Raw genomic sequence first — 57,671 nt, 5'->3', positions numbered from 1 at the left:
TGCACATCGCCCTTTACAGTAGCAAGTACCATTTTACCCTTACCAGCACTCTCTTCACTTTTCTCCATAAATTGCTCTAAATGGGCTACTGCTGCCTTCATAACCCCTGCTGATTGTAATACCTCTGCTACGATCAGCTGATTATCGTTAAATAAACGGCCAACCTCTGCCATTCCATCCATTAAAGGCCCATTAATAATCTCAAGTGGTGTTTCGAAAATTTCACGAGCCGCATCTAAATCTTCAATAAGCCCTTCCTTTGTACCCTCTAAAATATAGTAGGCTAAGCGACCTTCTACTGTTTTCGGAATATCCTCCTCTGTTTTTTCTTTCTTTTTATCACGATAGAAATCTGTGAAGACAGCTAAAGTTTCATCATTCGTATTAAAGAGTAAATCATTTGCTAGCTTAATTTCCTCCTCAGGAATGGATGCATAACGTTCTAGCTTCTCCGTATTAACAATTGCATAATCTAAACCAGCCTGTGTACAGTGATATAAATATACGGCATTCAGTACTTCACGACCTACTGGTGGTAATCCGAATGAAATATTACTTACCCCGAGCACCGTTAATGTACGTGGCATTTTTTCTTTAATAAGGCGAATTCCTTCTACCGTTTCAAGTGCCGAGCCTATATACTGCTCATCTCCTGTACCTACTGGGAACATTAATGGATCAAAAATAATATCTTCAGGAGCAATTCCCCATTTTTCTGTTAACAATTTATATGAACGTTCAGCAATTTCTAGCTTGCGATGTCGATCAACTGCCATGCCTTGCTCATCAATTGTACCTACAACTAAAGAGGCACCATATTTTTTCACTAACGGTAGAACTGCGTCAAAACGCTCTTCGCCATCCTCTAAGTTAATAGAATTAATGATAGCCTTCCCTTGAGAAAACTTAAGTGCTTCCTCAATTACTTTTTCATCTGTCGAATCGATCACAAGAGGTACTTTTACTTTTTTTACAACCTCCTGCATAAAGCCACGCATATCCGCTAATTCATCGCGGTCAGGATTTGCTAAACAAATATCGATCACATGTGCTCCATTTTTCACCTGAGCACGCGCGATTTCTGCTGCTTCCTCAAACTTCCCATCAATAATTAAATTTTTAAACTTACGAGAGCCGATGACATTTGTCCGTTCTCCAATAAATAATGGACGCATAGAGTCGTCATACACTAATGGCTCTATTCCTGATACTACATGACCATGTGTAGCATCTGGTAATTGGCGAGGCTTTTTGTCCTTTAGCACCTCTCGGATAGCTGCAATATGTGCTGGCGTTGTACCGCAGCAACCTCCGACAATATTTAGCCAGCCCTTTTCCGCAAAGCCTTTTAGCTTTTGTGACAATGATTCAGGGGACTCATGATAGCAGCCTTCCTCATCCGGTAAGCCTGCATTCGGGTAACAGCTAATATAGCCTGTTGAAAGCTCTGCTAGTGAACGAATATGATCAGTCATAAACTCTGGTCCAGTCGCACAGTTTAAGCCAACTGACAATGGCTTAATATGCTCGATGGAAATGTAAAAAGCATCAATTGTTTGACCGGCCAGTGTCGTTCCCATCGGTTCAATTGTTCCAGATATCATCACGGGAAGCTCTTTTTCAGTTGCCTTAAAAGCACGAGATATCCCCAATGTTCCTGCCTTAACATTCAACATATCCTGACTAGTTTCTAGCAACAGAACGTCCGCTCCGGCTTCGATTAATGCCTTTGCTTGAACATAGAAGTTTTCCTCTAACTCATCAAATGTAATACCACCTGTAACCGATAAGGTTTTTGTAGTTGGTCCCATAGCTCCCGCTACAAAACGTGGCCAATCGGATGTTGAAAACTCATCTACTACTTTGCGAGCAATTTCTACAGCACGTTTGTTAATTTCTTCTGCCTTCGCACCTAGATCATATTCATTTAATACAAGTGGTGTACCTCCAAATGTATTTGTACAAATAATATCTGCTCCAGCCTCTAAATATTTGCTATGAACCTTTTCAAGCACATCTGGTCTAGTTAGCACAAGATTTTCATTACAGCCATCATATTCCTCGCCGCCAAAATCCTCTGCCGATAAATTTTCATTTTGTAGCATTGTTCCCATTGCGCCATCAAGAATTAATATTCGTTTCTCTAGTTGCTCTTCAATTATGTGCTTAGCCATTTATACTTACCCCTTTTTTCTGTTCATCCAATTGCTCAATAAATTTCATTAATTCTAGCGTCATATCGTAGCGTAAAAATGGTGTGATGAGGTAAATACCATTGAAATATTCCGCTGCTACTTCTACTAATTCTTTAGCAATTGCAATTCCTTCTAGTGTTGCGCGTTCCTTATCATCGCCACAAACCTTCATACGTGCTAACGCATCATCAGATAGTTTGATGCCTGGCACTTCATGATGTAAGAACTCTGCACTTTTATAGCTCGTTACTGGCATAATGCCTATATAAATTGGTGTTTCTAAATGCTTTGTCGCCTCGTAAATTTCCACGATTTTTTCCTTTGAATAAACAGGCTGTGAAATAAAATAATCTGCCCCATGTTCAATTTTCTTTTCTAATCGAGAGACAGCGCGATCTAATACACGTACGTTAGGATTAAATGCAGCCGCTACAGAGAAATTCGCCTTTTTACGAAGCGGTTTCCCTGAGAACGATACACCCTCATTTAACTGTTTTATTAATTGGATTAGCTCCATTGAGGAGACGTCATAAACGCTAGTTGCTCCTGGGAAATCGCCTACCTTTGTCGGATCTCCAGTAACTGCTAAAATATCATGAATCCCTAGTGCATTTAGTCCCATTAAATGTGATTGAAGACCAATTAAATTACGATCTCGGCATGTTATATGGGTTAACGGGCGTACCCCATGCGTTTCTTTCAGTAAGGCACCCATTGCGACATTACTAATTCTTGGAGAAGCAAGAGAGTTATCGGCCATCATGACTACATCTGCGCCCGCCTCATATATTTTTTTTGCCCCTTCAATAAAGCCTTCAATTTCTAAATGTCTTGGTGTATCTAACTCCACAATAACCGAGCGTTCACGTTTTACTTTTTCATGTAATGGCTCATAATTTGCTGGCTCTGCCTCACGGACAACCTCTACTTTTTCTGGCTTTGCATACTTTTCCTCAACCGGGGATAGCTCCTCTAAGTACTTTTTCGCTGCAGCAATATGCTTTGGAGTCGTACCACAACAGCCACCAATTAAACGTACCCCCTGATCACGAAGCTCTACAGCTGCTCGACCAAAATAATCTGCCTCCGACTCATAAACGACACGCCCATCCTCCAAATCAAGAAGAGAGGCGTTCGGATACGCTGACATAAATGCCTTCTCAGGAAGCTCTACTCCTTCAAATGCTTGGATAGTATGGTGAGGGCCTAAGCGACAGTTAACACCTACGATATCAGCACCTAACGCTTCAAGTTTATGTAAGGCGCTATTTAAGCTCATTCCATTTTGTAATATTCCTGGTTCGTGCATAGAAACTTGAGCAATAATCGGTAATTTCGTTTTAGCTCGTAGCATTGTTAAAGTCGCCGTTAGCTCTTCAAAATCATAATATGTTTCAAGTAAAAGGCCATCAGGATTTCCTGCAAGTAAAACAGTTGCCTGCTCATCAACGGTTGCTAAAATTTCCTCTAACGTTGCATCACTTTTTCGAATACCACGGATTCCCCCAATAGTACCTAAGACAAATTGTTCACCATCTGCCGCTGCACGTTTTGCAATCGTTATAGCGGCTTCATTAAACTGCTGTACACGAGACTCCAACCCATAGCGGGCTAATTTTATGGCATTAGCCCCATAAGTATTCGTCTGAATAATATCAGCACCAGCTGCAATATATTCTCTATGAATCTTTTCAATTAATTCAGGTCTCTGTACATTCATTTCCTCATGACAGTACTCCAAGCCATAGCCGTATAAAACCGTACCAATTGCACCATCCGCTGTAAGAACATGCGTTTTTAACCTTTCAAGCAATCCCATAAAACTAACCTCTCTTCCTTAATCTTTAAAATAAAAAAAGCCTTCTTTCATAAAAAAAGAAGGCTTTTACGTTTCGTAATTGTTTTCCTTCTCATCTTCGACACACGGTCTTCTGGATTTAGCACCTGACAATAAGTTGGTTGCTGAAGCTTCATAGGGCCAGTCCCTCTGCTTCTCTTGATAAGAATTTAGTATGAATTTTTTAAATAATTAAAAGAATCATATCGTTTACGAACGATAGAGTCAAGACTATTTCACTGAACGAAGGATAATTTTTACGAAATTTATAATATTTTGATTTATATCAAACAATTACGATAGTTTTTCTACAAGCTCCTGACCAATTTTTTTACCATTTTGAATACATGCACCTATGCCTACCCCAAAATAAGAGCATCCCGCTATTGATAAATTTGGATAGTTTTTCTCGAGCTCTCGTAAGAGACCTTGCAACGCTTCACGATGTGCCAAGTCGTACTTCGGCATCTGGTCGATCCATTTTGTCACGTCAACTACAGTTGGTTTTTCCTCAATCCCCAAGCTTTTTCTTACGTCCTCTAGAGCTACAACTGCTAACTCTTCATCCGACATCATACGCAATTTCCCATACTCAGGGTTAATGCTCTTATAAAAAAGTCGTACAAGTAATTTCCCTTCTGCTGAAGTGTGTTTCCACTTGCGACTTGTCCACGTTGCTGCATTACAGATAACATCCGAATTATGTGACACAATATAGCCTGTTCCATCTGCTGGTAATCTATTATCGGGAACATCAAATCCTAAATAAATCGTAATGGCGGATGCAGTATTAAATTGTTCAAAATAGCCGTTCAAAGATTCATCCTGTAATAAGCTTTGTACCGCTTCATTTGGCAGTGCCAATACAACATGATTCGCTTCAATCATTTTACCGTTTGCTAACGTAACAGCGTATAGATTCTCCTGCTTTTTAACACTAGTAGTGGCAATCCCTTTTATAATTTCTACATCCGTTAACGTTTCTTCAAGTCGATCAATTAGTGATGATAAACCATTTTTAAATGAAATAAATTTTTTATTAGCGGCTTTCACAAATTGTTCCCTGTTTGCATCGAAACCTTTAATAATACTACCGTAATCGTTTTTGTAATCAATTAAATACGGTAAAGTGGAAGCAATTGAAAGTTGATTTAAATCTCCAGAATATACACCTGCAAGTACCGGTGCTATTTGGTTTTGAACAAGCTCCTCACCTAAATAATACGTTAAAAATTCCCCAATCGAGCTTTCCTTTGTAAACCTTTCATTCGGCATTGTTAAATCCTTTAATGCTTCTTTTTTACCTTCCTCTGATACAAGCGTGCTTTCCTCAAGAGATTGTAAGCTCATAGGAATACCGAACGTTGAGTCTGCTGGGATGGCATGTAGCTCATTATTTGTGTAAATATACGAAATACCTGTTTCGTTGTACACAAGATTTTGTTCAAAATTTAGTTCCTCTACTAACTCCATGACACCTTTATGACGCGCTACAATAGAATCTGCTCCAGTTTCCATGATGAATCCTTGTTCATATGCAGAGTGAAGCTTGCCACCAAGGTATGTATTTTTTTCAACAAGTACAAGTTTTACATCTAAGTTTTTCTCCTGAACTTGGCGTTGTAAATAATGCATCGTACACAATCCCGTAATTCCGCCACCTAATACAACAACTGTTTTCATATTAACCGCCCCTATTTTTAGTTCTTTATTTAGTATAAACTTTTTTTATCGAAAATTACGTTCAACCCTTTACAAATTTAGCAAAAATGGAGCTATCCAGCACATTGGACAGCTCCATTTTTTTCATATTCAAATAGCCTATATTCGCTAGAGGCTTTTATCTCCATAACGGAAATTATATATAAACAGTTAATATAGTGTTATTTGTGCCTTAAAGTGTGTAGCAAAATAGGAAACAACAATTTTCTTTGCCTTTTGCTTTTCTCTAAATTAATTTAAATTTTGTGCAAAGCTAGCTAGTTTTCCAGCTGAGTTTTTCACTTCGTTAAAGGCAATACCTAATTCACTTAGTACTTCTACTATTGCTTGTACTTCTTTTTCCATCTGACCATTTTGGTCTTTAGCCTCGGTCATAGCTTCTAATATGTTAGTAAATTGTCCTTCCGTTTGAACCATATTTTCCTCACCAGAGGCTACCTCTTCTTGAATATTACTAAGCGAATGAACAAGTTTATCTGTCCGTTCATTCGTTTTATGTAGTAACGTTGCTACCGATGTGACAGATTCCTTTGTTTGAATCGATAGTTTTCTCACTTCATCTGCAACAACACTAAAGCCTTTGCCCGCTTCTCCAGCACGAGCCGCTTCTATTGCCGCATTTAAAGCCAACAAGTTCGTTTGATTAGCAATATTTGTCACAACGTTCATAATCGATTCCATTTCCTTTGACATATCTGTCAACTGTGCAATATTTTCCGCTATATCATCAAGCGAATAAATAATATTACTCATATTTTGCGATTGACTCTTTAACCGTTCACGACCTTCTAATGCCTGACTCTCAGCCATAGTCGACACTTGAAGTGATTTTTTCGCTAGTTGTTTAATTTCCTCTGATTGTCCACTTAAGCGATGAAATGAATTGTTCGTTTCATGAGATATTGTGGCAAGACCTTCCGAAGACTCCACGATTTCTTGCTCTATCGCTTCTTTTCTACGTTCCATTTTTTCATGATGTTGCTCAATTGTGTGCTCAAACGCCTCTAAAACCAATTGTTGCTCAAAATTAGAAATTTTTGAGATAGCTCGAATTGTATTAAGCTGATCCATTGGATGATTAACATGTTCTTCAACCAAGTCAATAAATGACGCTGTTAAATCTTGGAACGCACAAATATACCATTGTGTTTTAAGCCCAATATGGACATGCACTTTAGCAATTTTAATTCGTCTTTGATAAAATTCATCATCAATCGTACCACTAAACATTTCAATAATATGACGTCGTAATGTAATTTTCAGCTTCTCCACGGAACTATGTCTATTAATAATATCTACTAAACTACGTTCAGTTCCAATCATTTCATAAAATCGATTAACAATATTATCAATACTGCCTTCTACAAAAGGTTGAAAGGCTCTTAAATATTGTAAATCTCGCTTTGTCAATTTGAGCAAATCAATTTGCTTTTTTATTGAATGGCAATTCGCTAAATCCATTTTTACAATGTATTGCTTTAAATCTAACGCCGTTGTCTTTCTCTGTTTTTGAAAGATCACACATTTACCCTCTTTCATGCTGTGTACTTTTGAAAAGCTGAGAAAAATCTAATTCCGTCCACCAAAAATATAAGAGCTTAGGAAGGTTCATCCCCTACTTTTAGTGATAAGCCATCAGGTTAGTAGTTAACCATTATTATTTATCCCCTTTTATGACGCTGATTCTGTTACGGGCTACAATCAGCTAAAAATGGTAACCTTATTACTAGCTGCTATTGCTACTGACTACTCTTTCAAAATCACTCATATACATTATACATTTTATAAATAGCTGTCAATTTTTAAATATACATTTTTTACCTTAAATTGTATAAAAAGTCCCTGTTATCTTACTTATTATCTAAAGCAGCAAAAAAGCTACCACAATACTTTCGGGTAGCCAATTTACATCATCTCTGTTTTTTTTTTGCTTATTTTTTCCTTGTTTTAGTTTGCAGTAATTACGCTTTATTATATTAATATTTTTACAATCAATTCCATATAGTTATATAAACCTATATATTGCACCAAAAAAACAAACCTACGACCTAGCCGAAAAGTGTTGATAATCGATTCTAAACACCTATTATTTTTTAATAAAAAATACTCACATTCCTTTCAATTCTTGCAGTAAAATTGCAGCTTCCTCACTTCCTGCTTCTGCTGCAAGTCCATACCACTTTATAGCCTCTTTAATATTTCTAGCTATTCCTTCTCCTTTATTGTATATGTGCCCTAATTGTAATTTAGCTTCCGAATCTCCTTGAAGAGCAGCCTGTTTAAACCAATGAATACCCTTTTCAATATTTCGTATACCTGTTAACCCTTGGCTCCAAATAAAGCCCAAATCATAAAAGGTATCGACATGATATTGCTCTGCAGCTTTTTCATACCAATATAATCCACGGTTCACATCTTTAGGTTGCCCTAACCGTCCCTCTAAATAGATTCCTCCAAGCCTGTATTGCGCTTCGACATAGCCTGCTTCAGCAGATCTTCTATAGTAGCTACATGCTTGCTCCTCATTTTTGTCGATTCCTAATCCCTGCTCATAAATAATTCCGAGGGTAAACATAGCCTCTGCCACACCTTGTTGTGCAGCGAAGTCGAACCACTTCTTCGCAAGTACCAAATTTTCTGGTACTCCCTCACCGTTAAAATACATATCCGCTAAATTATTTGCAGCATCTGGATGCCCTTGCTTTGCTGCAGCCTCATACAATAAAAAAGCTCTATTATAGTTTTCTTGAACACCTAGACCTTCAAAATAAAAATTACCAAGTGCATATTGTGCATCGGCATTTCCTTGTGATACGGCTAACTCAAACCACTTTATTGATTTTTCTGGTCGGAAATATTCGCCGTCAATTGCACTATAATATTCTCCAAGCTGAAATTGTGCATCTGCATCCTGTTCTTCAATCGCATCTTTGTATAAGTCAATGATTTCCTCATGATCTAGATCTTCTTCGTCAAACGCCTCAACCTGTTCATTTTGGTGAATAAAATACCATTCCAATATATCAAGTACATCATCAACAACTTCATTGCAATTAGATAACCTCTCCAGTGAAGAAATTTGCCAAATAAAAATATAGATAGGGAGTGGAATTGCATCACGCAGTAAATCATCATATTCAGCTAAAAGCGTTAGCACATTCTCTTGTACTGACTTTGCCTGTTCTGGATGGATAATTTGTAAGTGTCGTTGTTGTTTCTTTTTCAACAGTCCTTGCACAACTTGATATAGTATTTTGTGCAAGGTTGCTAATTGTACTTGTTCGACTGTTATTAAATTAATGTTTTGCGCAAACCATGTATCTTGTGTTTGCGTGAGCATTTGCAGAGATACAATTCGCTCTTTATTTTTTTTTGCTAAAAATTGCCCATACATTCATTTCCCCCCTTACACTCTATCTTGCCACTATTATATGGAAGACAGTTCTGAATTGGTTACACATATGCTCTCAAGATTAATCCAATAAACAATGTAATGAACAAAAAGACAGTGACATGAATCCATTTATACATTTCTAATAAACCGATAAATTCACGAGTAAATGCATTAGGTACATAGTAAAAGGCTGTCTTCGAACCAACACCTTGTGCATTAAGCTTCGCCTTTTTGGCATAAATACTTGCACGAAAAACATGAAAATTATTTGTTACAAATAAGGATCGATATTTTTTTCCTTGAGCATGCTTATCCATAATTTTTTTAGAGAATGCCATATTTTGTTCAGTATTTGTCGATTGATCTTCCATTAATACTTGTTGAGCGGGTATTTGATGTTCGTCAACTATATATTTTTTCATGGCATATGCTTCTGATACTTTTTCATCATGCCCCTGTCCTCCTGAGACAATAATGTAAGGTCGTTCTCCATATTTTCGAAATCGCTTTACTGCCTCGTCTAAACGGCTAGCTAAAAGTGGTGGCACCTTATCTCCAATTAGTCCTGACCCTAGCACTATAATATAGTTAGGCTCATAAAAAATCGGCGTAAAATGATAGAGAGTGGCATAGGCCATTATGCTTGTGTATAAAAACATTGTATAGCCAAAAACTAAAAACGCATAGAAGAAAAGAATATGCCAAATTTCATGGTCAATATTCGTAAAAATCACAAATACATACCAAATCATCATGATAAAAAAGCTCAAGCCAAAAACAGCTAACAATAGATTACGAACTTTACGGCCTTCTTTTTCAAGTAAAACTTTACTATTAAAAAACGTAGCTATCGATAAAATAAACATAATACTCGGGAAGCTTCCTAGTATTATGACTATACCCATCTTCGACACAATCCCCTGCTCATTTGGGAGAAATACAGGATGACTAATTATTGTGCTTAAAATAAACAACCCTAAAAGGCCAAGAACTACTGCATTAATAAAACGTCTTTTTTCCGTTATATATAACAGTAAAAAAATTGAAATTAATAGTGCTAATGTTGAAATCATCGTCTCTCTCCTTTCTATTTATATACCCTTTTTAAGGCTTATCATCATAACGGGGGATTGATTCCGTTATGAATAGGGAGCGGCGCCCAACCTCTACTACAATCAGCGATATACGCCATCCTTATAAGTCATGCATGTCCAATATTTAGTGATGAGTACTGACACTTCTTGTTCAAATTTATTGATATATCTAAATTGATGGAAGCGTTTATTTTGTTTTTCAAGATGGTTCATGTAAAATTAGTTTATGACAAAACTAAAAATTATATTGGAGGAATACAAGTAATGAAAAAAATTCTTGCTGCTATTTTTGCAGCGACACTTATGTTTGCGTCTGTTGGTGCAACATTATTCATCTCAGATACACCAACTGCAGAAGCTAAATCCTATAAGTCAGGTAAAAAAGGTTTCTCAAACAATAACAATAACAATAACTCAAATTTCCAAAAATCCCAGGATAAAACTAAAGACCAAAATAATGCAACAACAAATAAAAACAATACAACTTCTACAAACAAAACGGATTCAACAGCTAAGAAAGGTGGCTTCTTCTCAGGTGGCCTTATGAAAGGCTTAATGCTTGGTGGCTTAGCTGGCTTATTATTCGGAAGTCTTTTCAGTGGTATGGGTATGCTCGGTAATATTTTAGGCTTATTAATTAACGTTGCAGCCATCATGGTTATCGTAATGCTAGTCGTAAAAATTGTTAATATGTTTAAAGATAAAAAGCGTAAAGAGGAAGCACAATGGCACAAATAATTAATGAGCAAGATATTATAAATGCAATTTGCTTATCACAGTCCTACTATAAAAACATCCGTCCTGAGGATGTACTTGTAGAACTAACATACGATGATGACACAGGCTTTGGTGCAGAAATTGAAGTAAATGGTCAAATCGAAATGTTCGATACAGCAGCAATGATCGGCGCACTACGTGTATGGATTAAAGATGTCCTCCATGGTGATCCTTTTTCAACAGGCATCGAACTTGTCCTAGACGATGAGGAAGGCATTATTGCTAAACTATCGTAAATAAGTAAAGAATAGCAGATCAATCAATCTTTGAGATTGATTGATCTGCTTTATTAATTTCCAAGACTTTTTTTGCTAGTTCTTTCTTTTCTTCCTCAATCGAAAAATCGACTATTGATCGGCCAAGCATTATTAGCGTAATAAACATGACGCCTGTTCCAATAATTAAATAAATCATTGTAAATATCTTTGAAAAATCACTAGTAGGATACAGTCCAGTCTCAACACCAGTTGGAATTAAACTCACTACTGAAAAATACATAGCATCCAGCCAATGCCACCCTTCCGTCCCTCTATAAAACATAGTTCCTGAAAGAATGATAAAAAATAATGTTGTAAACAAAGATAGAAATTGTGGACGCTTCAATGACTTCCACATGCCTACTAACAATCTTTTCGCAGATAAAATAAATGACAGCATCGCATTCTCCTTTGATCCATTTTCACTTCAGCATTATTACAATTCTAATTTGGTTCATCGCCATAGTGGGGGGGTGATTTCCGTTCCGGCTGGGAGCTTTGTTGCTTATCCCCAAGGAGTCGCCCAGCCTCCACTCCAATTAACTTATCAACATGGTATATATTTTAACAATTGCCATCTCCAACTTTTGATAATCAACTCTTAAATTGTACTAGATATTCATCGCAATAAAAATAACATATGTACACGTCAAAAGGTAGAGATTTCTATTTACAATCTCTACCTTAAATTATTTTACTTCTTTAATAGACTGTTAAAATTCACAAATATTTTCGCTGCATGGCTACGCTTTGTAGGAGCCTCGGGTGAAAATTCCCCTTCGTTACCTCTAACAATATCAAGCTCATACAACATCGTTATTGCATGCTTTGTTTCTTCTTTGTAAGAGGCAATATCAGAGAATGGTGCTTTTCCTTTTACAGCATAATGTTGCTTTTGTTGAGATTCATAGGCACGATTAATCATTAATGCTAATTGAGCGCGAGTAACTGGCTGTCCTGGATTAAACTTCCCATCTGTTCCCTTAATTAACCCATACGCATAAGCTGCTGCAATTTCTGACTGAGTTCCAACGTCATAGCTTGAGATGTCTGTAAATGGTGTCTGTTCCTTCGTCGTTAAACCTAGACTTCTAACAAGCATCGTAGTAGCCTGTGCACGAGTAACATTTTGCTCAGGTCTAAACGTACCATCTGCGTAACCTTTCATAATACCTTCTTCAGCGGCCATCAGAATATGCTCCTTTGCCCAATGATTTTCTATATCGGTAAAGCTTAAAGTTCTCCTGGTAGTAAAAGTAACTGATGGACTTTGAACACTTTCATTACCAGCTGCATCAATCGCTTTAACTGCTACCGTGTATGCTGTATTCTCTGTTAAATTATCCAAGGTTATCGCCGTTATCTCAGCATTTTGTGTAAATGTTAGCTTACCATTTACATAAACGTTGTAACTAGTGACACCTACATTATCTCTCGCTTTCTGCCAGCTAATTTTTACAGTTTTACTATCTTTCATATTTGCTTGAATCGTTTTTGATACATCCCATAAAGAACTTGCTTTAATCGCTGGTAAAAATGCCTCGTTCGCTACAGCTAAATAGCCTGCTTCACTTAAATGGATATTTTCAGGATTTGGTAAATAGCTTGGAATATCTTTTGCGACAATATCGTATGTCGGTACAAAAACGGCACCCGCTTTTTCAACAGTTATTTTTATCGTCGTATTCATAACCTTTAGTAGCATTTTAAATTGTGTCTGTAAGTCCTCACTATAGTACGGAAATGAATTATAATAACCCATGACATAAACTTGAGCATTCGGATTAAGCTTCTTTATTTCTTCTAAAATAGCAGCAATATTTTTTATTGCCTCTTGGGAAGCTTTTGCCATCGCAGCTGCATTAATACCAGTTGTCTGAGACTCTTCTAAAATAGGTATTAAATCATTGGCACCAGCGGTTAGAGTAATAATTTCAGCCTCTTTAATCGATGTGCGAAGCTTTACCTTCTCACTTTGATAACCGAATCCTACCACTGGCTTTTCCATATTATTTTGTATATCTTCTAATACATTTTTCGTTGTATAGCCCGAATATGCAAACCCTTTATTATAAGAAGTGATGAAACCATCTTGCTGTAAAGCTTGTGCAACAAAATCTGTGTAACCTAACCCGATGATACCAACCTCATTCATACCATGTGCTAAGGAATCACCCAGAGCTACATAATCTGCTTGAACTACCCAACTTGGCGCTATGTAGTCTCTTTGTTCCTCAGCATTTACACTTATCGGTACTATTAACTGTAATGCCAGAACGCTAGCCGCTAAAAACCGAAATCTCTTTGATAATTGCATACACCCACTCCTCCAATTTTCACTAATTACTATTTTAATATAAATAGGATAAAAATGGGTTGAATAAGGCAAATTGAGATTATCACCATAACGTGAGGTTGATTTCATACGTTTTAACAAATGTCATCCACGACTTTTGGTGATGAGCTAAAAATCATTATTTATTCCAGTTGAACCTTTCCATAAATGCCGCCACCACCAACTTCGATTGCTAATTGCCCCGTTCTTGCTAAATCGATCATCTTGGCAATTTTGTGCGGCACGGTTTGTTCGAGTTGTTCTAGTGTAACTCGATGCAAGATGTTCATCTCTGTACCAAATGCTTGTACTAATCGTTCCATCATTTTTGGCCCTAATCCTGGAATAAAGTCTAGTGGTACTTGGTGAATATATGGTGGTCGCGGTCGTTTATCTGTAACTTGCTCTGAAAGCTCCTTAATACGTGTTGCAACACCTTTTATAATTTGCGTGCTTAAACAGTTTGTACAGATTGTTGCCGAATTGCTAAGCTGCTCACCACATTTCGCGCAGACAGTCTCATGATATTTACCAAGCAAAGGATTTAAGCCATAATTGGCTGTCACTGCTCGATCTTGCTGTTCATGAAGCGCCATCTTTAATTCTGTAAAATTTGCATTAGATAGTCTTAATTTTTGATATTCACGTGCCATTTTTCCAAGTGAATGAGCATCAGAGTTGCTGACAAATGTATATGCTTGCAGCTCTTTAATGTTACTCACCATTTCGGTATCGGAGCTCAAACCAAGCTCTATCGCATCTATAAGCTGAGGGTCAAATACTTCTGTTAAACTAGAATACACGCCTTTACCAAATAAGCTTTTAAATGGTGTAAAAACATGCGCAGGAATAAAAAGCCCGCCTAACTTATGAACCCTTTGCTGCAATGTTCGACCATCACAATAAATGCGCTGAGAGCTTAAATGAATATTTTTCATATGATTAGACATCCAATTTGAAAATTCCCTCATAAGCAGAAGTGTTGGAAAATAGGCAAGTACATGGATTGGTCCAAGGCAATGATGATCATAGATTCCCATTTCAGTACCCGGAATAAGTGTTGTTTCTTGAAAACGAAGCCCTCCCTGTTCTAGCTCCTTCAGTTCTCCTTGTTCCATCATCTCTGCCATTTCATCCATTACTTCTGGTGAATGGCAATCAATAATCCCGATAATATCTAGTCCCTTTCTTGCACTTGCCGTCTCTAAAATTCTGGCTAACGTTAACGTTTTACTGCCAGTAATTTTAACAGCACGTCCACTTAAAGTACGTCCTATATGAATATGTAAATCCGCATAGAAATCTTGCATCATTGTCTCCCTCCTATTTTTAAATGAAATAAAAAAGCCTCACATTGCTGCAAGGCATTTTATTCTTAATTATGATGAATGATTGCTGTGAGTACTATTGTTTGATTCGAAAGCACCCGAGCCCTGTGATGGCATTGTCGAAGAGTCATATGCCACTAATGTCACTCCAATGTTCTTTTCTAGCTCATTAAGTTTTTCAAGCTGTTGTTGATCTAATTGCGCAATCTTTATCTCTTCCATTTTCATCAAATCCTTTCACGAATAAAGTTCCCCAAATAAAAAACATATATACACAGAAAAAATGACTGATTGTCAGTCATTTTCTTTGACTTTGTTTCAGCTATTTTGTAACATATTAAATAAGTAGGACAAAAGCGAGGGATTTCATGTCAAAAGAAGAGAAAATTATTCAAGCTGCAATTGAAGTTTTCCGTGAAAAAGGAATTGAAAAGACAAAGGTTTCAGATATCGTAAAAGCTGCAGGTATCGCGCAAGGAACATTTTATCTTTATTTCCCATCACGTCTTTCTGTTATGCCGGCAATTGCAAAGGTTATGGTTGAGAAAATTATTGCTGCTATTAACGATGGTATTTCAAAACAGGAACCTTTTGTAAAGCAGCTAGAAAAAGTAGTAGATATTGTTTTTTCTCTAACAGAGAAATATCGAGATGTTTTTGCACTTATCTATGCTGGTATTACCCAAACTGAGCATATGAAAGAATGGGAAAATATATATGCTCCCTATTACGAATGGATGAATCATTTCTTAGATGAAGCTCAACAACAAGGAACGATACGCGCTTCTCTAAATACTACTCGTTCTTCTAAACTTATAATCGGTCTAGTAGAATCTGCCGCTGAACAAATTTATTTGTACGACGACAGTGAAGAAGAAACAATTAGACTTCAAAAGCTTGAACTCCTTGACTTTTTACATCATGCACTCGATTTACGTCACGCATAAGTGACGTTCTCTTTTACACTAAAAATGACTGAATGTCAGTCATAATGATAGAAAGGAATTTAACTATGCAAAAAGATTGGATTTATGTTGGATTAACTAGTTTGTTTGAATTGTTTTGGATATTTGGTTTTAATGTTGCCGATTCCTGGTGGCATTGGGCTATTATTGTGTCCCTCATTGCATTGGATTTTCACTTCTTATCAAAGGCTTGTGAAAACCTACCTACAGGAACGGTTTATGCGACTTTTGCTGGGGTCGGTACAATTGGTACTACATTAATGGATATTTTTATTTTTGACGGTGAGTTTAATGCTATTAAAGGAATTTTCATGTTTATTTTAGTACTGGGTGTTATTGGTCTTAATTTAGCTGATAACCCTTCAAAAGATCATGTTGAAGAGAAAGGAGCTAATGCATAATGGGTTGGATACTTGTTTTATTAGCTGCAATTTCGGAAATTGTCGGTGTTGTAGGTTTACGCTTTTATAGTCAGGAAAAAAATATACGAAATTTATTAATATATCTAGGCGGCTTCGGGACGTCCTTTGTGCTATTATATGCATCCTTTAACTATTTACAGTTAAGCATTGCCTATGTAGTTTGGGTTGGTATTGGTACAGTTGGTGCTGTTCTCGTGAATATTATATTCTTCGGTGAATCTAAAAACCTGACTCGAATTATTAGTATTATCGCCATTATCATTGGTGTGGCAGGATTAAAAGCGGTATCTTAATTTTTTCTATTTTAATTCAAAGTATTGTGAGTGAGTGCTAATGCCTAGTATGGCTTTTTGGCAAAGTGAGAGGTTGATCTCCGTTCCGACTGGGCGCTTTCCTGGGGGCGTCCGATGAGCCGCTTAGGCCAACACGATGTTGGTCACGAAGGCGTTATCACAGGACGTGATGGTTTTAGCCTTCGTTCCTCTATCGCTGATCCCCAAGGAGTCGCCCAGTCTCCACTCTAATTAATAATTATAAAACGAATTAGCAAAATGAGTTTTTGTGCGTAAGCGAAATATTAACGTAGTGGCATCAATAACTTTCTCATTTTACTAAAAAGGGCGCAGTGGGAATGAGCATGAAAATACCCTCGATTAAACAAAGTTAGATATAGTTCGTAATTACTTTCATCCTCGTGGACATTACAGGAATCACTAAATAGCAGGTCTCCTGGCTTCAAACCCTTGCCTCCCCATTCTAGAACAGTGGCTACGTCATCATAGAACTCCTCGTTACATTTCGAGACAGCGTCGGCTTTGCATCGACTTCTCTTTTAAGTGTCACATTGTACAAAAAGTCGTACCATCAGCGTCCGTTTCCATCATATACTTTAAACGTTAGTCTATAACTAACAATTAAGCAAAACAAACATTTTGTGTTAACTATTAAATTTTATTAAGTTGACACAAAATGTTTATTTTTTTACACTATTATTATCAACAATACTTTTTTAGGGGTGTAATAATGACAACAGTTGCGGAACACACACATCATAAATTAAGAACAGTCGATCTTGCATACATTGGACTATTTTCAACATTGATGATGATAGGAGCTAATATCACGTCCATTGTACCTTTCATGGTTGTTGGTGGCGTACCTATTACATTGCAAACATTTTTTGCTATTTTAGCAGGACTTATTCTTGGTAGTAGAAAAGGGGCACTCGCTTGTACGGTTTATATGTGCATAGGTTTAGCAGGTGCACCTGTATTTGCTCGTTTCAACGGAGGCTTTGGTCAAATTATAAGCCCTACTTTTGGTTTCATTGTTTCTTTCATATTAGCTGCATTTGTCGCGGGGCTTATTATAGAACGTAGTGGGACGAAGAAAAACTATGTAGTTGCTGCATTAGTTGCAACAGCTATTAATTACTTACTAGGAACAAATTGGATGTACTTTGCCTACAAGCTATGGGCTAGTGCTCCTGATGCTTTCACTTATAAGGTAGCATGGCTTTGGATGATGCCTCCATTGCCAAAGGATATTATTTTAGCTATATTTGCAGGTATTTTTGCATACCGCCTTCAAAAAGTGTTAAAAATAATTCCGATTAAATAAAAGCTTATCACCATAACGTGGGGTTGATTTCCGTTCCGGCTTGGCGCTTTCTTTTTACTGATTGTTCTATTTGTCGCTTTGGCTCTTCTACCCTTCGCTCTATCTTAAATCCAACAAACAAAAAATGTCCCATATGTATATTGCATACTTATGGGACATTTTTTTATTTTTAAATGTATTTTTTTATCCAGTTTAAGAAGTTATCAATAACTACATCTAGGAATTTGATAGTACCTTCATCTGTTAAATTGCCTTCTGTATCAAATTTAGTGTGCACTGCTCCAATATAAACGTCATTACCACTAAGTAATGGTGAATTTACTCCAGGTGAGAATAAAATATCTCGTAAATGTAATTGTGCTTTAACAGTACCTAAGTTACCCATTGATGCTCCCATCATGAATGATGGCTTGCCAATCATTACTTTATCGACGCGAGATAACCAATCGATAGCGTTAACCATAACACCTGGCACTGTCCCATTATATTCTGGTGTCAACCAAAGAACTGCATCTGCCGCTTTTACTTTTGCTTTAAAATCAAGGACAGGTTGTGGTGCTTCATTTTCGATATCTTGATTATACATTGGTAAATCTTTTAAACTTAATATTTCAAGATCAATTTTCTCTGCATAACGCTTTTGAACAAATTTCGCTAATTGCATATTATAAGATTCTTTACGGATACTACCTACGATTGCTACTACTTTCACGTTGTTTCCTCCTAAATGTGCATTCATTTTATTATTTGTTACAAGTTTTATTTTATACTGCCCTAATAATAAGTTGCAAATTCCTCGACTGGTTTACGATAACCACGTAAACGGCGACTATCTTCTTTTTCCTTACCTATTGTAATCATTAGTGCAATCTCATGTGTTTCTGGAATATTAAAAAGAGCTCTCATTTGTTGCTGATCAAAGCCGATCATTGGACATGTATCCCATCCACGATTTTTGGCAGCAAGCATAAATAACATAGCGGAAAGTGAAGCGTTACGAATGGCTTCCTCCTTCATAAATTCCTCGCCACGTTCTTCATAAAATTTAGCGTTTTCATTGATGATATTTTCTAATTCACAAGCATTAATAATGCCTAAGTCTACCATCCCTTGATTAAGGTTAGCAGTGTTTTTATAGGCTTCTTTATCTCCTAAAACAAGTATTACCGCTGAGGCTGAGTGCACTTTATATTGCCCGAATGCTGCTTCTCGTACTTTTTCTTTTTTTTCTTCATCTAATACAACGATATAATTGGCATGTTGTAAATTAAAGGCGGATGGCGCTAGCTTAACATCCTCTAAAATGGGACGTATATCTTCTTCGCTCATCTTGATACCCTCTATAAAATTATTCGCAGAGCGACGCTTATCTATTAGCTTTGAAAATTCCATCTACTAACCTCCAAGAGTATGTAATTTCCAATCAGTAGAAGCTTATGTTCTCTGATTGGAATAAAAAGTATTACTCATATTCTTTATCGAACGTAATCGCACTTCTTACAGTATCAATTGGACGGACAAGTTCTTCAATTTGTGCACGTTTTGGCTCTAAAAATGGTGGCAACGACAATTTTTCACCTAAAGTTTCATAAGGCTCATCCCCCATAAATCCTGGGCCATCAGTAGCTAGCTCAAATAAAATTTGTGGTGCTACTCGTGCATAAAGTGATTCAAAGAAGTGACGATTTACGTACCCTGAAGTATGGAAGCCAAAGCTTTCAAATCGTTCAGTCCATTCATTTAGTACAGCTCGATCCTCTACGCGGAATGCTGCATGATGTACTGTACCGAAGCCTTGTCGAGCTACTGGTAAAACTGTGTTAAGTTCTACAACGATTTGTGCACCGTTCCCTCCTTCACCAACCTCAAACAGATGGAAATCCCCTTCTTCAGCAATTTCTGTAAAGAGCATCACTTTTTCTAGCATCTCTTTGAAATATTTAAAATTAGCAACTCTTACAAAAACAGGACCTAGGCCTGTAATTGCATATTCAAGAGGAATCGGTCCATTTTGCCATGGAGTGCCTGATGCAACACCTGTATTATTTTCATCAGAAATAAGTTGATATTGCTGATCGTCAAAATCAACGAAAGATAAAGCTTTCTTGCCAAATTGTTCTTTAATACCTGTATGTTTAACATTTAATCGATCGAAACGTTTTACCCAATAGTCCAATGCCGCATCTGTTGGCACGCGGAATGAAGTTTTGGAAATTTCATTTGTTCCATGCACACCTTTTGGAATGTTTGGAAAATCAAAAAATGTCATATCAGTGCCAGCGCTACCTTTATCATCTGCAAAAAATAAATGATATGTTTGGATATCGTCCTGATTAACCGTTTTTTTCACTAATCGCATCCCTAACACATAAGTAAAAAATTTATAATTCTCTTCCGCACTACTTGTAATAGCAGTAACGTGGTGAATTCCTTTTAAATGATTCATTTCCTGTTCCCCCTATTTATCTCGATTTCGAGATATTTACGTAAAATTTTTTATTTATTAACTGCGTTCAAACCAACCTTTTTCAGAGACAGAATCATTGTGTCCATCTCCTGTTGATCTAATACTTCAAAAATCTCGTTAATTTTTTGTTCATGCTTCGGAAATATTTCTTCCATCAACGTTTGTCCTTCATATGTTAATAAAACATATGTGACACGACGATCCTTCGGGCAAGCACGTCGATACACAAAATCTTTTTGTTCAAGCCTATCAATAACATACGTAATACTACTACTTGCGATTAAGATTTTCTTTCCAATCACTTGAATTGGTTGCTCACCATGGTGATATAAAAACTCAAGTACCGAAAATTCGGTTTGATTTAAATCGTATTGAAGTAAATCTCTCTTTGTTGCATCTTGAATCGTTTGATATGCCCGGAACAAGACCGTAAAAGCTTTTAAATTACGATTGTCTTCCTTCATACGACTCCCTCTTTCCAATTACTTCGAAATCAATTATCTTTAATTCGAGATAATAATAACATATAAGCTGCTAATCAGCAATCCTTTTTACTGTAATCACAAAAAGGCATCCCCCTAAAATGAGGGGATGCCCTTTCATGTATAAATTATCGATTATTAATAGTAATGACGACCGCTGCTATTTTGTTCAAAGGCAGCCTTTGCTAGACGAACTGTAGATATAGCCAAATCCGCATACGTCACTTTCTCAGTTGCATTGAATTTATTTTGCTGTCCATCAATTAGTCCCATTGCACTCGCTAATGCAACATAACCTGCGTACGCTGGGTCAATTGAGCTTGCATCAGTAAAGTTTAATTTGTAAATGTCACTATGCTTTGCTGCACTCTCTAATTTTAGTACACGAACTAACCATTCGGCAAGCTCTTGACGAGTCAATGCTGTATCTACTGCAAATTGATCCGCCGGTTGTAAAATGCCCATACTTACAGCTTGTTCAACGATGCCGTATAATGGATGCTTTTTGTCAATATTATCGAAGGATTGCTTTTCGTTGTCTCTTCCATACGGACCGAAATCATATCCGTATGATAATGATTTAACTAAAATTTTCAAAGCTTCTCCTCTTGTTACAGCTGTATCAGCATTAAAGTTTGCTGGATCTTTAACCTCTAATACATTTTGGCGTAATAAATAAGTTAATTCTCCTCCAGCTGTTGGATGTGAAATGGCTGGTTTTTCTTTAGAATCATCAACTTTTAGAAGCCATTCACCAGTTGTTGCATCAATAAAATTGAACATACTTCCATTATAAACAGGAGAGTATACTAAATCATAATGGTGATTATCCTCGCCATCCTGTTTTGCATACTGTAGCTCTAATTTTAGCCCCTCATCGAACGTTGCTTTTGCTTTATCAGCAAGAATAGCTTTGTTTACAGACGGCCAATTATCAATCTTGCGATTACTAACATTTAAAGCACTTAATTTCCCATCTGCACTGATACCAACGGAAATTTCATCCCCTACTACAGCAATGCCATTGACAACACGTGGGAAAGAGAAGTAATACTGTTTGTTGTAATTATCATATATTGCATCTTCTATTGGTTTTGAATAGTTATGAATATATGACGGAGCCCACTCTTTTAAATAGTCTATCGCTTTTGTTAATGCAGCATCTTTTGAAATTGGTTCTACTTTATCATCTTTCTGCATGAATTCTCTACTTGAATTCCAATAGTTTGTAATTTCACCTGTTGCCTTGTTCACTTCAAGTGAACCGCCAGTGCCATAATTACCGAGATCATACATATAATTTACATCATAAATTGCTTCGCCATTTTCATTTTCTCTTTCATTAACCGAATGAATTTGTAGCTTTGCTTTGTCTGTATCAACTTTTAAGATAGATTTAGCTAACTCTTCAACTTCTGCTAATGTAATTCCATTTTTTCTAGGTGCAAGTGGTTGCGATGCAAGTTTTTCTACACCTTTTGCCTTCGGTACTTGAGAAGTGAAACCATTCATTGTTTGCCACTGCCCATTTATTGCATGTACACCATTGAAGCTTGTTGGTGGCATATACGCAAGCTTAGCAATAGCTTCACCTGTTTGGTAGTTATAGTCAATCAGATAACGTAAATCAACTGACAAATTTTCGCGAATCTGTGCAAGTATGTCTGACTCATTCTTTTTCTGATCTAAGTTATCAAATGTTGTCTTGCTAGTTGACTCAGTATTACGATACATACTTGTAACTTCACCATTTGCTAGAACTGTAATATTGATAAACTCATTACTTAGTGACACACTATTGTGTGTCGGCGAGTACATGAATGAATACGAAATTGGTTCGGATAAAGGTCTACTAAAACTAAAACCAAAGTCGCTATATCTATTGTCTTCACGAAGCTTGTAATTCGCAGTGCTCGGTAATTTCTTTAGGAAGTCTTGAGCAACTTTCTTTGCTTCACCCTCTGAATACTTCACTGGGTACAATGCTTCCGCTATATTGACAGGCTGATAGGAGAAATTTTCTAATTCCAAATCTTCGCCTTTAAAAGTAAAATCACCATAAACGTCTTTGCCATTGATTGTCTTATTAAAGCTCAATTCATAGCGTATTGTTTTGTCATCATTAAAGTAATGCGCTTCCCCCATTGAGAAATCTTTCTCTGTTACAAAATTGAACTTGTCTGGGAATATTGTATTCAATTGCTTAATAAGCATACTTTTTGTTACTTTTGTTTCTGTTGAAGAAACTTGAATTGCAACTCTCTCTTGTGGTTCTTTTACATTTGCAGAAGCTTGTGCCATTGGCGAAAGTACACTAACAGAAAATGCAGTAGATGTTAGGATAATACCCAACTTTTTAAGATTTACCAAAAAATCCCTCCTAGATTATCATTTACCATAATTATAGTATAGATTACCATAAATAGATATGATATTTTCAGATTATTTATGTTTATTAGAAAATAGAATAGACATAGAGCTATTTTACCTTCATCCAACATATCTTTTTCTGTGCGAAAGCAAAGCGACAGCTACAATTACGCCAAGGCGAAATTGATTGATTGATTGCTCTCTAAGATTCTCATTTCTTTACTACATCAAAATTTGACCCAATTAATAACCAATTCTGAGGGAATGGTAGACCCAACTTCCAATAGCCTACTCCTCGGAGTCTGTACCGTTTGATTAAATCGAACTTTGCTTGAATGGATCTGGCATCCTCGAACCACACCACATGTGCTTTACCTTGCTCATCATAGTATTCAAAGAACGGTGCTTGAGATCTCAAATCAAACTGAATAGCAGCATTATATTTCTTCGCAATCTCGATTGCTCTTTGTGGACTAACCGCTTCTGCATTTGGCCCCCCCTTCACAAAAGGCAATGTCCAGTTATACCCATACAAATTCTGTCCAAGTATAATTTTGTTCCGAGGTATCTCACTTACTGCATATTTAACAACCGCTTCTACCTCTGGAAGTGGCGATACTGCCATAGGGGGCCCTGCAGAATATCCCCATTCATACGTCATTAACATAACAAAATCCACTATTTCTCCATGTGCTTTATAATCATGTCCCTCCGTCCACGGACCTCGCTCACTAGCACTTGTTTTCGGCGCTAGCGCTGTCGATACGGTATATCCCTGTGGATGGAATCGACTCACCGCTCTCCTTAAAAAGTTGTTATACGCTTCTCGTTGATCGCCCGGCAAATTTTCAAAATCAAAATGAATATCTTTAACGGTTCCTAAACGCTTTGCCTCTTCAAGAATATTATTAAAGAGCAAATCCTGTACGGCTGTACTTTGAAAAATATCTCTCGCTAAATCACCGCTAAAACTAAAATTCTCTAAATTTGAGATAACCATTGCTAGAGAAGCACCCGTATCATTTGCAATTTGCGCCACACCTTGACTTGGTGGCACCTTAAGCGTCCCATCTCGCATTGCCTCGTAGCTAAATAAAGCTAGATAAGTTAAAAATGGACCCGCTTCTCTTGCTTGACTTAGTAATGCCTCACTAACGAATGTCCCTCTCGGCTCTAAATATGCCAATGTTTCAGCCCTTGTTTTTGGTTGAGGTGGAATATAAAGTCGCATACCAATCGATAACGGTTGACTCGGACTAATATTATTCACCTGAGCAAGTGTTAAATAATTAATGCCAAAGCGTTGGCCGATTGAATATAGACTATCTCCTGACTGCACATAATAGAAATTTCCGACAATCGGTATCACAAGAGCTTGCCCTATAACTAATCGATTTGGTTCAGGAACTTGATTGGCATCTACAATATTTTGAACTGTTGTCCCATATGTCTGCGCAATACCCCATAAGGACTCCCCTGCCCGTACAACATGTATTTGAATGTCAGTGCCTCCTCCTAGCTTGATAAAATCACACCTGTAAAGCTTATGAATTAGGAAGGGAAAAGATGTCAGTGCTTAGTAAGCACCTATTCCCTAAAACAAAAAAAAGATTCATCGCTTGTTACAGCGAATGAACCTTTTTTTCATTAATTTCTTTATAGAATTTATGACACGCTCGATAATAGAATATAAATAAAAAATAAGCAAACAACTGTAGTAAATAACCTATAAAATGAACATTTTCTCGCATACTTGTATCAACATTTATTGAAAATGCCTGTATGATAAAACCGCAAAGCATAAATGCCATGAATTTCTGATAAGTTTTAAATGTTTTAACTTCAAGAGGTTTATTATTATGAATGTGTAATAATAATTGAAAAACCCAATACATAAAGACGATGAATAAAAATTGCATAAACTGTGTCCCAATTTCACCAAGTATCTTATAACCAAGCCATTGATCTAGCTCCACGAAAAATGACATTATCATTAAAATAATGGAAAAATTTTTCGACCAACGTTTCAAATTATGGAACGTTGGCAGTAAGTGAATACCATATGCAAAAAATATATAGCCAATAAAATCTGGGAAGATATCCGGTAATCCGAAAAAACTTGAATCTACAAAAACAAAGCACACACCGTTTAATAAATGATTGTAAGGATTTTTCATTATTTCATCCCCCCCTCATTTTTTTTCATCAAATAGTTATCCTGTTCCTGTTGAATTTCATCTATATGATATGGCTTACTCGTATAATCGTAGGTTTCGTTATAGCTTGGTTGTACAATAGGTTCATCCATATTTTGATGCTCTGCATATATTAAGTTCCCTACCCATGCCAAGAAAGATAAAGAAAATGTCATGTAGACAAGTCTTCCCTTCGTAAGTCCTTTGTAATAAACGAGCAAAATAAACAATGAGAGCGTAAGCATGAGGAACATACACACTATATTAGTAAGGTCTTTTTCCAGATGGATGGTTAATTGTGCTGCATTTTTCAAATGGAACGATTGCCCTGTCCCAATGCTGAATACAAATAGAAGAGTAGCTATCGTCACTGGAACGGTTAGTATGGTTGCGATAGAAAATCTTTTTGTCTTCTTTATATGAGTCTTTTCAAGTTTTTGACGTAATTGATTTGAGAAAGCTATATCTGGATCTTTATCAGGGCGTTTTTTTAGTGCCTCAAATAATTCGTAATCACGTTCTTCCATCAATCATCCCTCCCTACCTTTTTTCGAAGTCTCGCCATTGCTCGATGAAAATCAACACGTACCTTGACTTCCGAGATACCTAAAATCGCAGCGGTTTCTTGTATTGTGTAGTCTTTTAGCATCCTGCAAATAATAATTGTCCGATCATGTGATTTTAATGTCATTAATGCTTCTTGTACTGTCTGCCATTGCTCATTCTTCTCCACAATCTCTAAAGGCTTTGACACTTCCCTTAATACGGGCTGCAAGCTAAGTTTTTCTGTTAATAAACGCTTAATTTTCTGTCTTCTATGTAGATCTACTGCTGTATTTCGTGCAATTGATAAAATCCAAGTTTTTACTTTATCTTTATCCTTCAAATTATGTAACTGCTTCATCGCTTTAAAAAACGTTTCTTGCGTAATATCCTCTGCCTCTTGTTTGCTATTTGTATAATAAAGCGCAAAATGATACACATCACGATGATAACAATCGTACAAATGTTCAATTTTAAATATATCCTGATGCAAAACTTCACCCCGCTTTCTACACTTACATATAAGTCGTCGCAACTAATTATTTGTTACACTTTTCCCAATTATTTTCACACAACTAGCGTACTTTTCATTGTTTGCCTCGTTGTAAGTGTTGCACATGTTGGCGGTGTCGATCCTGAGGGAAGTCATTCTACAATTGATATGTGTAGTGTCATTGTGGTGGAATTAGCGAAGTTATACCTGTCTGGACGCTTCCTGGGGCGTCCAGTCTCTACTACTATCAACCATTTCATTTAGCATGTAGCTTCTGGCATGTTGCTCTATTTTATATTTTCTCTCTACACAATAAAATGCCCTCCAATGATTAACGGAGGGCATAGTTATTAACTGAACGTAAAAGCCTGATCGGGGAAGATTATTATCAATGATCCTCTGATACATCCGATTTAATCATTTCAAATAATAACGGTACATTCGTTCCGCGCTGTAACGAATTACAGCCCTCCATTAAAAATGTCCAGCTCATTTTCATTTTTTCTTTATACGGAAGCTCTGGGTTAACTGGGAGATATTCTTTTAAAAATACTTCTATGGAGCTCGATAGTCTTTCCATAAATTCATCGGCCTTTTGCACCTTCTCCGTCGCTACTTCATTACGCTCATTCCACAGTACATGCTCTAAGTTTGTAGAAAAATAGAATAACTGATACGGTATTCTTAATCGATGAATGCTAAAATGATCATTTGCCATAAGGATTTTGGCATTATTCGCCTTCATTTCATTTCGTTGTTCGATTTGCTCCTTACGCTTCTCTGATTTCACTAATATTGCATCTTCGGTATAGAATAAATTTTGCTCAATATCTTCCTTCACCTTGACAAATTCAGGGGCAATGAAACAACCGTCTGCATCAGTAATATGAACGACAGCGGTTAAATCTTTCGCTAAAAATTTATACTTCTCCAAATAGTTCTGAATCACTCGTGTAACACTATTTTTAATATTAGGTATCCGTTTATTAGCATCCCATTTCGTTAAAATATCCTCCCGTTGCACATCGAAGCGAATCGTTGAATTTGCAAAATGTTCATCAAGAAAATCCTCTAAAACAATTTGCTCCGTATGCCCCTCTACAATGATTAAAAGAACTTTTTTAGTCACGCTGGACACCCGCTTTTCTAAAGGCACGCTTAATTTTAAATGTCTTTGTTTCCTTATAAACCTCTTCATCCTGACCGCCCAACTGAATTGCACGTAAATAAACATCTCGAGCGTTATTTACCTCTTTAATACCCTTTAGCTGTATATAACGACGATCCTCATTCGTTGTCGTAAACCATAAGTTTTTAATAGTTAGCACCTCTAACACACGTAAATTATGAGACGTAAAAATAAGCTGACCTTTTCCGCCCTCATCAATCACTGTTAACAACTCGCCTAACAAATATTCAAAAACACCAGAATCTAATTCATCTATTACTACACAAGCATTTGGGTTATTATAAACTGCAATGAGCACACTAAGTACAGAAATAATTTTCAAAATTCCTTCTGACTCTGTCCGTAACGGTAATTCACGTTCCCCTCGTTGCGATAAAAATTCAAAACGGATTCCTTTTTCCCCATTATCCATAGTTTGTTTTGTAAGTACATTAATCTTTATAGACAGACCTGGAATAATCGCTGATAATACTTGATTACTTTGCTCTATTACTTCACATAACACGTAAAATGCGTCCTCGGGCAATAACGCTGGCCCCTTCAAATTGTAAGGGATAGAACCACGAGTTTTTTCGAGGTGGATGCTAAAAGGCATACTGCGCTCTTCAAATAATGGTGCGATATTTTGATTATTTACGACATGTAAATCACGGTTAAAATCTATTGCTAAATTATGAAGCAATTGCATTTCTAGCTCTGACAACCTGTCCTGTAATAAAGGCTTTAAATCTTTGTGAAAGACAAAAGACATATATTGTTTTTTAGATAATTGATGAATGACTAGTAATTGGATACGCATTTTTTCATTCATATCAGAAAGATTTGCTTTACGTAGTTGTATGTCTTCCTCTGTAACATTAATTAAAATCTTTGAACGCTTCCCTTTCTCGTTTTCTCTGTAAGCTACACGTTCAACCGTTGTGTACAGTCTGTTTTCATCTTCTTGTAACTCTACATAATAATTGAGAAAAAATGTGCCAAATTGATTTTCTACTAGAAACTCGAATTCAATACTTGCCGTATTCTCCCCTGCCATAATTAATTTCTTTTCCTGAGATGGTAATTTAATTTCAGCAATCCAGCCGGAGATAAGTGCCTTTAACAAGCCAAATGCATCAACAATAGTTGTTTTTCCAGAACCGTTCTGTCCGTATAAACCTACAACATTGGGCTTAAGAAACGTCTCGAAATTTACCGCTAACATAATTTCACCATGACGTACATTTCGTAAATTTTGTACTTTTATTTTCTTGATTTTTATAATGGTCATTTATTTAAACACCCTTTAATGATTTTATTTTCTATTATAATTAAATTTGATATATTTTATAACGTTTTATATTTTAACTTCTTTCAGCATATGTTTAATGTAACGTAAGTGAAACGGCAGTTACAAATGTTTTGATAGTGAGAGCGAAGCGACGGCAACAATCGAAGCATACTTGATTGAATATTCCATTTATCGATCATTCACCGAGTTTAATGCCTATGACAATCATAATAGTAGGCATATGTTAGAAAGAAAAAACGAAGAAAGGTGTGTTTCATTGGTCAATCCTGGATTTAATCCCGAAGATCTTGATGTTAACATTCCGTTTCACCCTACCATGCCTTCTGGTAGCCCATACCCATCTTTAAACCCATCAATGTATCCGCCACGTCCTCCGCAGCCGTATCCACCACAACCATATCCACCACGTCCTCCGCAGCCATATCCGCCACAACCATATCCACCACGTCCTCCGCAGCCATATCCACCACAACCATATCCGCCACGTCCTATGCCATTTCCACCACAACCATATCCGCCACGTCCTATGCCATTTCCACCACAACCATATCCGCCACGTCCTCCGCAGCCATATCCACCACAACCATATCCGCCACGTCCTATGCCATTTCCACCACAACCATATCCGCCACGTCCTATGCCATTTCCAGGCGGGCAATCACCTGGTTTACCAGGATTCCCTGGATTAAACCTACCAGGAATGTAGATTTGTCACCTGACATATTTGGAAGTCCAAAATAAAAGACTGTAGCAACAAGGCTATCCAGAAGTTCAAATATGAACTAGTGGATAGTCTTGTTTGTTGTTTATTAGAAACCATTTTTGACTGATAAAAAAACTAAGGGAGTGAAAACATGTTTATAAAATTTTCAACTATCCTACATATTCGCTCATTTAATGAGCACAGTATATAGAGAGGTGCATCTATGTGTAACGTAAAAAAAATTACTTTATGTATGATTAGCCTAATATTAATTAATTTGAGCATTGTATCTTCTTTCGATGCAAAAGAATTGAATAAAATTAATGAATTTACAGTACAAATAAAAGGACTAGAAAATCGTTTGAAAAGCCTTGAGCCGATAAAACCCCAAACAATTGCTGATCCTCCTTTTCCAGAATTATCTCCCCCATCAAAATTTGTTACACTTTCACAGGTGATAGAAAATGGCACTACTATTCCTTATGAGTTCATCGTCAATAATCCTGGCTATAAGAGACCCGCTTATGAAGAATATTGGCATAGCTCAATTGGTCGGTGGAGCTATGTTCCAACTAGAATTCATTATGCACTGCATCGACTATTTACGAATTACGATGTTGCTCTTTCTGAATGGTACGACTTTGAACAAAATATGGGATTCCCGATTCCAATGTTTCAAAATAAAACGGATTTAGATTTATATATTGTCGCGTTCCAATCTGATATTACAGCAGTTTATACATTGGGCAATCAGGTGGTCGTTGTTGGAAATCCAAGAAGAACCGGTGTTCAAGTGATTACTATAAAAACAAGCGCTATACATCCCACAAATACCGAAGAATCTTTACTTGTGCAATTATCAACTCAAGCAGGAGAAGAAATGGATTATGCTCTTACCTCTTATATTTCTCCTGATTTTAGGTTGAAGCAAAAAGAATAAATATATAGCTCCTTTTTCGAAGGTTTTTATTAGCGGGTTTGTTATCTTTATCAGCGGTTGTTGGAGGTTTATCAGCGATTTTGCTCTTTTTATCAGCGATTGTCGGAGGTTTATCAGCGATTTTGCTCTTTTTATCAGCGATTGTCGGAGGTTTATCAGCGATTTTGCTCTTTTTATCAGCGATTGTCGGAGGTTTATCAGCGATTTTGCTCTTTTTATCAGCGATTGTCCATATTTTATCAGCGATTCACTGATATTCGCTATAGCATAAAAAAGGGGCTGGGACATAACTAAATGGTTCCTTCATAGAACCGAATAATCTCTAAATGAACAAAACACGATAAATAGAAAAACCGAACTATTCCGAAACACTTCATGAGAGTTTCATTGGATAGTTCGGTATTTTTGTTGGCTGAAACACATTTGTCCCAGCCTCCATTTAAATATTCATTTGTGTATATACATACCGAATCATTTAAAACACACTAAATCAACAGTAAATGACGTTTAGTGATGTTATTGATCTGATGATTCATCAAATAGGTTCATTCTATTTTTTCGCTCGTTTGCAGTTACGTCCAGCATATCTTCAATCAATTTGGGTGTGTCCTCGAACACATACACTTGAAACTTGGGATTCTTACCGTTCTTCATGCTGCGACTGAAATTATTCCCACGCTTCACCAATTCTTCAAACAAAGACTTCCGATAAATATTTTTCTTCCCAACTGCTTTTGGTTCGTTCATATTATGAAACCTCCCACCTAATTTTTTCATTTGTAATTTGGTGGATTTTACGTAATTAATAATAGGATAACAAACTGGTAAATAGCGGACAAATAAAAAATAGTGTTATTACTGAGCGCTATTTATCATATAAGTCATATGCTAAATTGTGTTCTACATAGTCTTTTTCTTCAGCATCTGTTAACAAACGAATTGCTTTTCCTGAATTTCTTGACTCGTCACCTCCCTGCATCTCCCAAATTGCGTTATGATCTTCTACAGCATGAGAAAAATCACCTTTCGACCATCTTTCCAATATTTCAATGTAAAGCTCTTTAAATTTATAATTGCTTTCTTTGGAAATTTCTAACAATCGGTCAACTTTAGCTTGTGTTATTTGCGTGTGACCCCATTTTACTTTAGCTTCAACTTTTTGGTGAGACATGCTATGGATGGCTTCGTTCACTTTGTGTTCTATTAAATTATCAGGATAAAGCAATTCTTCTTTTGTAACAATTTTATCTTCAAGCGTTACTCCAGCATGTTCAACAATTGCTTTTTCTTTTTCGGGAGCAGGTTTTTCTATTTGTTCGATGGATTTGATGTAACCAAAAACTCCGCCAAAAGTGAACAATATTCCAATGATAACAATAGTCGCCTTTGTTTTTCTCTGCATATTATCAAACCTCACTTATAATTTATATGTATTATGTAATTTGGTTTATTTTATATAATTAGGTTAATAATAACAGATTATTGAAATTAAGTTCAATGAGTACTGCCTATTTGCATGTAACAGTATTCACAGCAGGTCAACATACCAATTCAAAGTCGAAAGCGTTAAATGAGTAAATGCTGTCGAACATGATTGTAAGTAATGTCTTCAACATTTATTACTTGGTTCTCAAAGCAATAATCAATGAATTTGCCTAAAAGCATTTTGTAATTTTGAATGTTCGCTTTTGTTATGTTCTTGAATTTCCTGTCATCTAAAAAATCTTGATATGCAAATTTAAGCAACAAAAAAACCACTCCTCTTGTTTACCGAGAAGTGGTCATTGTTATTGAAATTAGTTATTTACATAACAGCTTCACAAATTGGGCGAAAATAGCAGTAACCATTTCTCAAGATGGAAGGGAAAAACCTCTTACATCATTCCGCCCATACCGCCCATACCAGACATATCTGGCATTGCTGGAGCTGCTTCTGGAATGTCTGCTACAACTGCTTCTGTTGTTAAGAATAGAGCTGCGACAGATGCTGCGTTTTGTAGAGCAGAGCGAGTTACTTTCGCTGGGTCTACTACGCCCGCTTCAATCATGTTTACCCATTCGCCTGTTGCAGCGTTGAAGCCTACACCGATATCTTCGCGTTTTAGGCGATCCACGATAATTGAGCCTTCAAGACCAGCGTTGTTTGCGATTTGACGAACTGGCTCTTCTAAAGCACGTAGAACAATTTTTACACCAGTTGCTACGTCGCCTTCTTCTGCATCTGCAACTTTTTCAACTGCTGCATATACGTTAAGAAGTGCCGTACCACCACCTGATACGATACCTTCTTCAACTGCTGCACGAGTTGAGTTAAGTGCATCTTCAATGCGTAGTTTGCGTTCTTTTAGTTCTGTTTCTGTTGCAGCACCAACTTTGATTACTGCTACACCGCCTGCTAATTTTGCAAGGCGTTCTTGTAATTTTTCTTTATCGAATTCTGAAGTTGTTTCAGCAAGCTGCGCACGGATTTGACCAATACGGCCTTCGATTGCATCTGCACCGCCAACACCTTCTACGATTGTTGTATTGTCTTTTGTAACAACAACTTTCGCAGCGCGACCAAGCGATGTAATATCAGCTGATTTAAGGTCTAAGCCTAATTCTTCTGTAATTACTTGACCACCTGATAAAATTGCGATATCTTCAAGCATTGCTTTACGACGGTCGCCAAATCCTGGAGCTTTAACCGCTACAGCATTGAATGTACCACGTAGTTTGTTCACTACAAGTGTTGCAAGAGCTTCACCTTCAACATCTTCAGCAATGATTAATAGTGGACGACCTTGTTGTACCACTTGTTCTAATAATGGTAATACTTCTTGGATGTTTGTAATTTTTTTATCAGTAATTAAAATGTATGGGTTATCTAATACCGCTTCCATTTTATCTGTATCTGTTACCATGTAGTGTGATGCATAGCCACGGTCGAATTGCATACCTTCAACTACATCAAGTTCAGTTGTGAAGCCTTTAGATTCTTCAATTGTAATAACACCATCGTTACCCACACGTTCCATTGCTTCTGCAATTAATTGCCCTACTTCATCATCAGCAGCAGAGATTGCCGCAACCTGTGCGATTTCCTCTTTGTTGCTTACTGGGCGAGAAATAGCGTGTAATTCTGTAAGGGCTGCTGCAACTGCTTTGTCGATCCCTTTACGAATGCCTACAGGGTTTGCACCAGCTGTTACGTTTTTCAAGCCTTCACGAATAATTGCTTGCGCTAATACTGTTGCAGTTGTTGTACCGTCACCAGCGATTTCGTTTGTTTTAGAAGCAACTTCCGCTACTAATTTTGCACCCATGTTTTCGAATGGGTTTTCTAGCTCGATTTCTTTTGCAATTGTTACACCGTCATTTGTAATAAGTGGTGAACCGAATTTTTTTTCTAAAACTACATTACGACCTTTAGGCCCTAAAGTAATTTTTACTGCGTTTGCTAATTTATCTACACCTTGTAACATTAATGAACGAGCGTCTTCTGAGAATTTAATATCTTTTGCCATTTGAATTTACCCTCCTGAAATGGAATATTCGTTAAGCTTCATCAATATATTTATAGAAATTTTGCCAAACTGTCATTGTCACCTATCTATTTATTTATCTGTGACAATCACTAAAGGCATTTACTTTAAAAGTATTAACTTATTCAATAATTGCAAGAATATCGCTTTCGCGTAAAATTAGGTATTCATTACCTTCATATTTAACTTCTGTACCAGAGTATTTAGAGAAAATAATGCGGTCGTCAACTTTTACGTCAAGCTCTACACGTTGCCCGTTCTCTAAAATACGACCCGTCCCAACTGCTACAACTTTACCTTCTTGTGGCTTTTCTTTTGCAGAGTCTGGCAGCACAATACCGAATGCAGATTTTTCTTCTACCTCGATTAGTTCGATTACAATACGATCTCCTAGTGGTCTTAACAAGTGAAACAACCTCCTATTAATTAAAATATATACTTGAAAGTTTATTAGCACTCTATCTAGTCGAGTGCTAACACAATTATTATGATAATCAATCACACTTTTTTTTGCAAGTCAGAACTTCGAAAAATTTTGTTTTCTTTCCATATTCCTCTACAATAGAAAGGTAGCATAATGAATGGAAAGGATTTTGACTGTGAACAATTCTCAAAAAATAAATAAACATAAAAAAACAGCCCTTTATGTTTTACTGATCTATATCCTCATGCAACTATCAGGTATATTGCTGGCAAAACCGTTTCACAAGATGGTTATGAGTACAACCGGTTTACCTAGTGAGCAAGCTGCTCCGCTTACGCAAGGCTGGTATATCGCTCTTAGCTTTGCCATTGCGTTAATTCTAAGCTTAATCCTAACATCTCGCGATAAAGCGTTTTGGGATATTTATCAAGGAAAGAAAGAAACTATTCCACTATCAATTATGTGGGGAATTATCGGTTTCTTCTTAGTTTTCATCGGCCAAATGATTGGCGCAGCTATCGAAATGGCTATATTCGGTATCCAAGGTGGATCGCAAAATACGGCAGATATTGTAGCTATTGCAAAAGGCGCTCCTATTGCAATATTAGCGATTGTTGTATTTGGACCAATATTAGAAGAGTTCGTCTTCCGTCGTGTTATTTTCGGATCGCTTGTCCAAACAACTAATTTCTGGGTAGCCGGTATAGTAAGCGCCATTTTCTTTGCACTTATTCATTTCGACTTCACACATATTTTGCTTTATACAATTTGCGGATTGATTTTTGCCTTCTTATATCACAAAACAAAACGCATTTGGACATCCATTATCGCCCATGTCATGCTGAACGGTTTTGTGACACTTGTACAATTGTATGCAGAACCATTGCAAAAGTTTCTTGAACAACTAGAAAAAATGCAATAAAAAATCAGTGGGCGTTTTTCTTCCACTGATTTTGACCTCTATAAACGAAAGCCCGATGCTAGTAATATGCATCGAGCTTCTACTATTATTGATTTAATTCTTCGATTTGACGTCGCTGCTGTTCAAGTGCCTCTTCGACCAGGCGTTTTTGCTCAGCTTCTTGTTCTTCCTTCATTCGCATTTCCTCTGATTTTAAGTACTTCTTATAGCCAATACGGGAAATCATAATGCTAATTTCATAAAGCATAAATAACGGTACTGAAACCATTAAGTGTGAAGCTAATTCAGGTGGTGCGATTAGAGCAGCACAGACAAATAAACCAAAGTATGAGTACTTACGAACACGAATTAGTAACTCAGGAGATAAAATCCCAATACGTGAAAAGAACAAGACGACAATCGGCAATTGGAAAAGAAAACCAAACGGTATTGTAAGCTTAAATAAAAACGAAAAATATTCATGTATGCCAATCGTTTGTTGAATCTCCAATTCGTTTGATAAATTCATCATAAACTTTATGACATAAGGGAATAGTAAAAAATATGAAAAGGACAACCCTGCTAAAAATAATAAAAAAGAATACGGTATATAGCTTAAAGTTGCTTTTCGTTCTACGTCCCTTAATCCTGGGCTAATAAATGCCCACAATTGATACATCAATACTGGCGAAGATAGAATAAATGCTATTAAAAAAACGACTTGGATATAAATTGCAAGTGGTGTTACTACATCAAACGCATGAAGTGTTATATTGTAAGACTCTCCAGTGATTTGAAGGTATTTAACAAGCGGCTTTGCAACAAAGAAGCCGCCAGCCATAGCTAGAACAAAGAAAACGGCAACAATGAAAAGCCGTTTTCTTAATTCTTCTATATGTTCAATGACAGTTAGATCTTTTGGATTCATTCCTCAACATCCTAACTTACTTATCTAATTCTTTCTTTTTCTTGTCATCATCATCTTCGTCGGCTAAACCTTTAGTAGCATTTTTGAATTCACGTAATGTCGAACCAAATGCTTTACCAAGCTCTGGTAACTTCTTAGGACCAAAAATTAGTAATGCGACAATTCCGATAATAATGAGGCTCATAGGACCTATACCACCCATTAAAGCCACCTCCTCTTTATATCCATCATTTTAACGCATAATTCGCCTTTTTGCTAACTAATTAAATGTGAAAGTTTTTCGTCAATCTCTCATTTTTTACATATTTCTATTTGACAGAAACTGTGAGCATACTATCAATTATGCCTCGGCATAATTGCCGCTGTCGCGCAGATAAACAATGCCGCTGTCTCTACAGATAAATTGCCACAGGACGTGGCGTTCTTAAACTGAGTTCCTCTATTTCAGCGGATCTTTGTACACCCGCTGAAAAACATCTCACCAACTATAAAAGTGAGACACACCCGCTGAAAGAAGTTAAATTATGTACAATTATCACTCTTCCTGATTACGAATTAAATAAATGAGTGCCTGCAATTCTACCGACAAATCGATTGTTAAAAGTTGCATTTTATCTGGTACAGTAATACGCTCCGGCGTAAAGTTCAAAATTCCTTTTGCGTCCATCGCCGCTAATCTATCAGCCATTTTCTGTGCAGAGCGTGGTGATACTGTTAAAATTGCAAGCTCCGCTCCATATTCTGCATATTTTTCTTCCAATAAATCAGGATGAAAAACAGGAATATTGCTAATCATCTTCCCTTCCTTCGGGGCCTTTGAGTCAAATGCCACAACGATATGGGTATTATGATTTTTTTGGAAATTGTATTTTAATAAAGCACTACCTAAATTCCCTACACCAATTAACGCTACTTTTGTCGCTTCATGTTGATCGAGCGTTTGACTAAAAAATTTCAAGAGATGCTGAACATCATAGCCATATCCCTTTTTCCCAAGCGCACCAAAATAAGAAAAATCACGACGAATAGTTGCAGAATCAATTTTCATCGCTTCACTCAGTTCCTTCGACGAAATACGTTCCATGCCTTCTTGTGCAAAGTTTTGGATAAATCGATAGTAAAGAGGAAGTCTTTTCGTAGTGGCTTGTGGAATTTTTAATTCTTGTTTCAAACTTTTTCCTCCTTATAGAGTATCAAATCTATTTATGATACACACTTAATTACCTATTTCTAAGTTTATAATATTCATTGGAGGATTTCTCTTTAGTTAATGGCGTTTTTACGCCACTAACTAAAGAGAAATCGTTTCAATCTTACATGACAGCTTGGAATAAGTAAAGCATCGACATTGCAAGGCAATCGCTCATCTATTACACTAAGGAAGAATTGAGGTGTCAAGAATGATTGTTTTACAGGTCAATCAACTATATAAATCCTTCCTTGCAGATGAAATTTTAAGTGGCGTAAAATTAGAGGTTCAACATCGTGATCGCGTTGCATTAGTAGGTCGTAACGGTGCTGGTAAGTCTACTTTACTTAAAATAATTGCTGGTCAAATGTCATATGACTCTGGCGATATTATTATCCCTAAAGGTATACAAATTGGGTATTTAGAGCAGCATGCTGGATTAAACTCAACATTGTCGATTTGGGATGAAATGATGACGATTTTTGAGCCGCTCATTACCCAAGAACAAGCAATCCGATCATTAGAACAACAAATGGCCGACCCTGCTGTTTATGAAAACCCTACTTTATATGCAAAAATAATGTCTGAATACGATCAATTGCAACATAACTTTAAGGATGCAGGTGGCTATCAATATGAATCTGATACACGTTCTGTGCTTCATGGCATGCAGTTTTATCATAATGATTACGAAAAGCCAATTAGCTCACTATCAGGGGGACAACGAACTCGGTTAGCGCTTGCTAAGCTTTTGTTAAGTAAACCTGACCTATTAATACTCGATGAACCTACTAACCATTTAGATATCGAAACCCTCTCTTGGTTGGAATCATATTTAAAAGGCTATGAAGGGGCTATTCTAATTGTTTCCCATGACCGCTACTTCTTAGACCAGGTTGTGTCCATTGTCTACGAAGTCTCTCGTCATCGCGTCACAAAATATACAGGCAATTATAGTGCCTATTTAGATGAAAAAGCTAAAAATTATGAGCGTGATTTGAAGCAATATGAACGTCAGCAAGATGAGAAGGCCAAGCTTGAGGAATTTATTCAAAAAAACATTGCTCGTGCTTCTACTACTAAAATGGCACAAAGTCGTCGTAAAATGCTTGAACGAACAGAATGGATGGAATCTCCTGATGGTGATGAAAAATCAGCAAGCTTCGGTTTTACAATTGAGCGCCCAAGTGGTAACGATGTATTGTCTGTTGATGACTTAGCGATAGGTTATAGTGATAAGAAAATATCAAGCGGCATCACATTGCGCACTTTCCGAGAAGACCGTATTGCACTTGTTGGACCAAATGGTGTTGGTAAATCAACTTTATTAAAAACCATCGTCAAAGATTTACTACCACTCTCTGGAGAGATTCGCTATGGTACAAATGTTCAAATTGGTTATTATGATCAAGAGCAGGCCAAGCTATCGAGCAATAAAAGTGTGCTAAAAGAGCTATGGGATGAATGGCCTTTAATGAATGAAAAAGATATTCGCACGGTGCTAGGTCGTTTCTTATTCAGTGGAGATGATGTAGATAAAATCGTGTCATCTCTATCTGGTGGAGAAAAGGCTAGACTCGCATTAGCTAAGTTGATGATGCAAAAGGCAAATTTCTTAATTCTCGATGAGCCTACCAATCACTTAGACTTAGATAGTAAAGAGATACTGGAAAACGCACTGATCGATTATCCTGGAACGCTCTTGTTTGTATCGCATGACCGATATTTCATCAATCGAATCACTACTAAAGTAATCGAACTATCCGGCGATGGTTCCTTTGAGTACTTAGGTGACTATGATTATTATCTTGAAAAGAAACAAGAACTATTGGAAATTGCACAAATGAAGGCTGCCGCTCAACCGCAAGTACAAACGGATGTATCCGAGAAGCTCTCTACCTCTAAAATTGATAAAGAGGCTAAAAAACGGGAGCGCCAAATTAGACGCACGCTTGAGGAACTAGAGGGGAAAATGCAGCAAGTAAACCTTGAAATAGCTCGCTTAGAAGAAGCTCTTTGCGATCCCGAGATTTTCACAGACCACGAAAAAATTACACAGCTTCAAGAGGAATTATCAACTGCTAAGGAACAGTATGAGTTATTCGAAATGGAATGGCTTGAGCTAAGTGAAGAACTTGAAAATATTATTTTATAACATCCCTCTTGAGGTGGAATAAACTTGTAAAGCCATGCGCCATGTCGCATGGCTTTTACTTTACTCGCGTTGATTTTTCATATATATTGGTCAAGTGCTATTTTTCGACAAAAAATGCCCACAACTTTATACACACTATCAATCTAGTAATACCAACATATCAACAGACTTTTCCACATTGTCCACAATTCAAAAATATTTTATTCACATCATTTTGTACAAAATAGGCTACTATATATTGAATAATCACAAGTTATGCACAAGTTATCAACATTTTGTGCATAAGTACGAATGTTCGCTGTTTTATTTCTACCTTACCTGTGGATAATTTTCTGAAAAATTTGTCAACTAATTGGATTCAAATTTTCTTATAGACACTGTTTTCTCAACAATTTTTTCACAAAAACAAAAAGAGATATTTTAGAATCAAATCTAAAACACCTCTTTTTCTAAAATCAATTATGCCTCAGTCCAAAATCGGCTTTATGCTTGGACACCCGCTGAAAAGTAGCTTAAATCCGCAGTCATCTACCACCTATAGAGATGGGAGACTTCTGTACCTGTCGCTACGCTTTCGCTACAAAAAACATTTGCTGAAAAAAGTTATACCCAGGATTTTAACTCCATTCCAGGGCGACCGTTCATTGATAAATTGCCTCGAATACCTGCTTCAAACATCGGTGTTGCTGCTGCCCCTATCATAGCGGCATTATCTGTACACAGCTTTAATGGCGGCACGAAAAATGGTATTTCTTCTTCAGTAAATACCGACTCAAGTGATGTACGTAAGCCCTTATTAGCCGCTACACCACCAGCTGCAATAACCTGTTTTACTTTATATTCGCGAGCTGCCCGTAATGTTTTCGCCGTTAATACTTCAACTACGCTATCCTGAAACCCTTTGGCAACGGCAGTCGGACAAATTTCTTCACCGCGTTGGTCCATGTTATGCTTATAATTAATAACCGCTGATTTCAAGCCGCTAAAACTAAAATCATAAGAATCTTCCTCTAACCACACTCTTGGGAAGGATACAGCCTCATCTCCCTCATGTGCTAATTTATCAATTCGCGGACCACCTGGATATGGTAAGTTTAAAACACGCGCAACCTTATCATAAGCTTCACCAGCTGCATCATCTCTCGTCTCACCGATGACTTCAAAAGAGCCATGTTCTTTCATATAAACTAGCTCTGTATGACCACCTGATACAACAAGTGCTAACAATGGGAATTCCATTGGCTGCACGAGTGCATTAGCATATATATGTCCAGCTATATGATGCACACCTACAATCGGTAAATTATTAGCAAATGCAAAGGCCTTCGCGGCATTAATCCCAATTAACAGTGCACCTACAAGACCAGGACCCTCAGTAACTGCCACAGCATCTAAATCAGCTGGCTTCATATTTGCCTGTGCTAATGCTTCTTCTATAACTACTGTAATTTGCTCAACATGATGACGAGATGCAATTTCAGGTACAACCCCACCAAATCGTTTATGACTTTCTATTTGAGATGCAACTACATTTGAAACAATTTCAGAACCATTTCGAATAATCGCCGCTGCTGTTTCATCACAGCTCGATTCTATTGCTAATATCATTCGATCTTCCATCATAAATTCACCCACATGACAAGGGCATCCTCCCCGTTATCTGTATAATAGCCTTTACGTATACCGCCATCTTGGAAATCAAGCTTTCGATAAAGATTTTGAGCAACTGTATTTGTTACTCGTACCTCTAAACTCATGACTTCCATAGTATGCTCTCTAGCAATACGCATTGCCTCTCGCATTAATCCTTCACCAATGCCGCGACCGCGAGCAGCCTCTAAAACGGCAACGTTCGTAATTTGCGCTGCGTCTATAACCATCCACATTCCACAAAAACCGATAATGTTATTATATTCATCTATAGCTAGCACATAATGAGCATACTGATTTTCATGCACTTCATAATAAAAAGAATCTAACGTCCATGGCGTAGGAAATGTAGCAAGCTCAATTCCATACACTTCTGGGACATCTTCAGATACCATTTTACGATATGTTACATTACTACTCATGTGCCTTCTCCTTTTGTTCCTTCAGCCAATTCGCCTCCGCCTCGGCAATACGTTTATATTGCGGGACAAAATGATGAACTGCATCCACACTTGGTAGTTCCAATTTCGTCGCTAATCGAACTGTTTCACTTGCCCGAGGTAAGTCATTACTAAATGGTGTACGCTGCGCATAATCACCTAGCACCTCTACGATTTTATGCCAAAAAACATCTACATCGGCTCCAACAAATAAAACCGGTGCCTCTAAAGTCTGTAAACGCTCTAACAAGCCATCTATATGATCGTGATAATCTTCTATAATTGTTTCAAGCTCACGACCTTTATAAACGGCCGTATAGACATTGCCTCTTCGCGCATCAAAAATAGGACAAATAAACCCATCATATAATGCTGCATTTGCGGCCAATGACTTTAAGCTAGATATTCCAACTAAAGGCTTTTTCAATGTCCATGCTAATGTTTTAGCAAGCGTCACACCTATCCGTACACCAGTATAAGAACCAGGTCCTTCTGATACAGCAATCGCATCCAACTCGCTTGGCTTTATGCCAGCCTTCGCTAGCACTTCTTCAATGGCTGGCATAGCACCTGCTGAATGCGTTAATTTTATATTTTGTACAATCTCCGCGATCACTTTCCCATCTTTTATTACTGCAATAGAAAGTGGTGCATTCGCTGTTTCAATCCCTAACCAAATCATTTCATTAGCTCCTCACATAATGCCTCATATCGCTTTCCAAGTGGTGTTAATACAAATCGTCGTTGATTTTCTCCGATCCGGTAAATCTCTATTCCAAGACGCTCTTGTGGTAAATCCTGTTCAATCAGATGAGCCCACTCGACAACTGACACCGCATCACCATAAAATAGTTCGTCCCATCCAAGATCCTCATCGCTTTCTGCTAAACGATAAACATCTAAATGATTAAATGGTAAACGCCCCTCATATTGCTTTACAATCGTAAATGTCGGGCTATTGACCGTTCTCGTCACGCCAAGTCCCTTCGCTAATGCTTTCGTAAATGTCGTCTTACCAGCGCCCAAATCACCTTCTAATGTAATTGTATCCTGAGCTTCTAGTAAGCTTGCTAGCTTCAGCGCAAAATTCTCAGTATCATCAAGTGAATTCATTATTTTTTCATACATCATCTCTTTTTCCTCTCCTAGCTCCATTACTTCTAGTTTACCGAAACAAGCGTAAATGTTCAAAACATCCAATGGATTTCAAAAAAACAATTACACCTTGGCGTAATTGTTTCAGCTTGTCGACCAAAAATATAAATACTGTGTATCTCATAAACAAAGTTATTTTCGCCCCGTGTAAGTACTCATAATGGGGTAGTCGGCAAGCTGAATCTACTCATCAATTAAGCCTTTGCTAAATTGTCGCTGACATATTAAACTATGTGATGAATCAAGATAAAACGCGCTTATTTTTTATGCCCCTTTACCTCAGTAACCTTTTTATCAACCAATTTATCATCTTTAAATTGTACTATATATGTTTTTGTCATAAGTATTTCATCATTCCAGCGATATTGATCTTTTTTTACTTTGTCCCCTGCTCCTCCTGCAATTTTTACCACTTCCATATATGACATACCTTCTTTTAATTTTTCAAATTCTGCTTCATTCATATTTTTCTGCCAGTGGTACGCATTGGACTCCTCTATATCTAAAATAGGATCTCCACAGCCTGCTAGTATTACAAGAGCACCTATTAGTAAGCTTATATTCAGACGTTTTATGTAAAAATAATTTCTCATGCTAACACCTCCAAATTTCTTCATACGTGAGGAATCGATAAAAAGTAGATTATCTGTACCAAAAGTGAAGTGTCGGGAAAAAAACTTTAATCTAAAAATCTATGGTTACCCCAAGAAATATTATAAAACCAATTTTATCGATATCCATTAATTTCCTTATATAAACAATAAAAAAAGTTCTTATGATTTAAAAGCATCATAAGAACTATATTATCGTTTATAATGGCGGTCCCGACCGGGATCGAACCGGCGATCTCCTGCGTGACAGGCAGGCATGTTAACCGCTACACCACGGGACCTCTTTAAGACATTTATAAATATATCATAGAATAATAACATATGCAATATTTTCTTGTTTTTTTTTTGCGCATCACCAAAAATTTGAGATGATATTTTGTTATTGGAGTAATGGCTCACGGCTCGCCCCCCAGATAGCAACGGAAATCCCCCCTCCTTTGTTTTTATTGCACGATAGCTCCTGCACAACAACATATATGTATACTCATGCCGACACCTTATTTGCTCTAAAATTTTGGCACGAATCTTGCAGTATATTTAAAAAGGGGGAATTATAAACATGTCACTACTAGAACAATTACGTGTAGCATTATGAGCACAAAAATCGGATGTGCTCATGAGGCTCTGGTCACACCAAAGGAGAGTGTCTCCCGGAATGAAATTCGCAGTCAAGTACATATATTGGTGAAGAGCCTTTTTACATTATTTATACACACGCATAATAATGTTCATTTTTTCAACACATTTTAAATATCTTTAATATAGACATTTATCACTCTAAAAATGTAAAAAATTGTTGTTACTAATACTCAATAGCATCATTTTCTATAGATTTAAGCACTTAAATAGAGAATGGAGGTTTTAAAATGCAACTTTCTATTAAACAAACTCATGATTTGAATTTAGTTATGACTGCACAACTTCGTCAAGCCATAGAGTTACTACAATATTCTACACTAGAATTAGAACAGTATATTCGTGAACAAGAGCTCGAAAATCCATTAATAGAGTTAAGTGAACCAATATTTCAAGAACGCACACATTTGTCAAAAGGTGTTAGCCGTCACACCAGTATCTTGGAACATGTAACTAAATATGAAAAAAATATTCGTGATGATTTATTTGAGGAAATTAAGCTAACCTTGCATAAAGATAAGGACATTAAACTGCTTAAACATATTATTTATCATTTGGATGACAACGGCTACTATGAACAACCAATGACGCCGACTTATCAAGATCATGAAATCGAAAAGGGTATTCACTTATTACAAAACATTGGACCACTTGGTGTTGGGGCACGGAATTTGAAAGAATGCCTACTATTACAAACAATGTATCATGAAAATAGCCCTGCCCATGCAGAAACAGTAATTTCCTTTTATCTTGATGAACTTGCAAATCAAAAATGGAAACAAATTGCCGACGAATTAGATATATCACTTTGTGAATTACAAGAGATTTATCAATTCATTCAAACTTTGCAACCTAAGCTTAGCTCACTGTTTTACCAGGAAGCTATACATCATCATACACCGGATATTATTGTTGAGATTGTTGATGGCGTCATCACTTTTTCATTAAATGATTATTATTTACCTAAAATCAATATACATGCGGACTATGCACCATATATTACTACCAATTCTTCTGAAAAGAGTTATTTTAAAAAGTATTTATCAGACTATCAATGGCTAGTTAACAGTATTGAGCAGCGCCGAAATACAATTATTAAAATCATAAAAGCACTTATTGAAAAGCAAAAAGCCTTTTTTACACATGGCTTTGATGCTATAGAGCCTCTTACCTTGCGTGAAATTGCTGAACAAATTGAAGTACATGAATCGACAGTTAGCCGAGTGACAACGAATAAATATGTACAAACGGCTTTTGGGATATTTGAACTTCGAGATTTATTCGCTTCTAAATTACAAACAACTAACGGTAATAGTGTTTCACAAATAAAAGTAAAATCGATTTTATCAAACTATATCAAAACTGAAAATAAAAATAAGCCTTTCTCAGATCAAAAAATTGCCGAGCATTTCAACACCACACTTGGTATTGAAATATCACGTCGTACAATTGCAAAATACCGTGAAGAAATGAACATTCCGTCATCTGCAAGACGTAAAATGATTCAATTTAATTAACTATTTTAAAAGGAGCTACTCTTAATTTGGTAGCTCCTTTTCCTATAGATGAAGGCTTACCACCCTAAAGTGAGATTGATTTCCGTTCTGACAGAGCACTTCCTATGGCATACGATGAGTCCAAGGAAGCGGCTTAGTTTTGCTTCATATTTACGAAGACACTTTTAACTTCCGTATAGTTGGACAAGCCATATTCGCCGCCCATTTCACGACCAACACCTGATTGCTTGTAACCTCCGAATGGCATCGTTTCCCACTCTAAACCAAAATCATTAATCCACACCGTTCCTGCTTGTAGCTTACTAGCGATATAATGTGCTTTTTTCACATTTTCAGTCCAAATGCTTGCTGCGAGTCCATACTTACTATCATTTGCACGGGCAATCACTTCTTCTACTGTATCAAATGAGAAAATAGACATAACCGGTCCGAATATTTCTTCACGAGCAATTGTCATATCATCCTGTACATCAGCAAATACAGTTGGTTGTACGAAATAACCTTTGTTAAATTCACGCTTCCCGCCTGCTACTAGACGTGCACCTTCCTCTCTTCCTTTTTCAATAAAACCAAGTACTGTATTCAGTTGTTTTTGTGAAACTAGTGGCCCCATATCTGTTTCTGAATTTAGCCCTGGTCCTAATTTTAATGTTTTTGCTTTTTCGGCGAGTCGCTCAACAAACTGATCGTATAAACTACTGTGTACAAAGACCCTTGTACATGCACTACAGTTTTGTCCGTGATTGTACATTGTCCCAGCAAATGTTCCTTCTATTGCTTCTTCTACGTCTGCATCTTGTAAAACGATTGCTGGAGATTTACCCCCAAGCTCCAATGTTACACTTTTCACATCGTCTGCTGCTTTTTTCATGACGTGAATTCCTGTCTTTGTGGATCCAGTGAATGCTACCTTGGCTACACCTTTATGTGTAACAACAGCTTCACCTGCTTCACCTGTACCTGGTACGATGTTCACAACACCATCTGGGAAGCCAGCTTGTTTCATTAATTGACCTACATACAATAAGGATAATGGCGTTTCCGCTGCCGGTTTAATAACAACTGTACAACCTACTGCTAATGCCGAGCCTAATTTCCATGCAGCCATTGCAAGCGGAAAATTCCATGGAATGATTTGCCCTACAACCCCTACTGGCTCATGGACAATGTAGTTTAAGTAATCCTTTGATACTTGCACCGTTTTTCCTGTTATTTTTGTTGCCCATCCTGCATAATAACGGAAATGTTGTACAGTACCGTCCACATCATCAGCTAAAGCCGTTTTGTATGGCTTACCATTATCTAATGATTCTAGCTGTGCAAGTTCTTCCCGATGCTCCTCTAGTAAGTCTGCAAATTTATAAATAATACGTGAGCGTTCTGCTGTATCCATGATGGACCATTTATTTTCAAATGCTTTCTGTGCAGCCAGTACAGCTATGTCGATATCTTCAGCTTGTGCTTCATGTACTGTTGCAATTACCTCTTCGTTTGCCGGGTTTAATACTTCAAATGTTTTACCTGATTGTGAATGTACATATTCACCATTAATATATAAACCAATTGTCGATTGTAAAAATTCCTTCACCTTTGGTTTCAATGTTAATAATGCCTCCATTTTGCCACCCTTTCTTATCATCAATTTCACCTTGGCTTCATTGTAGCTGTCGCTTTTCTTTCGCTACAAATAAACATTGTGTCCGGATTTTGAATTGTGCCAGGCCTTCACGAGGGCCGACACGATTGCTTTCAAAATTACTTATGCTCGATAACAAGTACGTCTAAGTCAGCCAAGATTGCTTTTAGTTGTGCATCTTCTTCCTCAGTTAATGGAAGACGTGGTAAACGGCAAGGTCCACCCGCCCAACCTTTTAATTCCATAGCACGCTTTGCAATTTGTACGTATTTACCTGACCCTTCTAAAAACGCACATAATGGTAATAAACGATCATAAATAGCCCAGGCTTCATCCAGATTGCCGTCTTTTACATTGTTATATAATTCCGTTACAAGTTCTGGCACGATGTTTCCTGATACAGAAATCCAACCAACAGCACCAACAAGGAATGATTCAATTGCTAAATCTTCTGAACCACAGAACACTTTAATGTTGTCTCGTCCTTGACGCACAATATCACGCGCTTTGCCAATGCTACCGCTCGATTCTTTAATATGTGTAATATTTGGTACGTCTCGGCCAACTTTTAATATTGTTTCTAAGCCAATATCCACACCAGAAGTAAATGGATTATTATAAATCATAATTGGAAAACTTACTGATTCTGCAACTGATTTAAAATGTAAATAGATTTCTTCATCTTTTGGATGTGCGTAATAAGAGTTAATGAGCAAAGCTGCATCTGCTCCTGCTTGTTCAGCTTGTTGTGTATATTCGATTGCCCCCGCTGTTGTTTCTGCAGCTGTACCAACAATTAATGTAATACGACCTTTAATTTGATCAACTGCTACTTCTACCGCTTTAAAACGCTCTTCTTTAGATAAACTTACGAATTCGCCTGTACTGCCGTTTATGGCAATACCCGTTACCCCCGCATCAATAAAACGCTCGATGTTTTGACGGAAGCCATCCCAATCGATGTCTGTTTGGTTTAACATTGGCGTTACTAATACTGGAAATGCACCTTCTAATTTTTTCATACTTCTTTCCTCCTAAGTAATTCAATAATATTTACACAATGACAAATCCTTGTTGTAGCGGATCTTCACTGTCTACTACAAATTGATGGATTCCTGTGATATATCCTGTTAATGCAATATCGTAGCCAACCTCATGTTTGTTTACAATTTCAATACAACTGCAAAAAATACTGTTATTTTTTTGAACAGCTTCATCGCCTAAGACCGCTATTAATGCAAGTGTACTATCTACACTTGGCGAGCGAAGAATATAGCCATCACGTTCAAATGTTACTGAACGCACTTCACTGTCTACTTTTTCATACACAATGACACCATCAGCTGCACTATATTTGGTACTCTCATTTACTCCCCAAGTACTAATATTTGCTAGCTCATCTAAGGCAAGTGCCTTGAATTGTTGTGGCTTTTCTAAAACAATATAACGTCGCTCACCATCTACCACTACGAATTCTTCTTCTACAAGCGCTGGCTTCACTGTTAATTGAACTGACAGTACTGCATCCTTTTTTTCCGAAAGTTGTACATTTACTTTATAAATACCTTTTACTGTTTCAATCGTATATATATCACTCTCTGATACTTCAATTGTTCCAAGCTCTATTAATGCTGTCGTCGTAGCTACAAGTGCTTCATACTTAAAATCTGTAGAAGCATCGTGCTGGAAAAATAATAAACGGAATGATGCAACGACTGATGGCAAAATAATGCATCCGTTCATACCACGATGCCCACGTGGTTCATTTAATAGAAGTTGTTTTGTATTTTCAAATTGTGTATTTAATACATTAGCCGCTTCCACTATATTTTCCTGAGAAATTGCGATAGGCGATTGCACGACTATGCGAAAAGCTTCTCCGACTACCTGTGTATCAATCGTTTGAAAAGATTTATGATAGTTCATATTAATCCTCCTCTAGTGATCCATTGGTGGAATCATCAGGTAGCCTTCTTTTAACGGGTCCTGATCATTGTAAAAGAATCGATGCATACCCATTACCCATGCAGATCCTGTTATTTCTGGGATAACAGCTGTTAAATCACCAACAGCTACTTCCTCTAGTACACGTGCTTGAAACAATGTACCTACAATACTTTCATAAATGAACTGTTCATTAATAGCGAGCTCATTTTTCGTGTAAAGTGTCGCAATTTTAGCTGAAGTACCTGTACCACATGGTGAACGATCAATTCCGCCCGGCGGTACAACGACTGTATTTTTTAAATCCGCTAAGTCATTTGCTGGATCTGTATAAAACTCGATATGCGTTAACCCATGAATAAACGAAAACTCAGGATGTACGATCTCTTCCTTGGCATTCACGGCATTGCGAAGACGAATGCCTGTATTAATAATATTCGTAGCATTTTCTACTGATAAATCGAGATCTATTTTTCTAGCATCTATAATGCCGTAAAAATTACCGCCATACGCAATTTCACATTCAACAATACCAAGTGCAAGGTCTTCAATTTCAACTGTCTTTAATAGAAAAGAAGGTACGTTTTTAAACGTTACTTCTTTGGCCATGCCATCTTCTACTTTAATTTTCACATCAATTAAACCTGCTGGCGTGTCTAATTTAATATGAGTATAAGGGGTTTGAACCTCAATTAAATTCGATTCAACAAGAGCTGTGCAAACACCAATCGTGTCATGCCCACACATTGGTAAGTAGCCACCAGTTTCAATATAAATTACACCTAAATCAGCTTCTGGATGGCAAGGGTCCGTAATAATAACACCTGACATGACGCTATGTCCTCGAGGCTCGTTCATAAGAAATTTTCGGATCCAGTCAAAGTGCTTTTGCATATAAAGCATTTTGTCAGACATCGTTTTACCTTTAAGCTTCGGCATGCCACTAATGAGTGAACGTGTTGGATTTCCACCTGTATGGGTATCAATTGTTGTAAATAACTTTTGAAATTTCATTTGTGGAGTACCCCTTTCTTAAATCGATTTATATTCACTGGCTCAGTAGGAATACATGTATCTTTGTGTTGTAGCAATTCTTGCACAAGCTTTCCTGTGACTGCTGCTAAACTAATACCATCCCCTTCATGGCCTGCCGCTATGTAGAAGCCTGGTATCTCCTCTATTTCACAAATAATTGGTAAATGATCCTCCGTCCATGGTCTTAGCCCCGCATATGTACGAATAATCGACATGTCTGCGATTTTCGGATAGAAACGTACTGCACGTCTAGCAATCATTTTCACGACATCATGATTTACTTTCGTATCAAAGCCAACAAATTGGCGACTACTCCCTATTAAAAAGTTTTGTGCTTCTGTCGGTTCAAATACTAAAGCAACTCCATATTTTTCAATATCCGCATCCACCGTACGCTCTCCGCCAAACTTTGAAATTAAATAACCAAATTCCATAACCTTTCGTAGGCCCACTGGTTGCTGACGCGACGCCACAATAATATGTCCTTTACGCGGCTTAATAGGTACGTCAACACCAAGCATTTGTCCGATAAACGGAGCCCAAATACCACAAGCATTAATAACTTTATTAGCTGTCATTATCCCTTCGTTAGTCTCGATTAAAAACGTGCCTTTAGGCTGTTTCTTTATGTTTTTTACTTCTGTATGTTTTCGTATTTTTGCACCCAATTTTTCTGCTGAATGGAACATAGAAAATGTCAGCATATAAGGATTTACTGTGGAATCTGTTTTACACTCCAATCCACCATATAAATCATCTGCAAAAAATTTTGACTCGTTTCGCAAGTCTGCGCGATCTAACATAGTAAACTCTAAACCCGCTTCTTGTTGACGAGTCACCCATCGCTGAGCGGCTTCCATTTCTACATCACTTTCACAAACAAGAATACTTCCAGGGTTGCGATATTCAAATTTAATTTCCAAATCTTTATCTAACTCATGTACTAATTGCTGGCTTACTAATGACATCTGGCTGTCAAAGCCCGGATCCTTATCTATAGCTAAAATATTTCCATCACAGCGAGAAGATGTACCACTCGCCAATTCATTTTTTTCGAGTACCATTATTTCTAGACCCGCCTTTGCACAATAATAAGCAATTGCCCCGCCAATAATGCCACCTCCAATAACTACGATATCATGATGAGATTTCTGCAAGACTCTCCCCCCTTTTTGCTAGCACTTAACATTCTGCAAAAAACGTGCCAATCTATCTATTCGGAATTTGTTTGATAAACTATGTAGTATGTGTCAAAATTATTTATATTATTCAAAAAAATTAGACAAATGATTAATGAGGGGGCTTTATTTTGCATCCATACCATTTAATTATGAATAAAATGTTAAAACTGAATTTGGCTTTTATTCCAATAGAGGATGTTATCACTAAACTTAACGATGACAAGATACAGTACTTTGTCATTGAAAATGAGAAGCCTTATGCAGTGAAACGAGGTAAAAGGAAAAGTGATTTTGAATATATAGCCTGTCAAATTGTTCGCATGGATTGTCCAATCAAAACAGCTCTTGATTATTTGGAGGAATATGAATTTTTACTAATACGTGATGAAACGAAGCAATATATAGGATATTTATCGAAAGATTCCTTGATGTACGATCTCGCTTATGAGTTAGAGTGTCTAAACGCTTATTTAAATACCATTTTAGAAACGATTAATGAATCGTGTACTGTCATTGATCGTAATCAAAACGTGGTTTATTGGACTAAAGGCGCGGAGAGAATTTTTTCTGTATCTGGGGAAAATATTATTGGAAAGCCAATCACAGATTTCTTTAAAGAAGATCAACTTGAAATTTTACATACATTGCAACATGGAAAATCCGTTTATCAACAACAGCATTTTCCGCGTGAAGATCTAGTTGTAATGATTAATTCCAATCCTGTTATGTTAAACGATCAAACGATAGGCGCGGTCGTAGCCGAAACAGACATTACCCATGTAAAAAAATTAAACGAAGAGCTTCATATTACTTCTGAAAAATTATTGAATTTAGAGAAACAGATGAATACGAACGGCTTAGCCTATGACCCATTTACACTTATTCGTGGTAATAGCCCAACACTTAAAAAGGTGCTCGAAAAAGTAAAAAAGGTCGCAAAAACCGAGGCAAATATTTTAATCTATGGAGAAAGTGGCGTCGGGAAAGAGCTTTTCGCACGTGCAGTCCACGCAATTCGTGAAAAACCAGATGCACCATTTGTAGCCATCAACTGTGGGGCCATTCCAAGTGGCTTATTCGAAAGTGAGATTTTTGGTTATGAAAAAGGAGCCTTTTCTGGAGCACATCAAAAAGGAAAAAAAGGAAAAGTTGAACTTGCCCGAGGAGGTACACTGTTTTTAGATGAAATTGGAGAAATGCCTTTAGATATGCAAGTAAAGATTTTACGATTGCTGCAGGAAAAAACATTTTATGCAGTAGGCGGCACGAAAGAAATGGATGTCGATTTTAATTTAGTAGCCGCTACTAACAGGGATCTGAAGGAAATGGTGGAAGAAGGGAAATTCAGAGAAGATTTATATTATCGTTTAAATGTCGTAAATTTCACGGTGCCACCACTACGAGAACGGGCTTCAGATATTTTGGAGATTAGTAACTACTTCTTATATGAAAAATCCATTAAATACAATCGACCCATTCAAGGAATTCCTCCTGAAATTGCACAGATTCTTTTGCAGTATCAATGGCCAGGAAATGTTCGTGAACTAGGTAATGTTATAGAACGCCTCGTAGTTTTTTCTGATGAAGGGGCCATTCATATTGAAGATTTACCTGCTGATATTTTAGAAGCCGTTCCAAAAAGTGAACTCAATGTGCGAAAAGATTTTCCACAAGGGACGCAACTAAGCAATCAACTAGAGCATTATGAACGTGAAATTATTTTAGAGCAGCTTGCTCTCGTAAATGGCAATAAAAAAATCTGTGCAAAAAATTTAGGCATTACTCGTGCTACTTTATACAATCGATTGAAAAGATTAAACATCCATGTCTAATTACTTTAAATTAATGTCAATAATTCTATACACTTTTCTTTCGGTATACGTAAAACCACTAACAAAGCATTAATAGACATCAAAAAACTTTATGGCATAGTTTTTGCAGTAACTAATATATAAATAAAATTCCTTAATTAGGGGTGTAGTTATGCATAATAAACCTATGATTGTATGTCGTTGTGAAGAAATTAGCTATGATGAACTTGTAGAAGTAGCTTCTGAATATAATTGCTCTGCTCGAGAACTTAAGCTACGGACGCGGGCAGGTATGGGCTATTGTGGCGGTCGCACTTGTCGCATAATGGTTGATTTAATCGCACATAAACATCATCCACGATCTGATGACGAAATTTCATTAAAATATCAGGCACCAATTCGTCCTGTACGGTTTGCTGATCTAGGGGAGGTTAAATAATGTCTGAACGTATTATGAGCCACCCTGTTTTAGGCGTTTTACCTTCAAAAGACAAAGTGTCTTTCACTTTTGATGACCAAGAATATGGAGGATACAAAGGTGAATCATTAGCAGCTGCCCTACTTGCAAATGGCATTCGCACCTTACGTGTCCATGAAGACACAGGTCAACCACGTGGCATCTACTGTAATATTGGCCACTGCTTTGAGTGTCGCGTCAATGTCAACGGCTTAGAAGGACAACGCGCGTGTATAACACCGGTCTATGACGGCATGATTGTGAAAAGTGGTAAGATACTTCCTACGTCGGTACGTGACTGGAGGGAGAATAATGGAAAATAAAGTGATCATTATTGGTGCTGGTCCTGCTGGGCTTTCTGCCGCTATTACATTAGCAGAAAAAAATATAGCTGTTCTAGTCATCGATGAATACTTATATGCAGGAGGACGCTTACTTGGACAATTATATGAAGAAAGTCCAGGAAAATGGTGGAATGGTATTGTAGAATCCGGGCGTTTATTGGAACATGCAAAAGCCCTCAATGTTGAGATTTTACTCCAAACAAGCGTTTCAGATTTAGAAAAAATGGAGCAGGAGTGGATCGTTTATACAAATAATGGCGTATTCCGTACAACGCAGCTTTTGTTAGCTACAGGTGCCGCTGAATCACCTTTCCCAATACCAGGATGGACACTTCCTGGTGTAATGTCTGTTGGAGCTGCACAAGTAATGACAAATGTACATCGTGTAAAGCCTGGAAAACGGGGGATTATTATTGGCGTTAACGTACTTTCCTCAGCCATCGCGATGGAATTACAAATCGCCGGCGTTCAAGTAGCAGCCATTACATTACCCGCTGCTAACTTATTAACAGAGGATAGTGGAAACCCTTTAGAGGTCATGAATTCATTACTACATGTATCTCATATGGCCCCCTCCCCCCTTGTTAAAATCGGAAGTAAGTTTATGAAAAATGAATTTATGAAGAAGTTAGGCATTACCTTCTATCCAAAAAACGGAGTGAAAATGTGGGATATTCCAATAATGTTACGAAAAGCTGTCGTAGAAATTGTTGGTAAAGAACGTGTAGAAGGAGTTGTCATCGCAACAGTGAATACTGACGGCTCCATCGTTCCTGGCAGTGAAAAACGCATTAAAGCAGATTTTGTTTGTATTGCTGGCGGATTATATCCTTTAGCAGAACTTGCTTCATTAGCAGGATGTCCATTCCATTATATTGAACAATTAGGTGGGTTTATCCCATTACATAATGAGCAAATGGAAACTAACTTAGAGGGGCTATATGTTGCGGGCAATATTACAGGTATTGAAGGGGCGAAAGTTGCATTAGCACAAGGCAAAGTTGCTGCTCTTACAATAGCACAGAAATTAAATACTGGCACTACAATGCAAGAAATTCAACTCGCTATTGAAGATATAGAGACAACAAGAGCAAACGCACATATTCAATTCCACCCCGAAATTTTAGCAGGTCGCCAACAATTGAAAAAAATTTGGATAGAGTCATTCCTAAAAGTTACTAAATGAGACTGTCAGTATTTTAGACAAAACAAAAAAGTGTATAACTCTTGGAAATAAGAATATTACACACAACAAGCATTCGAGTCAGCGTAAACAACAGATCGACCTAATCATTATGCCTTGGAACGGCTTTGTGTAAACACAAAGCCGTTCCGTGACTTCTGCCAGAGGCTTTAGACCAACAAATCGAGACTTCTATAGCTCCACTTTACTTTCATTATAAAGCCATTTGTAGCTAACGCTTCGCTTTCGCTACCAAAACACTTACTAAAAGAAGTAAAAAATCTTTTTCTCATACTACGGAGAAAAGGATTTTTTATTTGCAGTCAAGTACATATTTTGCTTTATGGCACAGAAAATGCATTAAGAATTATAAGGGAGGAAAATTTTAAAGGGAGGTATTTTTAACTTTGCGTAATCCTTAACGACAGAAAGTCTATGTCCTATGTAGGAAGACGATTTGTGGATTCTTCTTAGTTTGAAATGGAAGTACTTAATCTTGGGAAAATGCTCCGAATGCAAGAAAAAAGAATTCGTTGGTTCAAGGGGGAAATGAGATGGAAGCAATCGTTAATACGTTAGTCGATTATATTTGGGGAAATGCACTCGTTTATTTAGCATTAGGTGTAGGTTTGTATTTTACTGTTCTGACTAGAGCTGTACAATTTCGTTATATTCCAGAAATGATACGATTATTGCGTGAACGAAAAGAATCAAATGAAGGAATATCATCTTTCCAAGCTTTTTGTATGGCATTATCTGGACGTGTTGGGGTTGGTAATATCGCAGGTGTAGCTACTGCTATTGCAGCGGGTGGACCAGGTGCAGTTTTTTGGATGTGTGTAATGGCGTTCCTCGGAGGCGCAAGCGCTTTCATTGAATCAACACTAGCACAGGTTTATAAAGAAAAAGCAGATAATCAATATCGTGGTGGATCACCGTTTTATATTGAAAAAGGTTTAAAACTTAAAGGTTTCGCTATTTTTGTAGCACTTGTTATTTGTATTTCTTATGGCATTTTAGTACCCGGTATTCAAGCAAATACAATTGCCACTTCATTTAGTACAGCATTTAATATTTCTCCATATATAACGGGTATAGTGATTGTTGTCCTTTTAGGACTAATAATTTTTGGTGGTGTTAAACGTATTGCTCGAGTTGCCGATAAAATTGTGCCTATCATGGCGCTTGCCTACGTTCTTTTAACACTTATTATTTTAGGTGCTCATGCAAGTGAAATTCCTAATATGATTAAATTAATTTTTACAAGTGCATTTGGGACGAACGAAATATTTGGGGGTATAATTGGTACTGCCATCGCTTGGGGTGTAAGACGTTCAGTATTTTCAAATGTTGCTGGAGCTGGTGAAGCAACATTCAGTTCTGCAGCTGCTGAAGTATCCCATCCAGCTAAACAAGGATTAGTACAAGGTTTCTCGATTTACATTGATACTATTATCGTGTGTACAGCAACTGCTTTAATGATTTTAATTACAGGTATGTATAATGTAACACCTCCTGGAGCAACAGCGCCTCTAGTTGAAAACATTCCTGGCGTTGTGGCAGGTACTGCTTATACACAAGCAGCAGTCTCTACTGTGTTTAATGATTTTGGTAGTGGTTTCGTGGCTATAGCCATTTTCCTTTTTGCATTTACAACTTTAATGGCCTACTACTATATCGCAGAAACTACCATCGTATATTTAGATAAAAAACTGCAATACCCAGTATTAAAATTAGTTTTAAAATTAGTCTTCTTAATTGTAGTTTATATTGGAAGTGTTCAATCTGTTAGTTTGATGTGGGGTCTTGGGGATATCGGATTCGGCAGTATGAGTTATTTAAACTTTATTGCAATTGTCTTATTAACAAAACCAGCTATAAAAGTTTTGCGTGATTACGACCGTCAAAAGAAGGCTGGGCTCGATCCGATTTTTGATCCGCGAAAAGTAGGCATTGAAAACGCTGATTTCTGGATAGAGTACAGCGATAAGCATAAGCACACTAAATAGATAAAAGAGCAACTACAAAAACTTTAATGGTTTGTAGTTGCTCTTTCATTGTTTAATTGCCGATAGTATTAATTTTTTGTCGATATTAATAACATCATTTGAACAATTGCATTAAAGTGCCCGTTTACATCCAACCATAGGGATCGAAGGACTAGGAGGATATAGCACTTTAGCCTATGCCGTTTCTTTAACAATAAAAAACAGCCAGCACTCAGCTGACTGTTTTCATTGCCTAGCGACGTCCTACTCTCACAGGGGGAAGCCCCCAACTACCATCGGCGCTAAAGAGCTTAACTTCCGTGTTCGGTATGGGAACGGGTGT

55 protein-coding genes, 1 tRNA gene, 1 rRNA gene and 2 riboswitches (1 of these 59 running past the window's edge) are annotated in these 57,671 nt (G+C 37.1%); of the genes, 17 read left to right on the top strand and 40 right to left on the bottom strand.

Going from position 1 to position 57,671, the window contains the following annotated elements; translation table 11 throughout:
- From metH to ACYQ73_RS25695, 6 genes are all read right to left on the bottom strand, one after another.
- Positions 1 to 2,174, bottom strand: partial view of a methionine synthase gene (metH, locus tag ACYQ73_RS25720; protein WP_460015048.1) — the 5' portion only. It extends 1,258 nt beyond the left edge of the window; only the first 2,174 of its 3,432 coding nucleotides appear in the window; its start codon is at positions 2,172 to 2,174; its stop codon lies beyond the left edge, outside the window.
- On the bottom strand, positions 2,167 to 4,014 hold the full coding sequence (locus tag ACYQ73_RS25715) for a bifunctional homocysteine S-methyltransferase/methylenetetrahydrofolate reductase (protein WP_460015047.1): 1,848 nt from the start codon (positions 4,012 to 4,014) through the stop codon (positions 2,167 to 2,169). Before ACYQ73_RS25715 ends, metH begins: the two co-directional genes overlap by 8 nt.
- An 88-nt stretch (positions 4,015 to 4,102) precedes the next feature.
- Positions 4,103 to 4,201, bottom strand: a riboswitch (SAM riboswitch).
- A 125-nt stretch (positions 4,202 to 4,326) separates the two neighbouring features.
- Positions 4,327 to 5,715: a protoporphyrinogen oxidase gene (locus ACYQ73_RS25710; protein WP_460015046.1), complete on the bottom strand. Its 1,389-nt coding sequence runs from the start codon at positions 5,713 to 5,715 to the stop codon at positions 4,327 to 4,329.
- Positions 5,716 to 5,985: 270 nt separating this feature from the next.
- Positions 5,986 to 7,275: a protoglobin domain-containing protein gene (locus tag ACYQ73_RS25705; protein ID WP_460015045.1), complete on the bottom strand. Its 1,290-nt coding sequence runs from the start codon at positions 7,273 to 7,275 to the stop codon at positions 5,986 to 5,988.
- 586 nt (positions 7,276 to 7,861) lie between these two features.
- Entirely contained in the window at positions 7,862 to 9,148 is a 1,287-nt protein-coding gene (locus ACYQ73_RS25700; RefSeq protein WP_460015044.1) for an SEL1-like repeat protein, read from the bottom strand.
- Positions 9,149 to 9,207: 59 nt separating this feature from the next.
- Entirely contained in the window at positions 9,208 to 10,221 is a 1,014-nt protein-coding gene (locus tag ACYQ73_RS25695; protein ID WP_460015043.1) for a YdcF family protein, read from the bottom strand.
- 285 nt (positions 10,222 to 10,506) lie between these two features.
- Here ACYQ73_RS25695 and ACYQ73_RS25690 point away from each other — a divergent pair, with 285 nt between their 5' ends.
- Positions 10,507 to 10,980 (top strand): hypothetical protein, encoded by a 474-nt coding sequence (locus ACYQ73_RS25690; protein ID WP_049667815.1) that lies wholly within the window; start codon positions 10,507 to 10,509, stop codon positions 10,978 to 10,980.
- Complete coding sequence (locus ACYQ73_RS25685; protein ID WP_132364200.1) at positions 10,968 to 11,255, top strand: DUF2653 family protein; 288 nt, start codon at positions 10,968 to 10,970, stop codon at positions 11,253 to 11,255. The genes ACYQ73_RS25690 and ACYQ73_RS25685 overlap by 13 nt, the downstream gene beginning before the upstream one ends.
- A gap of 19 nt (positions 11,256 to 11,274) precedes the next feature.
- On the opposite strand, the gene ACYQ73_RS25680 is transcribed toward ACYQ73_RS25685, so the two are convergent.
- The 4 genes from ACYQ73_RS25680 to ACYQ73_RS25665 all read right to left on the bottom strand — a co-directional run bounded on the left by ACYQ73_RS25680 (position 11,275) and on the right by ACYQ73_RS25665 (position 15,161).
- Entirely contained in the window at positions 11,275 to 11,676 is a 402-nt protein-coding gene (locus ACYQ73_RS25680; RefSeq protein ID WP_460015042.1) for an ion channel, read from the bottom strand.
- Positions 11,677 to 11,970: 294 nt separating this feature from the next.
- Positions 11,971 to 13,593 carry an S-layer homology domain-containing protein gene (locus ACYQ73_RS25675; RefSeq protein ID WP_460015041.1) on the bottom strand — a complete coding sequence of 541 codons (1,623 nt, stop codon included), beginning with the start codon at positions 13,591 to 13,593 and terminating at the stop codon, positions 11,971 to 11,973.
- Positions 13,594 to 13,754: 161 nt separating this feature from the next.
- Complete coding sequence (locus ACYQ73_RS25670) at positions 13,755 to 14,921, bottom strand: endonuclease Q family protein (RefSeq protein ID WP_460015079.1); 1,167 nt, start codon at positions 14,919 to 14,921, stop codon at positions 13,755 to 13,757.
- Positions 14,922 to 14,990: 69 nt separating this feature from the next.
- A complete protein-coding gene (locus ACYQ73_RS25665) occupies positions 14,991 to 15,161 on the bottom strand; it encodes a hypothetical protein (RefSeq protein WP_460015040.1) in 171 nt (56 codons plus the stop codon).
- Between the two features lie 146 nt (positions 15,162 to 15,307).
- Here ACYQ73_RS25665 and ACYQ73_RS25660 point away from each other — a divergent pair, with 146 nt between their 5' ends.
- The 4 genes from ACYQ73_RS25660 (at position 15,308) to ACYQ73_RS25645 (ending at position 17,946) form a co-directional block, all read left to right on the top strand.
- Positions 15,308 to 15,886, top strand: coding sequence for a TetR family transcriptional regulator (locus ACYQ73_RS25660; RefSeq protein ID WP_460015039.1), 579 nt, complete (start codon positions 15,308 to 15,310; stop codon positions 15,884 to 15,886).
- A 65-nt stretch (positions 15,887 to 15,951) separates the two neighbouring features.
- Complete coding sequence (locus ACYQ73_RS25655) at positions 15,952 to 16,305, top strand: DMT family transporter (protein ID WP_370083149.1); 354 nt, start codon at positions 15,952 to 15,954, stop codon at positions 16,303 to 16,305.
- Positions 16,305 to 16,619, top strand: coding sequence for a DMT family transporter (locus ACYQ73_RS25650; RefSeq protein ID WP_460015038.1), 315 nt, complete (start codon positions 16,305 to 16,307; stop codon positions 16,617 to 16,619). Before ACYQ73_RS25655 ends, ACYQ73_RS25650 begins: the two co-directional genes overlap by 1 nt.
- A 408-nt stretch (positions 16,620 to 17,027) precedes the next feature.
- A riboswitch (cobalamin riboswitch) is annotated at positions 17,028 to 17,207 on the bottom strand.
- 142 nt (positions 17,208 to 17,349) lie between these two features.
- The gene (locus ACYQ73_RS25645; RefSeq protein ID WP_460015037.1) at positions 17,350 to 17,946 is read left to right on the top strand and encodes a biotin transporter BioY; all 597 of its coding nucleotides are present in this window, start codon (positions 17,350 to 17,352) and stop codon (positions 17,944 to 17,946) included.
- A 169-nt stretch (positions 17,947 to 18,115) separates the two neighbouring features.
- Here the strand turns inward: ACYQ73_RS25645 and ACYQ73_RS25640 are convergent, their stop codons facing one another.
- From ACYQ73_RS25640 to ACYQ73_RS25590, 11 genes are all read right to left on the bottom strand, one after another.
- On the bottom strand, positions 18,116 to 18,658 hold the full coding sequence (locus ACYQ73_RS25640; RefSeq protein WP_460015036.1) for an NADPH-dependent FMN reductase: 543 nt from the start codon (positions 18,656 to 18,658) through the stop codon (positions 18,116 to 18,118).
- Positions 18,659 to 18,720: 62 nt separating this feature from the next.
- Complete coding sequence (locus ACYQ73_RS25635; protein ID WP_460015035.1) at positions 18,721 to 19,338, bottom strand: nitroreductase family protein; 618 nt, start codon at positions 19,336 to 19,338, stop codon at positions 18,721 to 18,723.
- 70 nt (positions 19,339 to 19,408) lie between these two features.
- The gene (locus ACYQ73_RS25630) at positions 19,409 to 20,392 is read right to left on the bottom strand and encodes a ring-cleaving dioxygenase (RefSeq protein ID WP_460015034.1); all 984 of its coding nucleotides are present in this window, start codon (positions 20,390 to 20,392) and stop codon (positions 19,409 to 19,411) included.
- Between the two features lie 50 nt (positions 20,393 to 20,442).
- Positions 20,443 to 20,877, bottom strand: coding sequence for a MarR family winged helix-turn-helix transcriptional regulator (locus tag ACYQ73_RS25625; protein WP_460015033.1), 435 nt, complete (start codon positions 20,875 to 20,877; stop codon positions 20,443 to 20,445).
- 156 nt (positions 20,878 to 21,033) lie between these two features.
- Positions 21,034 to 23,265, bottom strand: coding sequence for an S-layer homology domain-containing protein (locus ACYQ73_RS25620; protein WP_460015032.1), 2,232 nt, complete (start codon positions 23,263 to 23,265; stop codon positions 21,034 to 21,036).
- A 211-nt stretch (positions 23,266 to 23,476) separates the two neighbouring features.
- On the bottom strand, positions 23,477 to 24,649 hold the full coding sequence (locus tag ACYQ73_RS25615) for a glycosyl hydrolase family 18 protein (RefSeq protein WP_460015078.1): 1,173 nt from the start codon (positions 24,647 to 24,649) through the stop codon (positions 23,477 to 23,479).
- A gap of 238 nt (positions 24,650 to 24,887) precedes the next feature.
- Complete coding sequence (locus ACYQ73_RS25610; RefSeq protein WP_460015031.1) at positions 24,888 to 25,442, bottom strand: hypothetical protein; 555 nt, start codon at positions 25,440 to 25,442, stop codon at positions 24,888 to 24,890.
- Positions 25,442 to 25,987, bottom strand: coding sequence for a hypothetical protein (locus tag ACYQ73_RS25605; protein ID WP_460015030.1), 546 nt, complete (start codon positions 25,985 to 25,987; stop codon positions 25,442 to 25,444). Before ACYQ73_RS25605 ends, ACYQ73_RS25610 begins: the two co-directional genes overlap by 1 nt.
- Positions 25,987 to 26,496 carry an RNA polymerase sigma factor gene (locus tag ACYQ73_RS25600; protein WP_460015029.1) on the bottom strand — a complete coding sequence of 170 codons (510 nt, stop codon included), beginning with the start codon at positions 26,494 to 26,496 and terminating at the stop codon, positions 25,987 to 25,989. The genes ACYQ73_RS25605 and ACYQ73_RS25600 overlap by 1 nt, the downstream gene beginning before the upstream one ends.
- A gap of 388 nt (positions 26,497 to 26,884) precedes the next feature.
- Positions 26,885 to 27,625 carry a hypothetical protein gene (locus ACYQ73_RS25595; protein WP_460015028.1) on the bottom strand — a complete coding sequence of 247 codons (741 nt, stop codon included), beginning with the start codon at positions 27,623 to 27,625 and terminating at the stop codon, positions 26,885 to 26,887.
- Positions 27,618 to 28,955, bottom strand: coding sequence for an AAA family ATPase (locus tag ACYQ73_RS25590; protein WP_460015027.1), 1,338 nt, complete (start codon positions 28,953 to 28,955; stop codon positions 27,618 to 27,620). The genes ACYQ73_RS25595 and ACYQ73_RS25590 overlap by 8 nt, the downstream gene beginning before the upstream one ends.
- Positions 28,956 to 29,196: 241 nt before the next feature.
- On the opposite strand from ACYQ73_RS25590, the gene ACYQ73_RS25585 reads away from it, so the two are divergent.
- The 3 genes from ACYQ73_RS25585 (at position 29,197) to ACYQ73_RS25575 (ending at position 30,873) form a co-directional block, all read left to right on the top strand.
- A complete protein-coding gene (locus ACYQ73_RS25585) occupies positions 29,197 to 29,682 on the top strand; it encodes a hypothetical protein (RefSeq protein WP_460015026.1) in 486 nt (161 codons plus the stop codon).
- Positions 29,683 to 29,902: 220 nt separating this feature from the next.
- Positions 29,903 to 30,619 (top strand): hypothetical protein, encoded by a 717-nt coding sequence (locus ACYQ73_RS25580; RefSeq protein ID WP_460015025.1) that lies wholly within the window; start codon positions 29,903 to 29,905, stop codon positions 30,617 to 30,619.
- Positions 30,620 to 30,657: 38 nt separating this feature from the next.
- Positions 30,658 to 30,873: a hypothetical protein gene (locus ACYQ73_RS25575; RefSeq protein ID WP_460015024.1), complete on the top strand. Its 216-nt coding sequence runs from the start codon at positions 30,658 to 30,660 to the stop codon at positions 30,871 to 30,873.
- Positions 30,874 to 31,135: 262 nt separating this feature from the next.
- On the opposite strand, the gene ACYQ73_RS25570 is transcribed toward ACYQ73_RS25575, so the two are convergent.
- The 4 genes from ACYQ73_RS25570 to groES all read right to left on the bottom strand — a co-directional run bounded on the left by ACYQ73_RS25570 (position 31,136) and on the right by groES (position 34,549).
- Positions 31,136 to 31,366, bottom strand: coding sequence for a hypothetical protein (locus tag ACYQ73_RS25570; RefSeq protein WP_460015023.1), 231 nt, complete (start codon positions 31,364 to 31,366; stop codon positions 31,136 to 31,138).
- A 118-nt stretch (positions 31,367 to 31,484) separates the two neighbouring features.
- Positions 31,485 to 32,021 carry a DUF6241 domain-containing protein gene (locus tag ACYQ73_RS25565; protein ID WP_460015022.1) on the bottom strand — a complete coding sequence of 179 codons (537 nt, stop codon included), beginning with the start codon at positions 32,019 to 32,021 and terminating at the stop codon, positions 31,485 to 31,487.
- A 472-nt stretch (positions 32,022 to 32,493) separates the two neighbouring features.
- A complete protein-coding gene (gene groL / locus ACYQ73_RS25560) occupies positions 32,494 to 34,125 on the bottom strand; it encodes a chaperonin GroEL (protein ID WP_460015021.1) in 1,632 nt (543 codons plus the stop codon).
- 139 nt (positions 34,126 to 34,264) lie between these two features.
- The gene (groES, locus tag ACYQ73_RS25555) at positions 34,265 to 34,549 is read right to left on the bottom strand and encodes a co-chaperone GroES (protein WP_049667833.1); all 285 of its coding nucleotides are present in this window, start codon (positions 34,547 to 34,549) and stop codon (positions 34,265 to 34,267) included.
- 175 nt (positions 34,550 to 34,724) lie between these two features.
- Here groES and ACYQ73_RS25550 point away from each other — a divergent pair, with 175 nt between their 5' ends.
- Positions 34,725 to 35,489: a CPBP family intramembrane glutamic endopeptidase gene (locus tag ACYQ73_RS25550; RefSeq protein WP_460015020.1), complete on the top strand. Its 765-nt coding sequence runs from the start codon at positions 34,725 to 34,727 to the stop codon at positions 35,487 to 35,489.
- Positions 35,490 to 35,574: 85 nt separating this feature from the next.
- On the opposite strand, the gene tatC is transcribed toward ACYQ73_RS25550, so the two are convergent.
- From tatC to ACYQ73_RS25535, 3 genes are all read right to left on the bottom strand, one after another.
- On the bottom strand, positions 35,575 to 36,396 hold the full coding sequence (gene tatC, locus ACYQ73_RS25545; RefSeq protein WP_460015019.1) for a twin-arginine translocase subunit TatC: 822 nt from the start codon (positions 36,394 to 36,396) through the stop codon (positions 35,575 to 35,577).
- A gap of 16 nt (positions 36,397 to 36,412) precedes the next feature.
- Positions 36,413 to 36,598 (bottom strand): twin-arginine translocase TatA/TatE family subunit, encoded by a 186-nt coding sequence (locus ACYQ73_RS25540; RefSeq protein ID WP_010857065.1) that lies wholly within the window; start codon positions 36,596 to 36,598, stop codon positions 36,413 to 36,415.
- A 333-nt stretch (positions 36,599 to 36,931) separates the two neighbouring features.
- Positions 36,932 to 37,567, bottom strand: a complete 636-nt coding sequence (locus ACYQ73_RS25535) for a redox-sensing transcriptional repressor Rex (RefSeq protein WP_460015018.1) — start codon at positions 37,565 to 37,567, stop codon at positions 36,932 to 36,934.
- A gap of 229 nt (positions 37,568 to 37,796) precedes the next feature.
- Between ACYQ73_RS25535 and ACYQ73_RS25530 the strand changes: the two genes are divergently transcribed.
- On the top strand, positions 37,797 to 39,740 hold the full coding sequence (locus tag ACYQ73_RS25530) for an ABC transporter ATP-binding protein (RefSeq protein ID WP_460015077.1): 1,944 nt from the start codon (positions 37,797 to 37,799) through the stop codon (positions 39,738 to 39,740).
- Between the two features lie 603 nt (positions 39,741 to 40,343).
- Here the strand turns inward: ACYQ73_RS25530 and tsaD are convergent.
- From tsaD to ACYQ73_RS25500, 6 genes are all read right to left on the bottom strand, one after another.
- Positions 40,344 to 41,360 (bottom strand): tRNA (adenosine(37)-N6)-threonylcarbamoyltransferase complex transferase subunit TsaD, encoded by a 1,017-nt coding sequence (tsaD, locus tag ACYQ73_RS25525; protein ID WP_460015076.1) that lies wholly within the window; start codon positions 41,358 to 41,360, stop codon positions 40,344 to 40,346.
- A complete protein-coding gene (gene rimI / locus ACYQ73_RS25520; RefSeq protein ID WP_460015017.1) occupies positions 41,360 to 41,812 on the bottom strand; it encodes a ribosomal protein S18-alanine N-acetyltransferase in 453 nt (150 codons plus the stop codon). The genes tsaD and rimI overlap by 1 nt, the downstream gene beginning before the upstream one ends.
- On the bottom strand, positions 41,805 to 42,512 hold the full coding sequence (tsaB, locus tag ACYQ73_RS25515) for a tRNA (adenosine(37)-N6)-threonylcarbamoyltransferase complex dimerization subunit type 1 TsaB (RefSeq protein ID WP_460015016.1): 708 nt from the start codon (positions 42,510 to 42,512) through the stop codon (positions 41,805 to 41,807). Before tsaB ends, rimI begins: the two co-directional genes overlap by 8 nt.
- Positions 42,509 to 42,958: a tRNA (adenosine(37)-N6)-threonylcarbamoyltransferase complex ATPase subunit type 1 TsaE gene (gene tsaE, locus ACYQ73_RS25510; protein ID WP_460015075.1), complete on the bottom strand. Its 450-nt coding sequence runs from the start codon at positions 42,956 to 42,958 to the stop codon at positions 42,509 to 42,511. Before tsaE ends, tsaB begins: the two co-directional genes overlap by 4 nt.
- A 284-nt stretch (positions 42,959 to 43,242) precedes the next feature.
- Complete coding sequence (locus ACYQ73_RS25505; protein WP_460015015.1) at positions 43,243 to 43,578, bottom strand: hypothetical protein; 336 nt, start codon at positions 43,576 to 43,578, stop codon at positions 43,243 to 43,245.
- Between the two features lie 223 nt (positions 43,579 to 43,801).
- A tRNA-Asp gene (locus ACYQ73_RS25500) sits at positions 43,802 to 43,877 on the bottom strand.
- A 585-nt stretch (positions 43,878 to 44,462) separates the two neighbouring features.
- Between ACYQ73_RS25500 and rpoN the strand changes: the two genes are divergently transcribed.
- Positions 44,463 to 45,749 carry an RNA polymerase factor sigma-54 gene (gene rpoN / locus ACYQ73_RS25495; protein ID WP_460015014.1) on the top strand — a complete coding sequence of 429 codons (1,287 nt, stop codon included), beginning with the start codon at positions 44,463 to 44,465 and terminating at the stop codon, positions 45,747 to 45,749.
- Between the two features lie 133 nt (positions 45,750 to 45,882).
- On the opposite strand, the gene ACYQ73_RS25490 is transcribed toward rpoN, so the two are convergent.
- The 5 genes from ACYQ73_RS25490 to ACYQ73_RS25470 all read right to left on the bottom strand — a co-directional run bounded on the left by ACYQ73_RS25490 (position 45,883) and on the right by ACYQ73_RS25470 (position 51,521).
- On the bottom strand, positions 45,883 to 47,367 hold the full coding sequence (locus ACYQ73_RS25490) for an aldehyde dehydrogenase family protein (RefSeq protein ID WP_460015074.1): 1,485 nt from the start codon (positions 47,365 to 47,367) through the stop codon (positions 45,883 to 45,885).
- 137 nt (positions 47,368 to 47,504) lie between these two features.
- Complete coding sequence (gene dapA / locus ACYQ73_RS25485) at positions 47,505 to 48,407, bottom strand: 4-hydroxy-tetrahydrodipicolinate synthase (protein WP_460015013.1); 903 nt, start codon at positions 48,405 to 48,407, stop codon at positions 47,505 to 47,507.
- A gap of 31 nt (positions 48,408 to 48,438) precedes the next feature.
- Positions 48,439 to 49,311 carry a proline racemase family protein gene (locus tag ACYQ73_RS25480; protein ID WP_460015012.1) on the bottom strand — a complete coding sequence of 291 codons (873 nt, stop codon included), beginning with the start codon at positions 49,309 to 49,311 and terminating at the stop codon, positions 48,439 to 48,441.
- Positions 49,312 to 49,323: 12 nt separating this feature from the next.
- Positions 49,324 to 50,343, bottom strand: a complete 1,020-nt coding sequence (locus ACYQ73_RS25475) for a proline racemase family protein (RefSeq protein WP_460015011.1) — start codon at positions 50,341 to 50,343, stop codon at positions 49,324 to 49,326.
- Positions 50,340 to 51,521, bottom strand: a complete 1,182-nt coding sequence (locus tag ACYQ73_RS25470; protein ID WP_460015010.1) for an NAD(P)/FAD-dependent oxidoreductase — start codon at positions 51,519 to 51,521, stop codon at positions 50,340 to 50,342. The genes ACYQ73_RS25475 and ACYQ73_RS25470 overlap by 4 nt, the downstream gene beginning before the upstream one ends.
- Before the next feature lie 152 nt (positions 51,522 to 51,673).
- Between ACYQ73_RS25470 and ACYQ73_RS25465 the strand changes: the two genes are divergently transcribed.
- From ACYQ73_RS25465 to ACYQ73_RS25445, 5 genes are all read left to right on the top strand, one after another.
- Complete coding sequence (locus tag ACYQ73_RS25465) at positions 51,674 to 53,377, top strand: sigma-54 interaction domain-containing protein (RefSeq protein WP_460015009.1); 1,704 nt, start codon at positions 51,674 to 51,676, stop codon at positions 53,375 to 53,377.
- Positions 53,378 to 53,528: 151 nt separating this feature from the next.
- The gene (locus tag ACYQ73_RS25460; protein WP_460015008.1) at positions 53,529 to 53,795 is read left to right on the top strand and encodes a (2Fe-2S)-binding protein; all 267 of its coding nucleotides are present in this window, start codon (positions 53,529 to 53,531) and stop codon (positions 53,793 to 53,795) included.
- The gene (locus tag ACYQ73_RS25455; RefSeq protein ID WP_460015007.1) at positions 53,795 to 54,136 is read left to right on the top strand and encodes a (2Fe-2S)-binding protein; all 342 of its coding nucleotides are present in this window, start codon (positions 53,795 to 53,797) and stop codon (positions 54,134 to 54,136) included. The genes ACYQ73_RS25460 and ACYQ73_RS25455 overlap by 1 nt, the downstream gene beginning before the upstream one ends.
- The gene (locus ACYQ73_RS25450) at positions 54,126 to 55,343 is read left to right on the top strand and encodes an NAD(P)/FAD-dependent oxidoreductase (RefSeq protein WP_460015006.1); all 1,218 of its coding nucleotides are present in this window, start codon (positions 54,126 to 54,128) and stop codon (positions 55,341 to 55,343) included. Before ACYQ73_RS25455 ends, ACYQ73_RS25450 begins: the two co-directional genes overlap by 11 nt.
- A 551-nt stretch (positions 55,344 to 55,894) precedes the next feature.
- On the top strand, positions 55,895 to 57,349 hold the full coding sequence (locus ACYQ73_RS25445) for an alanine/glycine:cation symporter family protein (RefSeq protein ID WP_460015005.1): 1,455 nt from the start codon (positions 55,895 to 55,897) through the stop codon (positions 57,347 to 57,349).
- A gap of 230 nt (positions 57,350 to 57,579) precedes the next feature.
- Here the strand turns inward: ACYQ73_RS25445 and rrf are convergent.
- Positions 57,580 to 57,671: ribosomal RNA gene (gene rrf / locus ACYQ73_RS25440) — 5S ribosomal RNA — on the bottom strand; the annotation flags it as partial.

The organism is Lysinibacillus sp. CTST325, assembly GCF_054665055.1.
Note: the sequence above shows the minus strand (reverse complement) of the source record. Positions and strands in the feature narration are given on the sequence as shown.

Coding starts and splice junctions, on each gene's coding strand:
- ACYQ73_RS25565 (WP_460015022.1), bottom strand. CDS start 32,021: ATGCAGAGAAAAACAAAGGCGACTATTGTTATCATTGGAATATTGTTC.
- ACYQ73_RS25690 (WP_049667815.1), top strand. CDS start 10,507: ATGAAAAAAATTCTTGCTGCTATTTTTGCAGCGACACTTATGTTTGCG.
- ACYQ73_RS25580 (WP_460015025.1), top strand. CDS start 29,903: ATGTGTAACGTAAAAAAAATTACTTTATGTATGATTAGCCTAATATTA.
- ACYQ73_RS25455 (WP_460015007.1), top strand. CDS start 53,795: ATGTCTGAACGTATTATGAGCCACCCTGTTTTAGGCGTTTTACCTTCA.
- ACYQ73_RS25450 (WP_460015006.1), top strand. CDS start 54,126: ATGGAAAATAAAGTGATCATTATTGGTGCTGGTCCTGCTGGGCTTTCT.
- ACYQ73_RS25650 (WP_460015038.1), top strand. CDS start 16,305: ATGGGTTGGATACTTGTTTTATTAGCTGCAATTTCGGAAATTGTCGGT.
- ACYQ73_RS25695 (WP_460015043.1), bottom strand. CDS start 10,221: ATGATTTCAACATTAGCACTATTAATTTCAATTTTTTTACTGTTATAT.
- ACYQ73_RS25490 (WP_460015074.1), bottom strand. CDS start 47,367: ATGGAGGCATTATTAACATTGAAACCAAAGGTGAAGGAATTTTTACAA.
- ACYQ73_RS25605 (WP_460015030.1), bottom strand. CDS start 25,987: ATGGAAGAACGTGATTACGAATTATTTGAGGCACTAAAAAAACGCCCT.
- ACYQ73_RS25610 (WP_460015031.1), bottom strand. CDS start 25,442: ATGAAAAATCCTTACAATCATTTATTAAACGGTGTGTGCTTTGTTTTT.
- ACYQ73_RS25630 (WP_460015034.1), bottom strand. CDS start 20,392: ATGAATCATTTAAAAGGAATTCACCACGTTACTGCTATTACAAGTAGT.
- ACYQ73_RS25685 (WP_132364200.1), top strand. CDS start 10,968: ATGGCACAAATAATTAATGAGCAAGATATTATAAATGCAATTTGCTTA.
- ACYQ73_RS25625 (WP_460015033.1), bottom strand. CDS start 20,877: ATGAAGGAAGACAATCGTAATTTAAAAGCTTTTACGGTCTTGTTCCGG.
- ACYQ73_RS25550 (WP_460015020.1), top strand. CDS start 34,725: ATGGAAAGGATTTTGACTGTGAACAATTCTCAAAAAATAAATAAACAT.
- tsaD (WP_460015076.1), bottom strand. CDS start 41,360: ATGGAAGATCGAATGATATTAGCAATAGAATCGAGCTGTGATGAAACA.
- ACYQ73_RS25445 (WP_460015005.1), top strand. CDS start 55,895: ATGGAAGCAATCGTTAATACGTTAGTCGATTATATTTGGGGAAATGCA.
- dapA (WP_460015013.1), bottom strand. CDS start 48,407: ATGAAAAAATTAGAAGGTGCATTTCCAGTATTAGTAACGCCAATGTTA.
- ACYQ73_RS25585 (WP_460015026.1), top strand. CDS start 29,197: ATGTTAGAAAGAAAAAACGAAGAAAGGTGTGTTTCATTGGTCAATCCT.
- ACYQ73_RS25655 (WP_370083149.1), top strand. CDS start 15,952: ATGCAAAAAGATTGGATTTATGTTGGATTAACTAGTTTGTTTGAATTG.
- ACYQ73_RS25710 (WP_460015046.1), bottom strand. CDS start 5,715: ATGAAAACAGTTGTTGTATTAGGTGGCGGAATTACGGGATTGTGTACG.
- ACYQ73_RS25675 (WP_460015041.1), bottom strand. CDS start 13,593: ATGCAATTATCAAAGAGATTTCGGTTTTTAGCGGCTAGCGTTCTGGCA.
- tsaB (WP_460015016.1), bottom strand. CDS start 42,512: ATGATTTGGTTAGGGATTGAAACAGCGAATGCACCACTTTCTATTGCA.
- ACYQ73_RS25700 (WP_460015044.1), bottom strand. CDS start 9,148: ATGTATGGGCAATTTTTAGCAAAAAAAAATAAAGAGCGAATTGTATCT.
- rpoN (WP_460015014.1), top strand. CDS start 44,463: ATGCAACTTTCTATTAAACAAACTCATGATTTGAATTTAGTTATGACT.
- ACYQ73_RS25660 (WP_460015039.1), top strand. CDS start 15,308: ATGTCAAAAGAAGAGAAAATTATTCAAGCTGCAATTGAAGTTTTCCGT.
- ACYQ73_RS25670 (WP_460015079.1), bottom strand. CDS start 14,921: ATGCAAGATTTCTATGCGGATTTACATATTCATATAGGACGTACTTTA.
- ACYQ73_RS25665 (WP_460015040.1), bottom strand. CDS start 15,161: ATGGAAGAGATAAAGATTGCGCAATTAGATCAACAACAGCTTGAAAAA.
- ACYQ73_RS25590 (WP_460015027.1), bottom strand. CDS start 28,955: ATGACCATTATAAAAATCAAGAAAATAAAAGTACAAAATTTACGAAAT.
- ACYQ73_RS25530 (WP_460015077.1), top strand. CDS start 37,797: ATGATTGTTTTACAGGTCAATCAACTATATAAATCCTTCCTTGCAGAT.
- ACYQ73_RS25645 (WP_460015037.1), top strand. CDS start 17,350: ATGACAACAGTTGCGGAACACACACATCATAAATTAAGAACAGTCGAT.
- groL (WP_460015021.1), bottom strand. CDS start 34,125: ATGGCAAAAGATATTAAATTCTCAGAAGACGCTCGTTCATTAATGTTA.
- ACYQ73_RS25475 (WP_460015011.1), bottom strand. CDS start 50,343: ATGAAATTTCAAAAGTTATTTACAACAATTGATACCCATACAGGTGGA.
- rimI (WP_460015017.1), bottom strand. CDS start 41,812: ATGAGTAGTAATGTAACATATCGTAAAATGGTATCTGAAGATGTCCCA.
- ACYQ73_RS25505 (WP_460015015.1), bottom strand. CDS start 43,578: ATGAGAAATTATTTTTACATAAAACGTCTGAATATAAGCTTACTAATA.
- tsaE (WP_460015075.1), bottom strand. CDS start 42,958: ATGTATGAAAAAATAATGAATTCACTTGATGATACTGAGAATTTTGCG.
- ACYQ73_RS25570 (WP_460015023.1), bottom strand. CDS start 31,366: ATGAACGAACCAAAAGCAGTTGGGAAGAAAAATATTTATCGGAAGTCT.
- ACYQ73_RS25635 (WP_460015035.1), bottom strand. CDS start 19,338: ATGGAATTTTCAAAGCTAATAGATAAGCGTCGCTCTGCGAATAATTTT.
- ACYQ73_RS25715 (WP_460015047.1), bottom strand. CDS start 4,014: ATGGGATTGCTTGAAAGGTTAAAAACGCATGTTCTTACAGCGGATGGT.
- ACYQ73_RS25460 (WP_460015008.1), top strand. CDS start 53,529: ATGCATAATAAACCTATGATTGTATGTCGTTGTGAAGAAATTAGCTAT.
- ACYQ73_RS25540 (WP_010857065.1), bottom strand. CDS start 36,598: ATGGGTGGTATAGGTCCTATGAGCCTCATTATTATCGGAATTGTCGCA.
- ACYQ73_RS25680 (WP_460015042.1), bottom strand. CDS start 11,676: ATGCTGTCATTTATTTTATCTGCGAAAAGATTGTTAGTAGGCATGTGG.
- ACYQ73_RS25480 (WP_460015012.1), bottom strand. CDS start 49,311: ATGAACTATCATAAATCTTTTCAAACGATTGATACACAGGTAGTCGGA.
- tatC (WP_460015019.1), bottom strand. CDS start 36,396: ATGAATCCAAAAGATCTAACTGTCATTGAACATATAGAAGAATTAAGA.